The 57,671-nt window shown below is 52.0% G+C and carries 56 protein-coding genes and 7 tRNA genes (1 of these 63 running past the window's edge); 28 read left to right on the plus strand and 35 right to left on the minus strand.

Annotated features, from left to right (window positions below; translation table 11 throughout):
* Position 1 precedes the first annotated feature (1 nt).
* The 10 genes from GN208_RS09620 to GN208_RS09665 form a co-directional block, all read right to left on the minus strand.
* Positions 2–77, minus strand: a tRNA-Lys gene (locus GN208_RS09620).
* Positions 78–241: 164 nt separating this feature from the next.
* Positions 242–1,021 carry a cell division protein CpoB gene (gene cpoB / locus GN208_RS09625; RefSeq protein WP_015422550.1) on the minus strand — a complete coding sequence of 260 codons (780 nt, stop codon included), beginning with the start codon at positions 1,019–1,021 and terminating at the stop codon, positions 242–244.
* A gap of 9 nt (positions 1,022–1,030) precedes the next feature.
* Positions 1,031–1,525, minus strand: a complete 495-nt coding sequence (gene pal, locus GN208_RS09630; protein WP_015422549.1) for a peptidoglycan-associated lipoprotein Pal — start codon at positions 1,523–1,525, stop codon at positions 1,031–1,033.
* 43 nt (positions 1,526–1,568) lie between these two features.
* Positions 1,569–2,861, minus strand: a complete 1,293-nt coding sequence (gene tolB, locus GN208_RS09635; protein ID WP_004235661.1) for a Tol-Pal system beta propeller repeat protein TolB — start codon at positions 2,859–2,861, stop codon at positions 1,569–1,571.
* A gap of 127 nt (positions 2,862–2,988) precedes the next feature.
* Positions 2,989–4,074, minus strand: a complete 1,086-nt coding sequence (tolA, locus tag GN208_RS09640; protein ID WP_004241621.1) for a cell envelope integrity protein TolA — start codon at positions 4,072–4,074, stop codon at positions 2,989–2,991.
* Between the two features lie 46 nt (positions 4,075–4,120).
* Positions 4,121–4,546 (minus strand): colicin uptake protein TolR, encoded by a 426-nt coding sequence (tolR, locus tag GN208_RS09645; protein ID WP_004235659.1) that lies wholly within the window; start codon positions 4,544–4,546, stop codon positions 4,121–4,123.
* A 14-nt stretch (positions 4,547–4,560) separates the two neighbouring features.
* On the minus strand, positions 4,561–5,247 hold the full coding sequence (gene tolQ, locus GN208_RS09650; protein WP_004241620.1) for a Tol-Pal system protein TolQ: 687 nt from the start codon (positions 5,245–5,247) through the stop codon (positions 4,561–4,563).
* Positions 5,244–5,636, minus strand: a complete 393-nt coding sequence (gene ybgC, locus GN208_RS09655; RefSeq protein ID WP_004241619.1) for a tol-pal system-associated acyl-CoA thioesterase — start codon at positions 5,634–5,636, stop codon at positions 5,244–5,246. The genes tolQ and ybgC overlap by 4 nt, the downstream gene beginning before the upstream one ends.
* Before the next feature lie 426 nt (positions 5,637–6,062).
* Positions 6,063–6,470 carry a hypothetical protein gene (locus GN208_RS09660; protein WP_015422548.1) on the minus strand — a complete coding sequence of 136 codons (408 nt, stop codon included), beginning with the start codon at positions 6,468–6,470 and terminating at the stop codon, positions 6,063–6,065.
* Positions 6,463–7,833 carry an MFS transporter gene (locus tag GN208_RS09665; RefSeq protein WP_061057292.1) on the minus strand — a complete coding sequence of 457 codons (1,371 nt, stop codon included), beginning with the start codon at positions 7,831–7,833 and terminating at the stop codon, positions 6,463–6,465. The genes GN208_RS09660 and GN208_RS09665 overlap by 8 nt, the downstream gene beginning before the upstream one ends.
* 91 nt (positions 7,834–7,924) lie before the next feature.
* On the opposite strand from GN208_RS09665, the gene GN208_RS09670 reads away from it, so the two are divergent.
* Positions 7,925–8,818 carry a LysR family transcriptional regulator gene (locus GN208_RS09670; RefSeq protein ID WP_004235654.1) on the plus strand — a complete coding sequence of 298 codons (894 nt, stop codon included), beginning with the start codon at positions 7,925–7,927 and terminating at the stop codon, positions 8,816–8,818.
* 68 nt (positions 8,819–8,886) lie between these two features.
* On the opposite strand, the gene ybgE is transcribed toward GN208_RS09670, so the two are convergent.
* From ybgE to sdhC, 12 genes are all read right to left on the minus strand, one after another.
* Positions 8,887–9,171: a cyd operon protein YbgE gene (gene ybgE / locus GN208_RS09675; RefSeq protein WP_015422547.1), complete on the minus strand. Its 285-nt coding sequence runs from the start codon at positions 9,169–9,171 to the stop codon at positions 8,887–8,889.
* Positions 9,172–9,176: 5 nt separating this feature from the next.
* A complete protein-coding gene (gene cydX, locus GN208_RS09680; RefSeq protein ID WP_004235652.1) occupies positions 9,177–9,284 on the minus strand; it encodes a cytochrome bd-I oxidase subunit CydX in 108 nt (35 codons plus the stop codon).
* Positions 9,285–9,297: 13 nt separating this feature from the next.
* Positions 9,298–10,440 carry a cytochrome d ubiquinol oxidase subunit II gene (gene cydB, locus GN208_RS09685; protein ID WP_004235651.1) on the minus strand — a complete coding sequence of 381 codons (1,143 nt, stop codon included), beginning with the start codon at positions 10,438–10,440 and terminating at the stop codon, positions 9,298–9,300.
* A gap of 14 nt (positions 10,441–10,454) precedes the next feature.
* Positions 10,455–12,017, minus strand: coding sequence for a cytochrome ubiquinol oxidase subunit I (cydA, locus tag GN208_RS09690; RefSeq protein ID WP_004235650.1), 1,563 nt, complete (start codon positions 12,015–12,017; stop codon positions 10,455–10,457).
* Between the two features lie 802 nt (positions 12,018–12,819).
* Positions 12,820–13,692 carry a succinate--CoA ligase subunit alpha gene (sucD, locus tag GN208_RS09695; protein WP_004235649.1) on the minus strand — a complete coding sequence of 291 codons (873 nt, stop codon included), beginning with the start codon at positions 13,690–13,692 and terminating at the stop codon, positions 12,820–12,822.
* Positions 13,692–14,858, minus strand: a complete 1,167-nt coding sequence (gene sucC, locus GN208_RS09700) for an ADP-forming succinate--CoA ligase subunit beta (protein WP_004235648.1) — start codon at positions 14,856–14,858, stop codon at positions 13,692–13,694. The genes sucD and sucC overlap by 1 nt, the downstream gene beginning before the upstream one ends.
* A gap of 148 nt (positions 14,859–15,006) precedes the next feature.
* Positions 15,007–16,218: a 2-oxoglutarate dehydrogenase complex dihydrolipoyllysine-residue succinyltransferase gene (gene odhB, locus GN208_RS09705; protein WP_004235646.1), complete on the minus strand. Its 1,212-nt coding sequence runs from the start codon at positions 16,216–16,218 to the stop codon at positions 15,007–15,009.
* 14 nt (positions 16,219–16,232) lie between these two features.
* A complete protein-coding gene (sucA, locus tag GN208_RS09710) occupies positions 16,233–19,037 on the minus strand; it encodes a 2-oxoglutarate dehydrogenase E1 component (RefSeq protein WP_004235645.1) in 2,805 nt (934 codons plus the stop codon).
* Between the two features lie 461 nt (positions 19,038–19,498).
* A complete protein-coding gene (locus GN208_RS09715; protein ID WP_004235644.1) occupies positions 19,499–20,215 on the minus strand; it encodes a succinate dehydrogenase iron-sulfur subunit in 717 nt (238 codons plus the stop codon).
* 34 nt (positions 20,216–20,249) lie between these two features.
* Positions 20,250–22,016, minus strand: a complete 1,767-nt coding sequence (gene sdhA, locus GN208_RS09720; RefSeq protein ID WP_004235643.1) for a succinate dehydrogenase flavoprotein subunit — start codon at positions 22,014–22,016, stop codon at positions 20,250–20,252.
* Positions 22,017–22,376 (minus strand): succinate dehydrogenase, hydrophobic membrane anchor protein, encoded by a 360-nt coding sequence (gene sdhD / locus GN208_RS09725; protein WP_004235642.1) that lies wholly within the window; start codon positions 22,374–22,376, stop codon positions 22,017–22,019.
* Entirely contained in the window at positions 22,370–22,759 is a 390-nt protein-coding gene (gene sdhC / locus GN208_RS09730; RefSeq protein ID WP_015422545.1) for a succinate dehydrogenase cytochrome b556 subunit, read from the minus strand. Before sdhC ends, sdhD begins: the two co-directional genes overlap by 7 nt.
* Positions 22,760–23,348: 589 nt before the next feature.
* Between sdhC and GN208_RS09735 the strand changes: the two genes are divergently transcribed.
* A complete protein-coding gene (locus GN208_RS09735; protein WP_004235639.1) occupies positions 23,349–24,644 on the plus strand; it encodes a citrate synthase in 1,296 nt (431 codons plus the stop codon).
* Positions 24,645–24,713: 69 nt separating this feature from the next.
* On the opposite strand, the gene GN208_RS09740 is transcribed toward GN208_RS09735, so the two are convergent.
* A complete protein-coding gene (locus GN208_RS09740) occupies positions 24,714–25,478 on the minus strand; it encodes a helix-turn-helix transcriptional regulator (RefSeq protein ID WP_015422544.1) in 765 nt (254 codons plus the stop codon).
* 104 nt (positions 25,479–25,582) lie between these two features.
* Here GN208_RS09740 and GN208_RS09745 point away from each other — a divergent pair, with 104 nt between their 5' ends.
* The gene (locus GN208_RS09745) at positions 25,583–26,728 is read left to right on the plus strand and encodes a multidrug effflux MFS transporter (protein WP_004235637.1); all 1,146 of its coding nucleotides are present in this window, start codon (positions 25,583–25,585) and stop codon (positions 26,726–26,728) included.
* Positions 26,729–26,767: 39 nt separating this feature from the next.
* Here GN208_RS09745 and GN208_RS09750 read toward each other — a convergent pair whose 3' ends face one another.
* Complete coding sequence (locus GN208_RS09750; protein ID WP_004235636.1) at positions 26,768–27,511, minus strand: type 2 GTP cyclohydrolase I; 744 nt, start codon at positions 27,509–27,511, stop codon at positions 26,768–26,770.
* A gap of 127 nt (positions 27,512–27,638) precedes the next feature.
* Positions 27,639–27,851, minus strand: coding sequence for a YbfA family protein (locus GN208_RS09755; RefSeq protein WP_015422543.1), 213 nt, complete (start codon positions 27,849–27,851; stop codon positions 27,639–27,641).
* 274 nt (positions 27,852–28,125) lie between these two features.
* On the opposite strand from GN208_RS09755, the gene GN208_RS09760 reads away from it, so the two are divergent.
* Positions 28,126–28,554: an EamA family transporter gene (locus GN208_RS09760; protein WP_004235633.1), complete on the plus strand. Its 429-nt coding sequence runs from the start codon at positions 28,126–28,128 to the stop codon at positions 28,552–28,554.
* A gap of 60 nt (positions 28,555–28,614) precedes the next feature.
* On the opposite strand, the gene pgm is transcribed toward GN208_RS09760, so the two are convergent.
* Together pgm and seqA are read right to left on the minus strand one after the other, a co-directional pair.
* A complete protein-coding gene (gene pgm / locus GN208_RS09765; RefSeq protein ID WP_015422542.1) occupies positions 28,615–30,255 on the minus strand; it encodes a phosphoglucomutase (alpha-D-glucose-1,6-bisphosphate-dependent) in 1,641 nt (546 codons plus the stop codon).
* Positions 30,256–30,302: 47 nt separating this feature from the next.
* Positions 30,303–30,857, minus strand: coding sequence for a replication initiation negative regulator SeqA (seqA, locus tag GN208_RS09770; protein ID WP_004235631.1), 555 nt, complete (start codon positions 30,855–30,857; stop codon positions 30,303–30,305).
* Between the two features lie 258 nt (positions 30,858–31,115).
* Between seqA and ybfF the strand changes: the two genes are divergently transcribed.
* Positions 31,116–31,895 (plus strand): esterase, encoded by a 780-nt coding sequence (gene ybfF, locus GN208_RS09775; RefSeq protein WP_004235630.1) that lies wholly within the window; start codon positions 31,116–31,118, stop codon positions 31,893–31,895.
* A 29-nt stretch (positions 31,896–31,924) separates the two neighbouring features.
* On the opposite strand, the gene GN208_RS09780 is transcribed toward ybfF, so the two are convergent.
* Positions 31,925–32,179 (minus strand): hypothetical protein, encoded by a 255-nt coding sequence (locus tag GN208_RS09780; protein ID WP_004235629.1) that lies wholly within the window; start codon positions 32,177–32,179, stop codon positions 31,925–31,927.
* 309 nt (positions 32,180–32,488) lie between these two features.
* Here GN208_RS09780 and ybfE point away from each other — a divergent pair, with 309 nt between their 5' ends.
* The 3 genes from ybfE to fur all read left to right on the plus strand — a co-directional run bounded on the left by ybfE (position 32,489) and on the right by fur (position 34,088).
* Positions 32,489–32,782, plus strand: a complete 294-nt coding sequence (ybfE, locus tag GN208_RS09785; protein WP_004235627.1) for a LexA regulated protein — start codon at positions 32,489–32,491, stop codon at positions 32,780–32,782.
* Positions 32,783–32,928: 146 nt separating this feature from the next.
* Positions 32,929–33,459, plus strand: coding sequence for a flavodoxin FldA (gene fldA / locus GN208_RS09790; RefSeq protein ID WP_004235625.1), 531 nt, complete (start codon positions 32,929–32,931; stop codon positions 33,457–33,459).
* Positions 33,460–33,638: 179 nt separating this feature from the next.
* Complete coding sequence (gene fur / locus GN208_RS09795; RefSeq protein WP_004235623.1) at positions 33,639–34,088, plus strand: ferric iron uptake transcriptional regulator; 450 nt, start codon at positions 33,639–33,641, stop codon at positions 34,086–34,088.
* A 131-nt stretch (positions 34,089–34,219) separates the two neighbouring features.
* Here the strand turns inward: fur and glnS are convergent, their stop codons facing one another.
* Together glnS and nagE are read right to left on the minus strand one after the other, a co-directional pair.
* Positions 34,220–35,887, minus strand: a complete 1,668-nt coding sequence (glnS, locus tag GN208_RS09800) for a glutamine--tRNA ligase (RefSeq protein ID WP_004235622.1) — start codon at positions 35,885–35,887, stop codon at positions 34,220–34,222.
* A gap of 174 nt (positions 35,888–36,061) precedes the next feature.
* The gene (nagE, locus tag GN208_RS09805) at positions 36,062–38,095 is read right to left on the minus strand and encodes an N-acetylglucosamine-specific PTS transporter subunit IIBC (RefSeq protein WP_015422541.1); all 2,034 of its coding nucleotides are present in this window, start codon (positions 38,093–38,095) and stop codon (positions 36,062–36,064) included.
* Positions 38,096–38,523: 428 nt separating this feature from the next.
* Here nagE and nagB point away from each other — a divergent pair, with 428 nt between their 5' ends.
* The 10 genes from nagB (at position 38,524) to GN208_RS09855 (ending at position 42,636) form a co-directional block, all read left to right on the plus strand.
* A complete protein-coding gene (gene nagB / locus GN208_RS09810; RefSeq protein WP_004235620.1) occupies positions 38,524–39,333 on the plus strand; it encodes a glucosamine-6-phosphate deaminase in 810 nt (269 codons plus the stop codon).
* 83 nt (positions 39,334–39,416) lie between these two features.
* On the plus strand, positions 39,417–40,580 hold the full coding sequence (gene nagA / locus GN208_RS09815; RefSeq protein WP_004235619.1) for an N-acetylglucosamine-6-phosphate deacetylase: 1,164 nt from the start codon (positions 39,417–39,419) through the stop codon (positions 40,578–40,580).
* Between the two features lie 13 nt (positions 40,581–40,593).
* Positions 40,594–41,829, plus strand: coding sequence for an ROK family protein (locus GN208_RS09820; protein ID WP_004235618.1), 1,236 nt, complete (start codon positions 40,594–40,596; stop codon positions 41,827–41,829).
* Between the two features lie 15 nt (positions 41,830–41,844).
* A complete protein-coding gene (locus tag GN208_RS09825; protein ID WP_004235617.1) occupies positions 41,845–42,042 on the plus strand; it encodes a hypothetical protein in 198 nt (65 codons plus the stop codon).
* Positions 42,020–42,096: transfer RNA gene (locus GN208_RS09830), tRNA-Met, on the plus strand. The genes GN208_RS09825 and GN208_RS09830 overlap by 23 nt, the downstream gene beginning before the upstream one ends.
* A gap of 8 nt (positions 42,097–42,104) precedes the next feature.
* Positions 42,105–42,189 (plus strand) — tRNA-Leu (locus tag GN208_RS09835).
* A gap of 39 nt (positions 42,190–42,228) precedes the next feature.
* Positions 42,229–42,303, plus strand: a tRNA-Gln gene (locus tag GN208_RS09840).
* A 48-nt stretch (positions 42,304–42,351) separates the two neighbouring features.
* Positions 42,352–42,426 (plus strand) — tRNA-Gln (locus GN208_RS09845).
* A 37-nt stretch (positions 42,427–42,463) separates the two neighbouring features.
* Positions 42,464–42,540, plus strand: a tRNA-Met gene (locus tag GN208_RS09850).
* Positions 42,541–42,561: 21 nt separating this feature from the next.
* Positions 42,562–42,636, plus strand: a tRNA-Gln gene (locus tag GN208_RS09855).
* A 231-nt stretch (positions 42,637–42,867) separates the two neighbouring features.
* On the opposite strand, the gene ubiF is transcribed toward GN208_RS09855, so the two are convergent.
* A complete protein-coding gene (gene ubiF / locus GN208_RS09860; protein ID WP_004235616.1) occupies positions 42,868–44,049 on the minus strand; it encodes a 3-demethoxyubiquinol 3-hydroxylase in 1,182 nt (393 codons plus the stop codon).
* Positions 44,050–44,253: 204 nt separating this feature from the next.
* On the opposite strand from ubiF, the gene miaB reads away from it, so the two are divergent.
* The 5 genes from miaB (at position 44,254) to lnt (ending at position 49,799) form a co-directional block, all read left to right on the plus strand.
* A complete protein-coding gene (gene miaB / locus GN208_RS09865) occupies positions 44,254–45,693 on the plus strand; it encodes a tRNA (N6-isopentenyl adenosine(37)-C2)-methylthiotransferase MiaB (RefSeq protein ID WP_015422540.1) in 1,440 nt (479 codons plus the stop codon).
* A 52-nt stretch (positions 45,694–45,745) separates the two neighbouring features.
* Positions 45,746–46,828: a PhoH family protein gene (locus GN208_RS09870; RefSeq protein WP_004241591.1), complete on the plus strand. Its 1,083-nt coding sequence runs from the start codon at positions 45,746–45,748 to the stop codon at positions 46,826–46,828.
* Positions 46,821–47,288, plus strand: a complete 468-nt coding sequence (gene ybeY, locus GN208_RS09875; protein WP_004235613.1) for an rRNA maturation RNase YbeY — start codon at positions 46,821–46,823, stop codon at positions 47,286–47,288. The genes GN208_RS09870 and ybeY overlap by 8 nt, the downstream gene beginning before the upstream one ends.
* A gap of 70 nt (positions 47,289–47,358) precedes the next feature.
* Positions 47,359–48,249, plus strand: a complete 891-nt coding sequence (gene corC / locus GN208_RS09880; RefSeq protein ID WP_004235612.1) for a CNNM family magnesium/cobalt transport protein CorC — start codon at positions 47,359–47,361, stop codon at positions 48,247–48,249.
* Complete coding sequence (gene lnt, locus GN208_RS09885; protein WP_004235611.1) at positions 48,246–49,799, plus strand: apolipoprotein N-acyltransferase; 1,554 nt, start codon at positions 48,246–48,248, stop codon at positions 49,797–49,799. The genes corC and lnt overlap by 4 nt, the downstream gene beginning before the upstream one ends.
* A 71-nt stretch (positions 49,800–49,870) precedes the next feature.
* Here lnt and GN208_RS09890 read toward each other — a convergent pair whose 3' ends face one another.
* From GN208_RS09890 to GN208_RS09905, 4 genes are read right to left on the minus strand one after another with little or no spacing between them, the layout of a single operon-like run.
* Entirely contained in the window at positions 49,871–50,368 is a 498-nt protein-coding gene (locus tag GN208_RS09890) for a protein disulfide oxidoreductase (RefSeq protein ID WP_004235610.1), read from the minus strand.
* On the minus strand, positions 50,368–51,096 hold the full coding sequence (locus GN208_RS09895; protein ID WP_004235609.1) for a DsbA family protein: 729 nt from the start codon (positions 51,094–51,096) through the stop codon (positions 50,368–50,370). The genes GN208_RS09890 and GN208_RS09895 overlap by 1 nt, the downstream gene beginning before the upstream one ends.
* Positions 51,093–53,129 carry a protein-disulfide reductase DsbD domain-containing protein gene (locus GN208_RS09900; protein WP_061057290.1) on the minus strand — a complete coding sequence of 679 codons (2,037 nt, stop codon included), beginning with the start codon at positions 53,127–53,129 and terminating at the stop codon, positions 51,093–51,095. The genes GN208_RS09895 and GN208_RS09900 overlap by 4 nt, the downstream gene beginning before the upstream one ends.
* A gap of 57 nt (positions 53,130–53,186) precedes the next feature.
* The gene (locus tag GN208_RS09905; RefSeq protein WP_004235607.1) at positions 53,187–53,555 is read right to left on the minus strand and encodes a hypothetical protein; all 369 of its coding nucleotides are present in this window, start codon (positions 53,553–53,555) and stop codon (positions 53,187–53,189) included.
* 424 nt (positions 53,556–53,979) lie between these two features.
* Here GN208_RS09905 and GN208_RS09910 point away from each other — a divergent pair, with 424 nt between their 5' ends.
* From GN208_RS09910 to leuS, 5 genes are all read left to right on the plus strand, one after another.
* The gene (locus GN208_RS09910) at positions 53,980–54,882 is read left to right on the plus strand and encodes a glutamate/aspartate ABC transporter substrate-binding protein (RefSeq protein WP_024474175.1); all 903 of its coding nucleotides are present in this window, start codon (positions 53,980–53,982) and stop codon (positions 54,880–54,882) included.
* 198 nt (positions 54,883–55,080) lie between these two features.
* Positions 55,081–55,818, plus strand: a complete 738-nt coding sequence (locus GN208_RS09915) for an amino acid ABC transporter permease (protein WP_004235603.1) — start codon at positions 55,081–55,083, stop codon at positions 55,816–55,818.
* Entirely contained in the window at positions 55,818–56,495 is a 678-nt protein-coding gene (gltK, locus tag GN208_RS09920) for a glutamate/aspartate ABC transporter permease GltK (RefSeq protein ID WP_004235602.1), read from the plus strand. Before GN208_RS09915 ends, gltK begins: the two co-directional genes overlap by 1 nt.
* On the plus strand, positions 56,492–57,217 hold the full coding sequence (locus GN208_RS09925) for an amino acid ABC transporter ATP-binding protein (protein WP_004235601.1): 726 nt from the start codon (positions 56,492–56,494) through the stop codon (positions 57,215–57,217). Before gltK ends, GN208_RS09925 begins: the two co-directional genes overlap by 4 nt.
* Before the next feature lie 216 nt (positions 57,218–57,433).
* A protein-coding gene (gene leuS, locus GN208_RS09930; RefSeq protein WP_004235600.1) for a leucine--tRNA ligase crosses the window boundary here: on the plus strand, positions 57,434–57,671 show its beginning. 2,345 nt of this gene lie beyond the right edge of the window; only the first 238 of its 2,583 coding nucleotides appear in the window; it begins with the start codon at positions 57,434–57,436; its stop codon lies beyond the right edge, outside the window.

The following is a 57,671-nucleotide window of genomic DNA, read 5'->3' on the forward strand; positions in this document are numbered from 1 at the left end:
ATGGTGGGTCGTACAGGATTCGAACCTGTGACCAATTGATTAAAAGTCAACTGCTCTACCAACTGAGCTAACGACCCGTACTCTCTTGCCAACGGCACGATATAATACTGATTTATCCGGCCGGTGCAACGATTTTTTCAAATTAACTTATTCAAACGCTTATAATTCACTCACTTAGCCCCGGTTGAGCAAAAAACTCTCCGGTCGGGGCTATACTCTGAGCAAAAAAATAAACCGGCGGTTATAAACCAGCCAGTTTTTTCTCAGCCAGTTTCGCACCGGAAGAGCCCGGATATTTTGCGACAACCTGCTGATAAATCGCTTTCGCTTTCGCTTTATCCCCTTTCTCCTGCATGATCAGCCCGACTTTATAGAAGGACTCCCCTGCTTTCTGGGATTTCGGCCAGTTCTTTACCACAGAAGCAAAATACGCCGCGGCGTCATCTTTTTTGCCTTTGTTGTAGTTCATCTGCCCTAACCAGTAATTGGCATTAGGAAGATAACCGGATTTCGGATAGCTTTGGATAAAACTCTGAAATGCGCTGATTGCACCATCATAATCTTTGGTGTTCATCGCCATGTTTACCGCGGCGTTATAGTCATCTTTCTCATTGCCCTTACTTGCAGCAGCAGGAGCTGAGGTTGCGGCAGTACCCGCAGAGTCCGTATTACCGGATGCCGCGGATGTATTATCTGTTGATGCACTGCCGCCACCGGTGAGGGAATCCACCTGTGAGAAAAGTTCGCGTTGGCGTTCTGTTAACTGATTCAGCTGGTACTGACTTTCCTGGATTTGCCCGCGCAGCATGTCGATATCGCGCTGGTTGTCCATGACTTGTTGCTGAAGTTGGGTTAATAGCTGACCATGAGCGTTAGAAATACGCTCGAGCTGCGTGAGGCGGTCATCAGTGGAGCCTGAGCCGATATTGATGATGGGTGCCTGAGCAATAGCGGCCCAGGGGGCCGCTACACCTATCAATAACGACAGACTCACCATCAGGCGTCTGAAGTTACTTTTCATGTATATCTCTTAGTATACGATTACAGCACGACGGTTTTTAGCATAGTCAGCTTCGGTGTGACCCAGAACTGCCGGCTTCTCTTTACCGTAAGAAACGATAGAGATTTGTTCGCCGTTAACGCCTTTACCCTGCAGGTACATTTTCGCTGCGTTAGCACGACGCTCGCCCAGTGCGATGTTGTACTCAGGAGTACCACGTTCGTCAGCATGACCTTCTACAGTTACTTTGTAAGAAGGGTTGTTGCGCAGGAATGCAGCGTGTGCATCCAGCATTTGCTGGAATTCAGGAGAGATATCGTATTTGTCGAAACCGAAGTATACGATATTGTTGTTCTGAAGTTCCTGCAGCTGCTGGCGTGCCAGTTCTTCCGCAGACATACCAGTGTTTGCGCCATTGTCGACAGTGCCCGCATCCGCCTGGTCGTTTTTGTTAGAACTACATGCAGCAACAGCCAGAACAGGTAAAGCTAACATCAGCCCTTTAAGCACTTTGTTAAGTTGCATCTCTTTGATCCTTTTATAATTTGCCATACATATTTTTAATGCATCACAGATACGGCGACCAGGCAGGGAATTTTACCTGTCCGTCAGTCGCCGGAAGACGCGCTTTGAAACGCCCGTCGGTCGAAACCAGCTGCAATATAGTTCCCATACCTTGTGAGGAGCTATAAATAACCATAGTGCCGTTAGGTGCGATACTTGGCGTTTCATCTAGGAACGTATCCGTTAAAATCTGGAAATTGTTCGCTACTAGATCTTGTTTGGCGATATGCTGTTTCCCGCCGCCTGAACTGACCATTACCAGGAAACTGCCGTCAGCACTGACGTCACCATTCTGGTTCTGAGTCCCATCCCACGTCAGGCGCTCAGGCGCACCGCCATTAATACCAACCTTATAGATCTGCGGACGACCAGCCTGGTCAGACGTGAACGCTAACGTCTGGCTGTCCGGGAACCATGAAGGTTCGGTGTTATTACTGCGACCATCTGTTACCTGACGCATCTGGCCTGAGCCGAGATCCATCACATACAGATTCAGACTACCGGTTTTTGATAACGCAAATGCCAGTTTGGTTCCGTCCGGTGAAAATGCCGGTGCACCGTTGTGACGCGGGAATGAAGCAACCTGACGCACCTGTCCGCTGGACAGATTCTGAATAACCAGGGCTGAACTTCCGCTCTCAAAGGTAACATACGCCAGTTTCTCGCCATCCGGTGACCATGCCGGTGACATCAGCGGCTCAGGTGAACGGTGAACGGTGAACTGGTTGTAGCCGTCATAATCAGACACGCGCAGCTCGTGACGATAGTCACCGCTGTTTTTAACCACCACATAAGCGATCCGAGTACGGAATGCACCACGAATACCGGTTAATTTCTCAAATACTTCATCACTGGCAGTGTGTGCCGCATAACGCAGCCACTGTTTGGTGACTTTAAACTGGTTCTGTGCAAGCACGCTGCCCGGGGAACCGGAGGTATCCACCAGTTGGTAGCTCACCAGATAGTTGCCGTCAGCACCCGGCTGAACCTGGCCGACAACAACAGCATCAATGCCTAACGCCGTCCAGGACTCAGGAACCACTTCAGACGCGGTACCCGGTAACTGCGGCATACGGTTAGGGTCGATCGGGTTAAATTTCCCGCTGTTACGCAGGTCAGCAGCAATGATAGCGCCGACTTCTTCCGGTACAGCGCCGCCGCCGGCGACCTGGAAAGGTACAATGCCGATAGGACGTGCTGAATCAACACCCTGAGTAATCTCGATACGAACTTCAGCCTGAGCAACTGCCGCCCACAGCATCAGAAAACCGAGCATGTATTTAACTGCCTGCTTCATTCTCTCTCCCTCGTTGCGCCAATGCCCGCATCAAACCCGTATTTTAACAAACGTTCATAACCAAAACCAGATACCACAGTAAAAACTAATACCCGGATATATCTGGTTCGTCACGCTGTATTACAGCTTATTCCGGCTTAAAGTCCAGTTTGGTATTCTTAAACTGCTGCCAGACCGATTTGCTCGGCGGCGCAGGAATACGAGCCTGTTTGGCCGCCGCGAGTGCGGCCTGACATAAACCGTCATCACCACCGACCGCATTCACACTGATAAGCGTACCTTTATCAGTGATATTAATTTCCAGCGTACAGGTTTTACCGCGGTACATATCCGCATTATAGAACTTCGCCTGAATCGCTAACCGGACCTGTGCGATATAACCGTTCATATCGCCATCCGAGTTTGTTCCGCTCTTCTTACCACCGCCCTGACCGGCTGCGGATGCACCGCCGCTTTCTGTACCCGGAGCGTTGGACGCCAGTCCGCCGAGGAGGTCATCGACTTCACTGGCCTGTTTTTTCGCTGCGGCTTTGGCGGCTTTCTCTTTAGCTGCTTTGTCTTTGGCGGCTTTTTCAGCTTTTGCGGCTTCTGCTTTGGCAGCTTCCGCTTTAGCGGCTTCGGCCTTGGCTGCTTTTTCCTGAGCCGCTTTTTCGGCTTTGGCTTTTTCTTCTTCAGCGGCTTTCTGTGCGGCAGCTTTTTCGTCAGCCTGTTTCTTCGCCAGTGCCTGCTCTTTAATCACTTTTTCTTTTTCAGCCTGAGCTTTGGCAGCGGCTTCTTCCGCCAGCTTTTGCTCTTCTTTGGCTTTCTTCACGGCTTCCTGAGCTTGTTTTTGCTGCTCTTCAGCCTGTTTTTTCTGGTCTTCAACTTGTTGTTCGGTCTTCAGGCGCTCTTCTTCAATTGCTTTTAAGCGCTCCTGCTCACGCAGTTCTTTCTGACGTAATTCTTCTTCCTGCTGCTTCGCCTTTTTCTCGCGCTGCGCCTGAGCCTGTTTTGCGTTGGCCTGCTGCTGTTGCTGCTGGTTAAAATTTTCAACCATGGCGTTCGGATCAACCATAATGGCGTCGATCACCTGACCGCCCTCACCGCCGCCGGTCAGCCCTGATTTGGTTACAAAGGATCCCCAGATCACAAGCGCAATCAGCAAAAGATGCAACACCACAGAGGTGATGACAGAACGATTTAATTTATCTTTACGCTCTTTCAGCTTTCCCACGCTTAATTCCCTAACCTTCTGAGTGAAAACATCTGCATAACAAACCTTACATCGGCTTCGTCATCAGGCCCACAGATTTCACTCCGGCCTGTTTCAGAATATTCAGGCCATTAATAATCTCTTCGTAAGGCACATCTTTGGCACCGCCGACCAGGAAAATAGTCTTCGGATCTTCAGCCAGATACTGTTTTGCCGCAGCAATGATCTGCTCTTCCGGTAACAGTTCCAGACGATCCTGCTTCACGACCAGGGTGTAGCGGCCGACACCGGAGACTTCCAGAATCACCGGCGGATTATCATTGGTGGAAACGGATTGTGAATCGGAGGCATCCGGCAGATCCACTTCCACACTCTGACTGATGATCGGCGCTGTTGCCATGAAGATCAGCAGCAACACGAGTAACACGTCCAGTAAAGGAACAATGTTAATTTCGGATTTCAGCTCCCGCCGGCGTCCGCGATGACGTGCCATGATAATCTCCTGCCTTATTTCTTATCAGCAGTAGCAAAGGCCTGACGGTGTAAAATCGCCAGAAATTCTTCGCTGAAGTTGTCGTAATTCTGTTCTAATTTATTCACGCGCTGATTAAGACGGTTGTATGCCATAACCGCAGGAATTGCCGCAAACAGACCGATTGCTGTTGCAATCAGTGCTTCCGCAATACCCGGTGCCACCATCTGTAATGTTGCCTGTTTTACCGCACCCAGTGCGATAAAGGCGTGCATGATCCCCCATACTGTACCGAACAGACCGATATACGGGCTGATAGAACCGACAGTACCAAGGAACGGGATGTGGTTTTCCAGATTTTCCATCTCACGGTTCATGGAGATGCGCATTGCACGCGCCGCACCGGTTTCCACCGCCTGCGGAGAGTGCACATTCGCCTGATGCAGGCGGGCAAATTCTTTAAAGCCGGAGTAGAAGATCTGCTCAGTACCGCTCAGTTCATCACGGCGGGCCTGGCTTTCTTTATACAGACGGGACAGTTCGATTCCTGACCAGAATTTGTCTTCAAACGCTTCTGCTTCACGGGTGGCCGCATTCAGGACTTTGGTGCGCTGAATAATAATGGCCCACGAGGCAACAGAAAAGCCCAGCAATACCAGCATGATAAATTGCACGAGGTAACTTGCTTTCAGGAATAAATCCCAGATATTCATGTCAGTCACTGCTTAAACTCCGCGACAATAGACTCAGGAAGCGCTACCGGCTTCATTAAAGAAATATTCACGCAGGCGACCAGTACCTCTGCGCGACATAAAAGAGTTCCGTTTTTATGCATAAGTGTCTGCGTAAATGTCAGAGACGCACGACGGATGTCGGTGATCTCACTGCGTACCTCTAACAGATCGTCTAACCTTGCCGGATGGTGGTAATCGATAGTTAATTTGCGGACCACAAAGCCGAGCTGCTCTTCCAGCAGACGCTGCTGATGAAAGCCCCGTTCCCGTAACATTTCGGTTCTGGCGCGCTCGAAAAATGCAAGATACTGCCCGTGGTATACCACACCACCAGCATCGGTATCTTCGTAATAAACCCGTATTGGCCAACTGAACATTGAATATCCCGCAACTTACCTTTATCAGACAACATGCTTTGCAAACTATACGTGAAGAGCAAACGTATTGAAAATGCTTAGTTCGTAAAGATAAGAAAAGCCCGTTTGTCCGCGCGCTAATCATACTCGCCTTTATCCAACACGCAAGCCCCCGGAAGGGTTGAGATGAAAAAATATTTTGTTACGTATTACAACACCTTAGGGGCGTTATTTTTTGCTCTGAAAGCTATCATTAAACACTTATTAAAAGACATTTTTCCCCATGAATACGCAAAAATCCGGAATTATCCGGATTTTTGTGCTACCGATTTATTTACCGCGTAATCTAACTTATTGTAATTACATAAATTAAATCACCTTATTTTTATCTTATAAAAACAGGATTTCCGTCCGCATTTACCGGCTGAAAACGCCACCGGCGCTATTTCAGGCAGACAGCGGTGTTTCGTGTAAATAATGCCACCGCCATTTCCCGTTCTCCTCCCGGCGGAGAATCACCAGCGAGCGCCGTGCTGTGGTGCTTCCGGCAAAGTGCTGTGTCTCCTGATAGCGCACGGATATGGTGTTTTCTGTCAGGCTGACGCACTGATACTCCGCCGTTTCAATCGGTGCTCCCTGTCTCTGACCCTGTATACGGGTAAACATCGCCGTCACCGCCGCGAGATCAATCACTGCCCCGCTGATACCGGTCATGGAAAACTCAGGAGTGAAATGGGTCAGCAATTCAGACAGTGCCGCCTGCCCTTCTGCGCCCGGGACAGTAAATGTTTTAAAAATCAGGTCATGGACATGATGGATTTCGTCACACGCCTGCTGAAATATGGTATTACTCACGAATAATCTCCTCTGCGGGTTTTAATGAAGTACGGAACTGCGGGCGGACCAGGAAAATCAGCGGGATAAGCCCGGCCAGTGCGCCTCCCAGAAATGTCAGGGCAAATGCCTGTCCCGGGGCAACCGCATTCAGGGTCTGATACAGCGTCATCATGACGGCAGTACCAATGCTGAACACCACCTGGCGGTTAATATTCCAGATCACGCTGGCTTTGTTCAGCTGTGTCCCGTGAAAATCATACAGTGCGGTGGTTTGTGCACAGTTTGCGGCGATGCCGCCGGTGCCGGTCAGCAGATAAATCAGGCCGATGAAATATAACGGTGTGTGGCTGTCTGTCAGGGCAAACAGTGCGATACCACCGCTGTGCAGCAGCAGACTGATAATAAACAGGCGCCCGGCACCGGTCCGGTTATACACCGCGCCGCTGATCAGCATAGCTACCATCGCCCCCGCCGCATACAACAACATAAACGCACCGGTGACGGCAGTACTCAGGCCGAGAACCGTGGTCAGATAAAAGATAGCGAGGATGTTCGCCCCGGTGAATACGCCCGGTACCGCGTAATACACCGCAACCGAGAGCCACAGCCGTGTATTTTTCAGCAGCGATAAATCAATAATCGCCTGCGGAGTCTGCCGGTAATGGCGGTAATAAAGCCCGGCACTGAACAGCATCAGCCCGCCCAGCGCCAGTGCGCCGGTGATATTGTGGTATTCCCCGTACAATGAGAGGGCAATCAGCAGGGATGCCAGCGTCAGGCTGACCAGAAGCAGCCCTTTGAGATCCGGTGCTTCTCCGGCAGTGGTTTTCGGTTCACGGATCCAGCACCAGGCCAGCAGTGCCGTAAAGAGTGCCACCGGCGCATTGACATAAAAGACAGGCCGCCATCCGGCGAAGTCAACAATGCTCCCCCCGGCCATCGGGGAAAGCGCGGGTGCTATCAGCGCGATCATCATAATAATGGTGGAGATTTTGCTCCGCTCACGCCCCTGAAAATACTGAAAAGTCAGTGACTGCCCGGCAGGGATCAGTAATCCGCCTGCCACACCCTGTAAAAAACGCCAGAAAATCAGTGAAGTAAAGGATTCCGCACTGCCTGCCAGTACTGCCGCTGCGGCAAACAGCAGCATTGAGGCCGTCATCAGTTCGCGGATCCCGAAACGGGCCGCCAGACGGGGGCTGAGCGGGATAATCAGTGTCAGTCCGAGAATATAGCTGTTTGCCACCCAGGTCACCGACAGGGATGACACCTGCATGGCCTCTGCAATAGCAGGCAGTGTGATGGCCGACATAAAGATATTGATACAATCAATAAAAAAGCCCAGTAAAAAAATCAGGGCGATACGGTAACGATAAGTCATGGTTTCCTCCGGCCGGCAGTGTAAAAGCAGTTGACCGCAGCCGTCTATGCATCAAAATAGACAATACTGTTTTAAAAAACGAAACAATCTTATGCTGACAGCCGTTGAGAAGATCAATACCTTTATTTATGTTGTGGATACCGGTTCCTTTACCCGGGCTGCTGCACGCCTGAATCTGAGCAAATCGGTGGTCAGCCTGCATATCAAAGCCCTGGAGTCTGAACTCAGCACCACACTGCTGCACCGGACCACACGGCAGTTTACGCTGACGGAAGCAGGACAGGCGCTGTATCAGCAATTCAAACCACTGTTACAACAATTCGACAGCGCGATGGATGCCGTCAGAACGGGGACAGCACAACCACAGGGACCGCTGAGTTTCAGTGCCGCCGCAGAATTCGGCGGACAATTTCTGCTGCCGCAGTTGCCTGCTTTCACAAAGCGCTATCCGCTGATCAGAGCAGATTATCGCGTCGATCACAGTCTGAGTGACTTGATTGCCCTGAAACTGGATGTGGTGTTCCGGCTGGGAACGCTGAGTGACAGCGGTCTGCGGTTCCGCAAACTCGCTGACTTTCCGGTCTGTTATGTGGCAACACCGGCGTTTATCCGGCAACACCGCGTGACAGAAAGCAGTGATCCCGCCGCTCTGCCCTTTATCGCCAACAGCAACCTGACCGCCCGTATCAACTGGCGTCAGCATCTGCCCGCGCCGGACAACCGGGTGTTTATCTCTAATTCGATTCAGGCGATCCGCACCATGACACTGGCACATCAGGGTTACAGTCTGCTGCCGGTCTGGTATATCAGAGAGCAACTGACAGAGGAAAAACTGGTTCCGGTATTCACCCGTCAGCCGGTACCGGATCAGAGCATCAATATGGTCTTTCCGCCCGCGGCACATCTGCCGCAGAAGGTCCGGGTGTTTATTGATTATTTTGCCCGCTTTTTTGCAGATAATGCCGCATTACTGCGCTATCCGTGAATCGGAGCGGAAACAGAAAAGAAAAAAAGCCGTTCAGATGAACGGCTTTTTAGTCATAAACGTTTATATCAGCTGAAAAAATGATAAAGGCCGTAACCCAGAATCACCACCGCCGGAAGCGGATGGAACAGAATCTTCCAGATTGCGCGCTTCGGCCGGAATGCCAGACCGAAAATTGCGCCGCTGCATACCGCCCAGATCATCAGCAGTCCCTGCCAGATCTGTAATGAACTGGTGTTTGCCGCAAAACGCGACGGATCCCAGATCACACTCAATGCCAGCCCCAACGCCATTATCAGGACAAGGGCCCGTAAAGGACCCTTATCCAGTAGTTGGTAAGACTTATCCAGCATCCGTCTTACTCGCCTGAAGCGGCTTTATCTTCGTGGTGCTCAATAGCCAGTGCTGCAATAACAGCAATACTACAGGCCAGGAGCGTTCCGAGGATCCATGCAAAATACCACATATTCGTCTGCTCCTTAGTACAATGTATGTTTGTTCTCTTCGATGAAGGACTTATCAATACGCCCTGCCATCTTCACGTAACACCAGATGGTGTACAGGAGAACAAGTGGTACAAAGATAATCGCAACAACCGTCATCACCTGGAGAGTAAACAGGCTGGAAGTTGCATCCCACATGGTCAGACTAACGTTCGGGTCGATGCTTGAAGGCATAATGAACGGGAACATTGCTGTACCACAGGTCAGGATCACACCGGCAATAGTCAGCGAGGTGAACAGGAATGCCCACGCGCCTTTATCCATTGCAGTGAACATCACGACCAGCAGAGGTGATGCCAGACCAATAGCAGGCAGGATCCACAGGATTGGATAGGCATTGAAGTTTGCCATCCATGCGCCTGCTTCCTGTACCACTTCTTTATTGACCGGGTTAGACGCACCGAAATGGTCGATGTCAGAGACAACACGGAAACCATCGATACCGCCCCACATCAGCCATGCACCGGCTGCCGCGAACAGAACAAATGTCAGCAGAGCAGTGATAGTGGTGGCTTTACGCACACGCACATGCAGATCACCGGTGGTACGCATCTGCAGGTAAGTTGCACCGTGCGCCACGATCATCATCAGGCTGATTAAACCGGCTAACAGACCGTACGGGTTCAGCAGACCGAAGAAGCTCCCTGCATAAGACACCTGCAGCTGGGAGTTAACTTCAACCGGTACACCCTGTAACAGGTTACCGAATGCCACACCGATCACTAATGACGGTACGAAACTGCCGATAAAGATACCCCAGTCCCACATACCGCGCCATTTTGGTGATTCCAGTTTTGAACGATAGTCAAAACCGACCGGACGGAAGAATAATGCCGCCAGGACCAGAATCATTGCGATATAGAAACCGGAGAATGCTGCAGCATAGACCATCGGCCATGCTGCGAACAGTGCACCACCCGCGGTGATAAGCCATACCTGGTTACCGTCCCAGTGCGGTGCAATCGCGTTAATCATGATACGGCGTTCAGTATCATTTCTGCCGATAACTCGCAGCAGAACACCCACGCCCATATCAAAGCCATCAGTTACAGTGAAGCCAATCAGCAGTACGCCAATCAGGATCCACCATACAAACCGTAATATTTCATAATCAAACATAAGTGGGCTCCTGTTTACTTAGCGTCTTGTGCCGGGGACGTTTCGAAATGATAACGGCCGGTTTTTAAGCTGCTTGGACCAAGACGTGCAAATTTGAACATCAGGAACATTTCAGCAATCAGGAATAAGGTATACAGGCCGCAAATCAGCGCCATAGAGAACAGAATGTCTCCGGCTGCCAGATGTGACGTTGCATATGCTGTCGGTAACACTTCACCGACTGCCCATGGCTGACGGCCATATTCAGCAACGAACCAGCCTGCTTCAACACCAATCCACGGTAACGGCAGGCTGAGGAATGCAGCACGCAGCAGCCATTTGGACTTGCCGATACGATTGCGCAGTACACTCAGGAATGACAGACCCAGAACGATCAGCATCAGACCACCGGCAGCCACCATCAGGCGGAATGCCCAGAACAGCGGTGCGACACGCGGAATGGAGTCTTTGGTTGCTGCCTGAATCTGCTCTTCAGTTGCCTGACCGACGTTATCGGTATAGCGTTTCAGCAGTAAGCCGTAACCAAGGTCTTTTTTGCTCTGATTAAAGGCATCACGGACTGCCGGGTCGGTATTACCGCCACGCAGCTGCTGTAACAGATCATACGCCACCATACCGTTACGGATACGGGCTTCGTGCTGCACCATCAGGTCACGCAGGCCGAGAACCGGAGTATCAATTGAACGGGTGGTGATAAGGCCCATCAGGTACGGAATCTCAATCGCAAAACTGTTTTCCATTTTTTCCTGATTAGGGAACGCAATCACGTTAAATGATGCAGGCGCAGGCTGAGTATGCCATTCACCTTCAATCGCGGCGAGTTTGGTTTTCTGCACGTCACCCATTTCATAACCGGATTCATCACCCAGCACGATAACGGATAACACAGCGGCGATACCAAAGCTTGCTGCAATCGCAAAAGAGCGTTTTGCAAATGCAAGATCACGGCCCTTCATCAGATACCACGCACTGATAGACAGTACGAAGATCGCACCGGTACAGTAGCCGGCAGCCACTGTGTGCACAAATTTAACCTGTGCAACCGGGTTGAGAACCAGTTCGGAGAAGCTCAGCATCTCCATACGCATGGTTTCAAAGTTGAAGTCAGCAGCAATCGGGTTCTGCATCCAGCCGTTTGCCACCAGGATCCACAGCGCAGAGAAGTTGGAACCGAGCGCAACGAACCAGGTCACCATCAGGTGCTGTTTCTTGCTGAGACGATCCCAGCCGAAGAAGAACAGACCCACGAAGGTGGATTCGAGGAAGAATGCCATCAGACCTTCGATTGCCAGAGGCGCACCGAAGATATCACCGACATAGTGAGAGTAGTATGACCAGTTTGTCCCGAACTGGAACTCCATGGTCAGACCGGTAGCAACACCCAGAGCGAAGTTAATACCAAATAACTTGCCCCAGAACTTCGTCATATCTTTATAGATTTGTTTACCGGACAGGACGTATACCGTTTCCATGATCGCTAACATGAAGGACATCCCTAATGTTAGCGGTACAAATAAGAAGTGGTACATCGCTGTTAAGGCAAACTGTAATCGCGACAGTTCGACAATATCAAACATCTTGACTCCTTGCTCCTAGCAGGAAGACACCGACATGCGGCAACCCAAGCTTTCCTGAAGAAAGAAAGCAACATAACTACCAGCAATAAATGCCTCTAAATGCAATAACAAATTAGTAACAAAAAAACACCTAAATAGACACCCTAATAATAGTACGCTTATATTTGCACACAATAAACCGCTTTTGCGTGATTCAGATTGGAATTCTGAGGATATATCAAATAATGCACAGCGTAGTCATTTTCGGCTATTTTGATCTGCCACAATTTAAACAAACCACCGAAATAATGCCAGTGCAATAGATTGATTTATGTCAATTTTCCCTCTCCGTGTTAATTAAAATCGCATATATGGTAATTGAGTTACTTTATTGTTACGGTAATGTACACACAAATACAACCTGACAGAAAAATACCAATAATATATGCGCTTTTTATTAACCTTTTATTTTCATCAGTAATTCTGGTTAATTTCATGAGCCGGATAATTCAATTATAAATAAATTATCACTAAAACTGTTATTGTCTGTTTGTATTAACGCACGACAATAATCATTTTCGGCACAAAAATTAAGTATAAATCAAGATGATAAAAAACGCTCTTTTATACCTGAGACTTTTTGCTGTGTAAACGATACAGCAGGCGTTTCAGAACAATTAAGAAAATTGCTTAAAACAACAGCAATAACAGGAAGCAGTGAGTAAAAGCGCGTAATCAGGCAGAAATGGCGGAATTGTGTTCAGATCAAAAAACAGCCGGAAGCGGCATGGAACCGGCTCCGGCTGTATAATAATGGCAGGAATTATTTATTCAGAATCGCTTTTACCGCATCACCGATATCAGCCAGGCTGCGGACCGTCTTCACACCGGCGGCTTCAAGGGCGGCAAATTTCTCATCTGCTGTCCCCTTCCCGCCTGCGATAATCGCCCCCGCATGACCCATACGTTTGCCTTTCGGCGCGGTCACACCCGCGATATACGCCACAACAGGTTTGGTGACGTGGTCTTTGATAAAGGCAGCCGCTTCTTCTTCCGCACTGCCGCCGATTTCACCGATCATAACAATCGCTTCTGTCTGCGGGTCGTTCTGGAACATCCGCAGGATATCAATAAAGTTAGAACCCGGAATCGGGTCACCGCCGATCCCCACACAGGTGGATTGTCCCAGACCGGCATCAGTCGTCTGTTTCACCGCTTCATAAGTCAGCGTACCTGAACGGGAAACGATCCCCACTTTGCCCGGCAGATGGATATGTCCCGGCATAATCCCGATTTTGCACTCACCCGGAGTGATAACACCCGGACAGTTCGGGCCGATCATCCGCACACCAGCTTCATCCAGCTTCACCTTGACGGTCAGCATATCCAGAGTCGGGATACCTTCCGTGATGGTGATAATCAGCTTAATACCTGCATCAATCGCTTCCAGAATCGAGTCTTTGCAGAACGGTGCCGGAACATAAATAACAGAAGCGGTCGCACCGGTGGCTTCCACCGCGTCACGCACGGTGTTAAAGACCGGTAAACCTAAATGTGTTGTACCGCCTTTGCCCGGCGTCACACCGCCGACCATTTTAGTGCCGTACGCAATTGCCTGTTCAGAGTGGAAAGTCCCCTGGCTACCTGTGAATCCCTGACAGATAACTTTGGTGTTCTTATCGATTAAAATAGACATTATTTCGCTCCCACTGCTGCAACAACACGTTTCGCAGCATCCGTCAGGCTGGTTGCCGCAATAATATTCAGACCACTTTTCGCCAGTTTTTCCGCACCCAGTTCCGCGTTGTTCCCTTCCAGGCGCACAACCACCGGCACACTGACACCGACTTCCTCAACCGCGCCGATGATCCCGTCCGCAATCAGGTCACAACGGACAATTCCGCCGAAGATATTGACGAAGACTGCTTTGACGTTTTCGTCAGACAGAATGATTTTAAAGGCTTCTGTCACACGCTCTTTGGTTGCGCCGCCGCCGACATCCAGGAAGTTTGCCGGCTCACCGCCGTGCAGTTTGACGATATCCATGGTGCCCATTGCCAGACCGGCACCGTTCACCATACAGCCGATATTGCCGTCCAGTGCCACATAGTTCAGTTCCCACTGTGCAGCCTGTGCTTCGCGGGCATCTTCCTGTGACGGATCATGCATTTCACGCAGTTCCGGCTGGCGGTACAGTGCGTTACCGTCAATGCCTAATTTGCCGTCGAGGCAGATAAGCTCGTCCTGAGTGGTGATCACCAGCGGGTTGATTTCCGCCATGGCCAGATCACGCTCCAGGAACATGGTTGCCAGTCCCATAAAGATTTTGGTGAACTGGCTGACTAATTTACCGGTTAAGCCCAGTTTAAACGCCAGCTCGCGCCCCTGATACGGCATCGGGCCGGTCAGCGGGTCAATCACGGCTTTGTGGATCAGTTCCGGTGTTTCATGTGCCACTTTCTCAATTTCGACACCACCTTCAGTGGAGGCCATAAAGACCACACGGCGTGAACCGCGATCCACCACGGCACCCAGATAAAGCTCTTTGGCGATATCTGTTGCGCCTTCCACCAGCACCTGATGCACAGGCTGACCCAGTGCATCTGTCTGATAGGTTACCAGACGCTTGCCTAACCACTGTTCGGCAAACGCGCGAATTTCGTCTTTGCTCTTAACCAGTTTCACACCGCCCGCTTTCCCGCGGCCCCCGGCATGAACCTGGCATTTTACGACCCACGGGCCGCTGCCGATTTTGGATGCAGCTTCTTCCGCTTCACGGGGTGTGGAGCAGGCATAGCCTGCCGGTGCAGGTAAACCATACCGGGTGAAGAGTTGTTTTGCCTGATACTCGTGTAAATTCATGATGTTCTATCCATAATTTGTCTGATGAGAGCGGACTCTCTTATTGTTGTTGCCTGGATAGCGCCGGTTTCCCGGCGCAGGGACACAGATTCACTGTCGCGAGTTCAGCCGGGCGGTTTTAGCGCGATGCCGCCCGGATGAGGGTTGACTACACGTCGAGCAGTAAACGTGCCGGATCTTCTAACATCTCTTTAATGGTCACGAGGAATCCGACAGATTCACGTCCATCAATCAGACGGTGGTCATAAGAGAGCGCCAGGTACATCATCGGCAGGATCACCACCTGACCATTTACCGCCATCGGACGATCTTTGATAGCATGCATCCCCAGAATCGCACTCTGCGGCGGGTTAATGATCGGTGTGGACATCAGTGAGCCGAATACCCCACCGTTGGTAATGGTAAAGTTACCGCCGGTCAGGTCTTCCACTGTCAGTTTGCCTTCCTGACCTTTGACAGCCAGCTCTTTAATGCGTTTTTCGATTTCAGCCATGCTCAGCGCATCCGCATCACGCAGGACCGGGGTCACCAGACCGCGCGGCGTGGAGACCGCAATACTGATATCAAAATAGTTGTGATACACCACATCAGTACCGTCGATAGAGGCGTTCACTTCCGGATAACGTTTCAGTGCCTCAACCACCGCTTTCACATAGAAAGACATGAAACCGAGGCGCACACCGTGGCGTTTTTCAAAGGATTCGCCGTACTGTTTGCGCATATCCATCACCGGCTTCATGCTTACCTCGTTAAAGGTGGTCAGCATTGCGGTGTTGTTTTTCGCTTCCAGCAGACGCTCTGCCACACGCTTGCGCAGACGGGTCATCGGCACGCGTTTTTCACTGCGGTGCGGTAAACCGGCCTGAGAAACCGGCTCAGCGGCGGCTTTTGCAGGTGCTTTCGGCTGCTGCGACAGATATTTCTCAACATCTTCACGGGTCAGACGACCACCGACACCACTGCCGGTAATATCTGCCGCTTTCAGGCCATGCTCTGCGAGCAGGCGGCGCACAGCAGGGCTTACCGCGTCATTGGTTTCTTCATCCAGACCAGCGTTCTGACGCTGTGCCGGTGTGGACTGTACTTTTTCTTTTATTTCCGCAGGCAGACCGGTGCTGTCGCCCAGACGGATGCGTCCGAGCAGTTGTCTGGAGAGGACGGTTGCCCCTTCTTCTTCCAGCACCGCTTCCAGAACGCCGGAATCGCTGGCTGGAACTTCCAGCACGACTTTGTCTGTTTCAATTTCCACCAGCACTTCATCACGTTCGACGCTGTCACCCGGTTTTTTGTGCCAGGTTGCCACGGTGGCATCGGCAACAGACTCGGGGAGATCAGGAACCAGAATTTCTATGCTACTCATTGCTTTTCCTTAATTTATTCAACGTTCAGTGCATCATTAACCAGCTCTTGTTGTTGCTGCTGGTGAACAGACGTATAACCCACGGCCGGAGAGGCGGATGCCGGACGGCCCGCATAACGCAGTGCCGCACCTGCCGGAACCGCATCACGGAAATTATGCTGGCAGCAGTACCACGCGCCCTGGTTGAGCGGCTCTTCCTGGCACCAGACAAAATCTTTCACATGGCTGAATGGTGCAAGAATCGCATGTATATCTTCATGCGGGAACGGATAGAGCTGTTCAATACGGATAATCGCCACATCCGTCTGATTATTCTTGCGGCGCTGCTCCAGTAAATCGTAGTAAACCTTACCGGAACACAGCACAACGCGCTTCACATCTGCCGGATTCAGATCATCTGCTTCACCGATAACCGCTTCAAAGTGACCTTCGGCCAGTTCTTCCAGAGAAGAGACCGCCAGCGGGTGACGCAGCAGTGATTTCGGTGACATGACAATCAGCGGACGGCGCATACCGCGCAGTGCCTGACGGCGCAGCATATGGTAAACCTGTGCCGGGGTTGACGGGACACAGACCTGCATGTTCTGTTCCGCGCAAAGCTGAAGGTAGCGTTCCAGACGGGCGCTGGAGTGCTCCGGCCCCTGGCCTTCGTAGCCGTGCGGCAGTAACATCACCAGTCCGCACATCCGGCCCCACTTCTGTTCGCCGGAGCTGATGAACTGGTCAATCACCACCTGTGCCACGTTGGCGAAGTCACCAAACTGGGCTTCCCAGATAGTCAGGCCGCGCGGGTCAGTGGTTGCATAGCCGTATTCAAAGGCCAGTACCGCTTCCTCAGACAGGACGGAGTCCCATACATTGAAGCGTCCCTGGGCGTTATGGACATTCATCAGCGGCACATAGCAGGAGCCGTTGCTCTGGTTATGAATAACCGCGTGACGATGGAAGAACGTACCGCGTCCCGCATCCTCACCGGACAGACGCACCGGAACACCTTCATCCACCAGTGTTGCGTAAGCCAGATTCTCCGCCGCACCCCAGTCGAGCAGTTTATTACCTTCCGCCATTTCCGCACGGTCGGTATAGATTTTTTCGACACGCGGGTGCATATGCACTTCTTCCGGCACGGTACTGATACGGCGCGCCAGATCACCGAGGCGTTTCAGTTCCACTTTATTGGCGTAGCTGTCGTTCCAGTTGTGATTCAGGTACGGTTCCCAGGTAAGCGCTGCTTTACCGATTTCACGCCACTCTTCCACCACACAGTCACCGCGATCCATCGCATCACGGTACATATTGACCATTTCAGTCACATCACCGGCAGCGACCACACCTTCGGCAATCAGTTTATCGCCGTAGATTTTACGCGGTGTCGGGTGCTGTTTGATTTTCTGGTACATCATCGGCTGGGTTGCACTCGGCTCATCCGCCTCGTTATGGCCGTGACGGCGGTAGCAGACCAGGTCGATCATCACATCGCGGTTAAAGGTATTACGGAAATCCAGTGCCAGGCGGGTCACGAATGCCACAGCTTCCGGATCATCAGCATTCACGTGGAAAATCGGTGCCTGTACCATCTTCATGATGTCAGTACAGTATTCCGTTGACCGGGTATCTTTCGGGTTGGAGGTGGTGAAACCAATCTGGTTATTGATAACAATGCGGACAGTCCCGCCCACTTCATAGCCCCGTGCCTGTGACATGTTCAGCGTTTCCTGAACAATCCCCTGCCCGGTTACCGCTGAGTCACCGTGAATGGTGATCGGCAGAACCATTTTGCTCAGACTTTCCGGCAGACGGTCGCGGCGGGCGCGGACAGAGCCGATGACCACCGGGCTGACAATCTCAAGGTGAGACGGGTTAAAGGCGAGTGCCAGATGCACCTGAGCCCCTTCTGTCACGAAGTCAGACGAGAAACCCTGATGGTATTTCACATCACCGGTACCCAGATGATCTTTGTGTTTACCGGCAAACTCATCAAACAGATCCGCCGGTTTTTTACCGAACAGGTTAACCAGAACGTTCAGACGACCGCGGTGTGCCATACCCAGCACCACTTCGCGGGTGTCCTGCTTACCGGCATGACGGATCAGGTCTTTCAGCATCGGAATGAGGGAATCGCCCCCTTCCAGTGAGAAACGTTTTGCGCCCGGGAATTTCGCCCCGAGATAGCGCTCCAGCCCTTCGGCTGCGGTCAGATCCGCCAGGAAACGCCGTTTTTCATCAGCACTGAACAGCTTACTGACGTCAACGGATTCCAGACGTTGCTGGAGCCAGCGTTTCTCTTCGGTATTGGTGATATGCATATACTCAGCGCCGATGGAGCCGCAGTAAATGCGTTTTAATGCATCAAACAACTCGCTCAGCCGCATGGTTTCGCTGCCGATGGCAAAAGAACCGACGTTAAAGGTTTCATCAAAATCGGCTTTGGTCAGATTGTGGAACGCCGGGTCCAGATCCGGAACCGGTTCCTGTTTCCACAGGCCGAGCGGGTCAAGGTTGGCATTCTGATGACCGCGGAAGCGGAATGCGTTGATAAGCTGCAGGACTTTGACCTGCTTGGAATCCATCGCCGGATCGCTGACGGAGGTGTGGTAGCGGGTCGAATCTTTGGCCAGACGACGGAAGTAGTCGCGCGTCTGTGAATGAGGTTGTTCTGTGATGTCCGCTTTCGGCAGTGAGTCGAAAATCTCCCGCCAACTTCCATCGACGGAGGACGGATCGTTCAGATAGTCTTCATAGATATCTTCTATGTAGGCCTGGTTTTCTCCAGCCAGAAAGCTGGAATCCAGCCAGTCCTTCAGTGCGCCGTTCTGCATTATGATCCCTTAAGCTTAGAGCTTCATCCCCGTTGTCTTCCCGGCTGCGGTCTACCGGCTGCGTGTCCGTCCGGAAAACAGAGTGGCTCTGTTCTGCGGATTCCCCGTCTGCCGCTGCCCTGCAACCTGAATGAGGCCGGGTTTAGTTTTCGCCGTGATAACTAATACCGCGATACATTGCGGTGCGTAAAGGATTCCTGGGTGGTGCTTGTGCATCTTATGTTCTGTGTATCCCTGAGGAACCTTTAGCAACGGAATAACCGTTGCTGAAGATCCCTGTACTGTCTATAACCATACTTACATTTGAACCAAAAAACTCACATCTTAATCACAATTAACTACATTTATTGTCGCTTCTAACACTTACTGCGATAGATTATGCCTATTGTTACGGGTTGGTAAAAGATGCCTGCCGGGCAGGCATCTTATTATTATCAATCGCTTAAGCAGAATAAAGTCAATTATGCACTGCGTTTCAGTAACATTGATTTAATATGACCAATTGCTTTTGTCGGATTCAGCCCTTTCGGACATACACTGACGCAGTTCATGATGCCGTGACAGCGGAATACGCTGAAAGCATCACTGATGTCGTCAAGACGGGATTCTGTCTCGGTATCGCGGCTGTCCGTCAGGAAGCGGTACGCGGCTAATAAACCGGCCGGGCCGATAAATTTGTCCGGGTTCCACCAGAAGGACGGGCAGGATGTCGAGCAGCAGGCACACAGGATACATTCGTACAGACCATCGAGCTTTTCACGCTGCGCCGGTGACTGTAAATGCTCACGCGCCGGCGGGTTTTTGTTGTCGTTGATCAGATACGGGCGGATCTTTTCATACTGCGCGTAGAACTGCCCCATATCCACCACCAGATCCCGCACCACCGGTAAGCCCGGCAGCGGACGGATCACCACTTTTTTACCGCCTTTCATCAGCGCCGACAACGGAGTGATACAGGCCAGACCGTTTTTGCCGTTCATATTGATACCGTCAGAACCACACACCCCTTCACGACAGGAGCGGCGGAATGACAGGCTCGGATCCTGCTCTTTCAGCAGAATCAGTGCATCCAGCACCATCATGTCCCGGCCTTCTTCCACATCCAGCTGATAGTTCTGCATGTGTGGTGCGTTATCCACATCCGGGTTATAGCGATAAACTGAAAATTCAACTTTCATAGTATTCTCTCCGCAAATGCCTCATCACCACACATCAGTAAGTACGAATCTTCGGCGGGAATGGGTCACGCAGCTTAGGCTGCATGTTCACCGCACGGCGTGTCATGGTTTCAGATTGCGGCAGGTACAGGGAATGACACAGCCAGTTCGCATCATCGCGATCCGGATAGTCAAAACGGCTGTGCGCACCACGGCTTTCAGTACGGAAGTTGGCGGCCATTGCAGTGGAATACGCCGTTTCCATCAGGTTATCCAGCTCCAGACACTCGATGCGCTGGGTGTTGAATTCTGATGAGGTATCATCCAGACGCGCATACTGCAGACGCTCTTTAATGGCTTTCAGCTCTTCCAGTCCCTTGGCCATCGCATCCCCTTCACGGAATACCGAGAAGTTGTGCTGCATACAGGATTGCAGGGCCTTGCGGATAGCAACCGGATCCTCACCGCTGCGGGTGTTATTCCAGCGGTTCAGACGCGCCAGTGCCGCATCGATATCCGATTCACCGGCATCACGCATTGCGCCCTGCTCCAGAATGGATTCTTTCAGATGCAGACCGGCTGAACGGCCGAAGACCACCAGGTCAAGCAGTGAGTTACCACCGAGGCGGTTTGCACCGTGAACAGAAACACAAGCAATTTCACCGACTGCAAACAGACCCGGAACCAGCACATCCTCACCCTGCTCATTCATGGTCACAACCTGACCGGTGACTTTCGTCGGGATGCCGCCCATCATATAGTGGCAGGTCGGGATAACCGGAATCGGCTCTTTGACAGGGTCAACGTGGGCGAATGTCCGGGACAGTTCCAGAATACCCGGCAGACGGGATTCCAGCACTTCTTTGCCCAGATGGTCGAGTTTCAGTTTGGCATGTGGTCCCCACGGGCCGTCACAACCACGGCCTTCGCGGATTTCGATCATAATAGAACGGGCAACCACGTCACGCCCGGCAAGATCTTTAGCGTTCGGTGCGTAGCGCTCCATAAAGCGTTCGCCGTCTTTATTGAGCAGATAACCGCCCTCACCACGGCAGCCTTCAGTAACCAGTACCCCGGCACCGGCAATCCCGGTCGGGTGGAACTGCCACATTTCCATATCCTGCAGTGGAATACCGGCACGCACCGCCATACCGACACCATCACCGGTGTTGATATGGGCGTTAGTGGTGGACTGATAGATACGCCCCGCACCGCCGGTCGCCAGAATCGTGGCTTTGGCTTTGAAATAGACCACTTCACCGGTTTCGATACAGATAGCGGTGGTGCCCATAATGGCGCCGTCCTGGTTTTTCACCAGATCCAGGGCATACCATTCGGAAAAAATCGTGGTGTGATTTTTCAGGTTCTGCTGATACAGCGTATGCAGCAGTGCGTGACCGGTACGGTCAGCCGCAGCGGCAGTACGTGCAGCCTGCTCGCCCCCGAAATCTTTGGATTGTCCGCCGAACGGACGCTGATAAATACTGCCGTCGTCCAGACGGGAGAACGGTAACCCCATGTGCTCCAGTTCCAGCACCGCTTCCGGGCCGGTTTTACACATGTATTCGATAGCATCCTGGTCACCGATGTAATCCGACCCTTTTACGGTGTCGTACATGTGCCATTCCCAGTTATCCGGATGGGTATTCCCCAGCGCCACAGTGATACCGCCCTGGGCGGATACTGTATGAGAGCGGGTCGGGAACACTTTGGATAACAGGGCACAGGACAGGCCGGACTGAGAAATCTGAAGTGCCGCGCGCATACCTGCGCCGCCTGCACCGATAACAACTGCGTCAAACTCTCTGACAGGTAAGCTCATTTAGACACCCCACACAATGATTGAACCGTAAATGACATAGGCTGCCAGCACAATAATGATAATAAATTGCAGCAGCAGGCGCAGGCTCAGGCACTTGACGTAATCCGTCAGTACCTGCCATAACCCGACCCAGGCATGGGCGAGAATGGCGATCAGTGTCAGGGTGGTGAACACCTGAGTGAATGAAGCGGTAAAGAAGCTGTACCAGACGTCATAAGTGATGTCAGAGGTAAAAGCCACAAAACCGACGAGGTAGAGTACATAAAGTGTAATCACAATGGCGCTGGCACGCAGAATTAACCAATCCTGAATACCGTTACGACCGAGCGTGGTCGCACTGATTTTTGAATTTTTCACCATACCAGAACCCCCGCCAACACGGCTAAAATCACAGTCAGAACCATGGAAATCTTCGCGGATGAAATACCGGCAGCCAGCGTTTCATCAACAAATCCGAAATCCATTAACATGTGACGAATGCCACCACAGATGTGGTAAGCCAATGCAGTGAGGATGCCCCAGAGGATAAACTTCGCGAAGAAACCGCTCATGATATCAGCAGCCTGCGCAAACCCTTCCGGCGAGGACAGCGACAACCCTAATAACCACAGCAGAATCGCTACAGCAATGAAGGTAATGACGCCTGAGACACGGTGTAAAATTGAAGCGATTGCAGGGATCGGAAAGTGGATCGTCTGCAAGTCTAAATTGACAGGTCGTTGTTTTTTCACAATTTTGCCCACACAGCTCTTTATTATTTTTCCTTCCTCCGGACCCGGGCGGAAATCAGACAGCGCTGGGGAAATAAGAACAATCCTTAAGTAAAATCAACATCCGTATTGTTTTACAAAAGTAATGATTCAGTTACGCTGGGTGCTCCTGCTTCAGGGAATTCCGGAGACCTTGAGGCAGTATATGGACTTCACAATATGATTACAATTCCCATACAAAATGTTTGGTCAGATTTAGCCAGAACAGTGAATAAGATCACGGTTCACACAATAAAAACGCCCATTATTATGACTTGTGACATTCTGACAACATTTGAATTACATTATGTGGTTAAATACAAAAATTAAAACGGCAATTACCGGTAAGAAAGACTTCCCGTAAGTGCAAACTTATGCAAAAGTGTAACTTGCAAAAAATGCACAATATCTTGCTGTACAACATAACTTTTATCGCAACACAAAGTTTCATTAACAATCTGATAACCCGTCATGCACCGTACCGGATAACGTAACACCAGGTACGGTATCCATTCAGGTAACGCATCAGGGGTTATCACAATAAGATTGAAAAACAAATAATAAATGCGCTAAGGAGACCTACATGTCTAATACAAAGGCGGAGCTGACACTAAACGGCGTCAGGGTTACTGATCTGGATATCCTGAGCCCGACTCTCGGCCAGCCCGTAGTTGATGTCCGGACGCTCGGCGGAAAAGGCTACTACACCTTTGATCCCGGCTTCACCTCCACTGCGTCCTGTGAATCAAAAATCACGTATATCGACGGTGATGAAGGTATCCTGTTACATCGCGGCTTCCCGATTGAAGAGCTGGCGATGAAATCTGATTATCTGGAAGTGTGCTACATCCTGCTGTATGGCGAAGCGCCTGATCAGAAAGAGTACGACGAATTTAAAGAAACCGTAAAACGCCACACCATGATCCACGAGCAGATCACCCGCTTGTTCAATGGGTTCCGCCGTGACTCTCACCCGATGGCCGTGCTCTGCGGCGTGACCGGCGCACTGGCGGCGTTCTACCATGACTCGCTGGATGTGAACAATCCGCGCCACCGCGAAATTGCGGCCTACCGTCTGCTCTCCAAAATGCCGACCGTCGCGGCAATGTGTTACAAATATTCTGTCGGGCAGCCGTTTGTCTATCCGAAGAACAATCTTTCCTACGCCGGTAACTTCCTGCGTATGATGTTTGCCACCCCGTGTGAAGAGTATGTGGTTAATCCGGTGCTGGAACGTGCCATGGACAGAATCCTGATCCTGCACGCAGACCACGAACAAAACGCCTCCACTTCCACTGTCCGGACCGCCGGTTCTTCCGGTGCCAACCCGTTCGCCTGTATCGCAGCCGGTATTGCCTCCCTGTGGGGACCTGCTCACGGCGGTGCGAACGAAGCCTGCCTGCGTATGCTGGAAGAGATCCAGACCGTCGATCACATCCCGGCCTTTATTGAGCGCGCGAAAGATAAAAATGACTCTTTCCGTCTGATGGGCTTCGGCCACCGCGTGTACAAAAACCATGACCCGCGTGCCAAAGTGATGCGTGAAACCTGTCACGAAGTACTGAACGAACTGGGCCTGAATGACAGCCTGCTCGAAGTGGCGATGGAGCTGGAACGTATCGCACTGAACGACCCGTACTTTATCGAGAAGAAACTCTATCCGAACGTGGATTTCTACTCCGGTATCATCCTGAAAGCGCTGGGTATTCCGTCAAATATGTTCACGGTAATCTTTGCTATCGGCCGCACCATCGGCTGGATCGCCCACTGGAGCGAAATGCACGACGACGGCCTGAAAATTGCCCGTCCGCGCCAGCTTTATACCGGTTACACTGAGCGTCCGTTTGAAACCAAAGTCACCAAACGCTGTTCATCGTGACAATACCGTATTAATCCTTATAAAACCCTCTCCGGAGGGTTTTTTTATGCATTTTTAACTCCCGGCTATTCATTTACCCATATATTCACCGGGTGTTTTTCCGGTCATCTTACGGAAGAAAGAGACAAACGCGCTGTCACTGGCAAATCCGAGAGCCTGTGCAATATCACTGCTGCGGTATTTTTTCGCCAAAAGTTCAACAGATTTTATTAATCGCCACTGCTGCCGCCACTGCTGGTAGCTCATACCGGTTTCCCGCCGGAAAATCCGCGTTATCGTCTTTTCCCCGGCACCGCAGCGGGATGCCAGCTCATTAAGCTGCGGCGGCAGTATCCGGGGATCCAGGGTTTTCAGCCGCCGGTCCGACGGCAGCGGTAACTGCATATCTTCCCGCCCGGCCAGCGCCAGCTCATCCAGAAATACCGGCAGCAGATGCTGTAAACGGGGTTGTGTCCAGTCACTGTCAAACGGCAGTCCGGCAAAGAGAAACAGGATCTCACGCAGCAGCGGCGATACGCCGAAGATTTCACAGGTTGGCGGCAGACAGGCGCTGAGTTGCGCATCCGGATACAGTGAGCGGTAACCGACAGCCTCAAACATTTGTGCACGGTGCAGCATCTGCGGCGGGATCCACGCTACCCGCGTCGGCGGCAGAACAGAGAGCGTGTCCGTCAGGGTAATCTGAATCGCCCCCCGCTCAGTAAACAGCAATTGTCCGCGCTGATGGCAGTGAAAACCGGAATCATGCTGTGCCGCCATCTCTGCGGCAATGCCAATCAGTGGCGCGGAATAGTTGTCCGCATCAAATGCATCACTTTGCTTCAGCCACGCCATGTTGTCCCTTTTGATAAACAGAATGTCCTTATTATTATAATAAGACATCCCGCCTTTTGCTAATCTGCTCCCCGTTCATTTCAGTTACAAAAAAGGGGGACAAAATGACAATACAAAAACCCGCATTAACACTTGCCGTTGCCCTGATGATGTTCCCGCAGATAGCGGAAACCATCTACAGTCCGGCGCTGACAGATATCGCACAGGGATTCGGCGTCAGTGCGGCACAGGCAGGACAGACTCTGTCCCTGTACTTTTTCGCCTTCGCACTCGGCGTGGTCACCTGGGGACGTTTATGTGATATCGCCGGGCGCAGACGCACCATGCTGAGCGGTCTGATACTTTACGCTGCCGCCTACTGCGGCGCGGTTATCACACAGGATTTCAGCGTGTTACTGATCCTGCGGATGCTGTCTGCCTTCGGGGCGGCGGTCGGCTCAGTCGGCACACAAACCATCATGCGTGACTGTTACCGCGGGGATGAGCTGGCAAAAGTATTCTCTGTCATGGGGATAGCACTGGCTGTCAGCCCGGCACTGGGCATGTTCAGCGGCGCGTTGCTGACCGGTTTTGCCGGATATCAGGGCGTCTTTACCGGGCTTGCGGTACTGGCGGTTGTTCTGCTGGTATGGACAGCACTCCGGTTACCGGAAACACGTCCGGCACATATCACGTCAGTTTCGCTGCCGGAAACAGCCGGCCGTATGCTGTGTGACCGCTTTATTCTGCGCAATGTGCTGCTGATTGCCTTTCTGAATATCAGCCTGTTCAGCTACTACCAGTTAGCACCATTTTATTTCAGCGGGCTGGGCTTTACACAACAGGAATTCGGTTACAGCGGATTACTGCTCGCGCTTGGCGTGGCCGCAGGCTCTGTGATCAACCGTGTCCTGCTTAAACGCGGATGGCACAGCCATTCACTGATCCGCCTTGCTGCCGTAACCGGTATGGTCAGCGCTGCTGCGGTCTGGCTGTTGTCAGGATCGATTTTGTTTGTGCTGCCGGTAACAGGTATCGTGATTTGTTACGGGCTCGCCATTCCGAATATTCTGGCCGGTGTGTTACAGGATTACCGTGACCGCCCCGGTACTGCCGGTGCGCTGCTCGGTCTGATGTATTACCTGCTGATTGGCGGCGGACTGGCACTGGCCGGGCTGAGTCAGCATCTTGGCCTGACACTGTGTGTCTGTGCTGCGGGAACACTGCTCTGTGCACCGCGCAAGACAGTACAAAGCACACAAACAACATAAGGAAAAGCCGGTCTTCTGACCGGCTTTTCCTGTTACCCGTTATGCCGGGTTCGGGATATCCACAAAAATCACATCCAGCCCGTGCGTTTTCTGCAGCCATTCACCCAGAGCACGGATCCCGCCGCGCTCGGTGGCATGGTGACCGGCGGCAAAGAAGTGCATCCCGCATTCACGGGCGATATGGATTGTCTGCTCTGATACCTCGCCGGTCACAAAGCCGTCAAGCCCCGCATCTGCGGCTGCCTGAATAAAACTCTGACCGCCGCCGGTACACCAGCCCAGTTTTTTAATCTGAGCAGGCGCGTTATCCCCGCAATGCAGAATCTCCCTATCCAGCCCTTGCTGTAAACGCTGCACCAGTTCCTCGCCGCTGACCGGTTGCGCGAACTCACCGCACGGAAGCAGCGGATCAACCTGCCCGGTGACCGTGACCCCCATCAGTTGCGCCAGTTTCGCGTTATTTCCCAGTTCCGGATGGGCATCCAGCGGCAGATGATAACCGTATAAATTCATATCGTTACACAGCAGTGTTTTGATCCGGCGCTGCTTCATGCCCCGGATACTGACCGGCTCGTTTTTCCAGAAATAGCCGTGATGCACCAGCACCGCGTCCGCATTCAGTCTCACCGCTTCATCCAGTAATGCCTGACAGGCGGTCACGCCGGTCACCACGCGCTGAACCTGTTCACGTCCTTCAACCTGCAGACCGTTCGGGGCATAATCCTGAAAATCCTGTACTGCCAGCTTTTCATTAATAATCTGTTCTAATTCAATATGATTCATACATTTTTCCTGTCCGTGCGGATAGATTTACCATACCTTCCCTGCCCGCCAATAGCAATTTGCAGACATAAAAAAACGCCCCGCGATAACATCGCCGGGCGTCTCTTTTGCTTTCCGGATGCCGGTATCAGTGCTGCTGGGTACTGCTTACCGCATTTTCTGAACGTGCCAGCCAGACCGGTTTATCGCTTGTCTTGGACCACACACGGTACAGATAGCTCCAGAAGCGGGCGCGATCCCGGTAGAACAGCATAAACGGGAACGCCAGGATACCTAAAGATACTGCACCGGTACGGCGCAAGAGAACCTTATGCAACGGATATACCTGAAATGTTGACATTGAGACCCTCCTTAATAACGGATTATCGCAGAACAGCAATAATCACCGAATGTATTTCGCTTTCATATTAACCCAACTGGTGAAACTTTACCACTCATCTGACCACTTGACACCGGTATGATACGCACAAAATGCCCCTTTTAAGTAATTAAATTACATAATTGTTATTTTTTATCATTTTATTAACAATTTTATTATTCAAAATTAAGCTACCACGCTAATGAAAATACCTTATGATATTCACATCACTAATTGATAATGGGAATTATTTATTATGAGTACCTGGCTGATCTATGCCCTGCTGTCTGCTATCAGCGCCGCAATGGTTGCTGTCTTCGGGAAAATGGGGCTGCAGCATCTGGATGCTAATACCGCAACCGCGATCCGTGCAGTGATTATGGCGCTGTTTCTGGTCGGTGTGGTGGTGGTTCAGGGAAAACTTAATCTTATCAGTGAGATAATCGAAAACCGTAAAGCCCTGTTCTTTATCGCTCTGAGCGGGATTGCCGGGGCACTTTCCTGGCTGTTCTATTTTATGGCAATAAAAAACGGTCAGGTTTCTCAGGTTGCCCCGATTGATAAACTGAGTGTGGTTTTTGCTGTGATTTTTGCCGTGATCCTGTTCGGTGAAAAAATTTCTATGATTGCGGCCGGTGGCGTTGCGCTGATCACCGTTGGTGCGCTGATGGTTGCTCTGGGCTGAGACAGGCAAAAAAAACGCGGAGGGGAAGATCCGCTCCGCGCAGCTTTTCCGGGGAATGCGTCAGTCCGCAATCACCTGGTTGACTATTTCAATGGCTTCTTTTTCTATCTGTACCAGATGTTCCGGACCCCGGAAACTTTCACAGTAGATTTTATAGGCATCTTCCGTACCGGAAGGACGCGCGGCAAACCACCCCTGCTCACTCATGATTTTCAGGCCGCCGATCGACGCACCGTTACCCGGCGCGGCTGTCAGGCGGGCGGTGATCGGATCACCGGCCAGGGTATCTGCAGTAACCATTTCCGGAGACAGTTTTGACAGCCGGGATTTCTCCGCATGACTGGCCGCTGCCTGGATCCGGCTGTAGCACGGTGAACCGAATTTTTCCGCCAGCTCATCATAATGCTGCTGCGGGTTTTTGCCGGTCACGGCGGTCAGCTCCGCTGCAAGCAGGCAGAGGATAATACCGTCTTTATCGGTTGACCACGGTGTACCGTCAAAGCGCAGGAACGAAGCCCCCGCGCTCTCTTCCCCGCCGAAGCCCAGTGTGCCGTTATACAGCCCGTCCACAAACCACTTGAACCCGACCGGGACTTCCACCAGATCACGCTGCAAATCGGCAACCACGCGATCAATCATCGCACTGGATACCAGGGTTTTGCCGACACCGACAGAGGCCGGCCAGTCCGGACGGTGCTGAAATAAATAGTTAATCGCCACCGCCAGATAATGGTTCGGATTCATCAGCCCTTTCGGTGTCACAATCCCGTGGCGGTCGTAATCCGGGTCATTGGCGAAGGCCAGCGAGAAGCGGTCACGCATGCTGAGCAGACCCGCCATCGCCCATTTTGAGGAGCAATCCATACGGATAACCCCGTCGTGATCCAGCGGCATAAAGCGGAATGTCTGATCCACCTGCTCATTGACCAGCTCAATATCCAGATCATAAAAATCACGGATGCGTTTCCAGTACTCAATCCCGGCACCACCCAGCGGATCCACGCCGATTTTGAGTTTCGCGTTACGGATAGCATCCATGTTGATCACGTCACTGAGCGAACTGACGTAAGGCTCAATCAGGTTCACCGCGCTGACCAGCGGGCTGCGCAGGGCATCACACACCGGTATCTGTTTCACCTGCGCCATATTACCGGCCAGCAGCTCATTGGCGCGCTTTTCGATAACAGAGGTGAGGTCAGTATCTGCCGGGCCGCCGGTCGGCGGGTTGTATTTGATACCGCCATCTTCCGGCGGGTTGTGAGACGGCGTGATCACAATGCCGTCCGCTTTATCAGCATGGTCGCGGTTGTAAGTCAGGATGGCATGAGACACCGCCGGTGTCGGGGTGAAACCATTATTTTCCTGAATAATAACGCGGACACCATTTGCGGCCAGTACGGATAACACCGTCTGAAATGCCGCTTCAGAGAGGGCGTGAGTATCTTTACCCACATAGCACGGCCCGGTAATGCCCTGCTGCTGACGGATTTCGGCGATTGCCTGAGTGACCGCCAGAATATGTGCTTCATTGAAACTACCGCGCGCCGCACTGCCGCGGTGGCCGGAAGTCCCGAATTTGACCTGCTGTGCCGGATCCGCCGCATCAGGTGCAAGGGTATAATACTGAGAGGTTAGCTGCGCCACATTGATTAAATCGGATTGTTGCGCAGGCTGACCAGCCCGCGGGTGCGTATGAGCCACTGTGTCATTCTCCCCTGATTATGCCGTCACCGGCAGATAAATACCCCTTACAGGGTATTGCAGACTTTCTCGACAGTATTTGCCGGGAAGCCCATTCCCTGCATAATCTGTTCTACCATGCTCTGCTTACGCTGAGTATTGGTGTTGGTGATAACCCAGAACGGCGTGCCCGGAATGTGGCGCGGCTTGCTGGTTTTACCGCTGGCCAGCAGCGTGTGCTCATCACCGGCGAAATAGACGCGGGTGCGGCCGTGGAGTTCATCGGTGCTTTTGCTGAACCCTTGCGGATCAATATTATACAGTACGGATAACACCAGCATAAAACGGTCGATCGTTTTCTTTTTCTCTGCATAGCTGTCGGACAGCAGCAGTTCGCGCATGACGCGGACCGGATCCTGAGAAGTGGCTTTTACCGGACGCGGGGTAACCGGCGGAGTTTTGTTATCCGCGCTGTCAGTTGCAACAGGTGCGCAGGTGGTACCCGGAGCCTGCGGCCCTAAATTGAGCATACGGCGCAAAATTTCCGATGCACTTTCACCAATGTGCTGTGTGTGGCTGGCAATATAACTGTAAAGTTCTTCATCTACATCGATTGTTTTCATTTCTACCCGGTTCTTTTATTCGTTAACGCGGAACACGTTATTATAAGATAGAAAAATGCAAAACAAAACAAGTAAAATTTCAATAACTTAAACTAAAAACCCCCGCAGTTTGCCCCGTACGGCATTTAAAAAATAAATCAGTAAGTTATCGTTTCCGGACGCACAATCAATCACAGAAACATTTACTTAACATGTTGGTTTCCGGGGGCTGCCGTGTCATCATATCCGCCTGTTTTGCTCTGCGGATCGGTTGTTAATATGAAATTACCTGCATTACTTCATCATGAAATATTCACGCCTGAAATATCACATCACACCACACCCATTGTTCTGATCCACGGTCTGTTCGGGGATCTGCATAACCTCGGGGTGCTTGGCCGTGAACTGCGGAAAACGCATACCGTGGTACAGATTGATGTCCGTAACCACGGCGATTCACCGCGCGCACAAACCATGACTTACCGGGAAATGGCGCAGGATGTACTTGATCTTATCCGCTCCCTGAACATTGAAAAAGTAATAGTGATTGGCCATTCCATGGGCGGAAAAATCGCCATGGCGCTGGCTGCACTGGCTCCGGATGTTACTGAAAAACTGATTGTTATTGATATGGCTCCCGTCGCTTACGGTGTACGTCGTCATGATGAGATTATCGCGGCACTGGAAGATGTTACTGCCGCCGGTGTCACCACACGCACTGAGGCCACCGCAATTATGGCGCGCCGCATCCGTGAGGATGGCGTTATTCCGTTCCTGCTGAAATCCTTTAAGCAGGGAGAATGGAAATTCAATCTGCCGGTTATCAAAGCACAGTATGAATCCATCATCGGCTGGGAAACCCTGCCGCCGCAACAGGTTCCGCTGCTGCTTATCCCGGGCGGTAATTCATCGTATGTGAAACCGGAATACCGCGACGCCATTATGGCGCAGTTCCCGCAGGCAACCGCCCATGTGATTGCCGGATGCGGCCACTGGGTACACGCTGAAAAACCGGACGCGGTTCTGCGCGCCATCAGCCGTTTCCTGGATAAAGCCTGACAGCAGTGCCGCCGTCACGGCGGCATCATTCACTGACGGAAACTCAGTATCAGACTGTCATCGTCACTCTCCTGCCACCAGGCCACAACAGAACGCACCTGATGTCTGACATCCTGCCCCGGCAGATCAAAACAGATATCCAGCAGGCAGCAGCCGGATAAAATCAGACACAAATACTGAAGCGGACGGATAAACACCGTCAGCATCTGCTTTACTTTGCAGCCGTAGTGATACTTTTTGTGCGACATCCGCGATAATTCCGCAGATTCTGAGATACGATCCATGTGCGCGTCCTCTGTTATTCCCTTGCTGAAAATACATACTACGTAATGCCTGCCCGCAAAAACACTCCGTTATCCTGAGCTGAATACTCTTTTTTTTCTAATATATTCATAACGATAATTGCAATATTTAATTCATTGACGAAACCCATCACCCGTCCTGCAGGGCTGCCGCACAGGCGGGCAGACGGTGCGATGTTAATCAATCTGCACGAAATCCGCGGTAACAGGCCGCGAAGCGGTGGCGGTAAGCGGGATGGCGGTGTATCATTGCGCGTTTATCATTGTAATCCGCCTTTTCGTAGTAAAATTATGGCCAAAGAACAAACGGATCGTACCACGCTGGATTTGTTCGCTGACGAACGCCGGCCCGGACGACCGAAAACAAACCCGCTCTCCCGTGATGAGCAGTTGCGGATTAACAAACGCAATCAGCTGCGGCGTGACAAAGTTAACGGATTACGCCGCGTTGAGCTCAAACTGAATGCGGATATTGTCGATGCCCTGAACCAGCTGGCATACGAAGAAAACGTGAACCGGGGCGAACTTATCGAGCAAATTCTGCTTGATTACCTTCAGCGTTCTGATTTATGCACCAAATTGTGAGACGACACACCACACAAATTTGACAGACTTCAAATACTGTTTTCGTCAGAATGGTATTTATGAAGATGAAATAGTTATAATTTCTGCTTGTTGTCGCTGCGGCGTCCTTTTGCAGGCACAGAGATTTTCGGTTGAGAGGCTTATTTATGGCAATCGCAGGTATATTTTTTGGTAGTGACACCGGTAACACAGAAAATATCGCTAAAATGATTCAGAAATTACTCGGCGATGACGTTGCTGAAGTCCGGGATGTTGCCAAGTGCAGCAAAGAGGACATCGAAGGGTTTGATTTCTTACTGCTGGGTATCCCGACCTGGTATTACGGCGAAGCACAGTGTGACTGGGATGATTTTTTCCCGACACTGGAAGAAATTGATTTTAACGGTAAAATTGTGGCTATCTTCGGTTGTGGTGACCAGGAGGATTACGCAGAGTATTTCTGTGACGCCATGGGCACCATCCGTGACATCATTGAACCGCGCGGCGCGACCATTGTGGGCCACTGGCCGACAGAAGGCTACCACTTTGAAGAGTCAAAAGGCCTGGCGGACGACAGTCACTTTATCGGCCTGGCTATTGATGAAGATCGCCAGCCGGAGCTGACTAACGAACGCGTGGCAAAATGGGTTGAGCAGATCCGCGAAGAAATGAGTCTTGACGAGATTCTGGCAATTTAAGGTTTTCCCTTAAATTGCGAATGATAATTCTGCTTATTTATGTAATGATATTATTTATCCGGTCCGGCATCGGTCAGGCGAATCGCACCTGACACCTTTTGATAGCCGGACATTGTGTTCAGCCGTTGAGCGTTTTCCCGAATGTGCGCTCACCAGCGACAATATAGGACTAAATCCGCATGACCGATAACAATAAAGCATTGAAAAATGCAGGACTGAAAGTCACACTTCCCCGCCTGAAGATTCTGGAAGTGTTGCAGGATCCGGAGTGCCATCACGTCAGTGCGGAAGATCTCTACAAAAAACTGATCGATATCGGTGAAGAGATTGGACTCGCAACTGTCTACCGCGTTCTGAACCAGTTTGATGACGCCGGTATTGTCACCCGTCATAACTTTGAGGGCGGCAAATCCGTTTTCGAACTGACCCAGCAACACCACCACGATCACCTGATCTGCCTGGATTGCGGTAAAGTGATTGAGTTCAGTGATGAATCCATTGAATCACGTCAGAAAAATATCGCGGAACGCCACGGTATTAAACTCACCAACCACAGCCTGTACCTGTACGGCCACTGTGCGGATGGTGACTGCCGTTCTGATGAAGGTATCCACGACGAGAAAAAATAATTCTCGCCGTTAACCATTTTGTATGAAAGGCGCGTATCGCGCCTTTTTTGTTGCCGTTTTTCAGAACACATGCACACAAAAAAGCCGTTCCTGCGAACGGCTTTTTTATATTAATAACACTGTGTTATCTGTTATTTACTCTCAATTTTCGCCCAGGTATCACGCAGGCCGACAGTCCGGTTAAAGACTAATTTATCCGCTGAGGATAATTTGGCATCAGCACAGAAATACCCTTCACGCTCAAACTGATACGGCTTGCTGCTGTCAGCGGCAACCAGTGACGGCTCCACAAAGCCCTGACGGATCACCAGAGAATCCGGGTTAAGCGTCGACAGGAAATCATCCTCTGCGCCCGGGTTCGGTACACTGAACAGGCGGTCATACAGACGGATTTCCGCCGGTACCGCGTGTTTCACGCTGACCCAGTGGATAACGCCCTTCACTTTACGTCCGTCAGCCGGATCTTTATTCAGGGTTTCCGGATCATAGGTGCAGTAGATAGTGGTGATATTGCCTTCGCTGTCTTTTTCCGCACGCTCTGCTTTAATCACAAACGCATTACGCAGGCGCACTTCTTTATTCAGCACCAGACGCTTGTACTGTTTGTTCGCTTCTTCACGGAAGTCTGCGCGATCAATCCAGATTTCACGGCTGAACGGCACTTCGCGGCTGCCCATCTCCGGTTTGTTCGGATGATTCGGCATGGTGACCATCACATCGCCTTCCGGCATGTTTTCAATCACGACTTTCACCGGATCAATAACAGCCATGGCGCGTGGTGCGCTTTCGTTCAGGTCATCACGGATACAGGATTCCAGTGCCGCCATTTCGACGTTGTTGTCCTGTTTGGTGACACCGATACGGCGGCAGAACTCGCGGATAGAGGCAGCGGTATAACCACGGCGGCGCAAACCGGAAATGGTCAGCATGCGCGGGTCATCCCAGCCTTCAACAAATTTCTCTGTTACCAGCTGATTCAGTTTCCGCTTGGACATCACAGTGTATTCAAGATTCAGGCGGGAGAACTCATACTGACGCGGATGGCAGTCAATAGTGATGTTATCCAGCACCCAGTCATACAGGCGGCGGTTGTCCTGGAATTCCAGTGTACAGAGTGAATGGGTGATCCCTTCCAGCGCATCAGAAATACAGTGGGTGAAATCGTACATCGGGTAGATGCACCATTTGTCACCGGACTGATGGTGAGTCGCAAACTTAATACGGTAAATGACCGGATCACGCATCACCATAAAGGAGGATGCCATATCGATTTTGGCACGCAGACACGCTTTACCTTCCTCAAAGCCGCCGTCACGCATTTTTTCAAACAGCGCGAGGTTCTCTTCCGGAGTACGGTCGCGGTACGGGCTGTTCCGGCCCGGCTCTTTTAAGGTGCCGCGGTATTCACGGATCTCTTCCGGACTTAATTCGCAGACATACGCCAGGCCTTTGTTGATCAGCTCAACGGCGTAGTTGTACAGCGTGTCGAAATAGTCGGAGGAGTAACATACTTTGCCGCTCCACTGAAAACCGAGCCATTTGACATCGTTTTCAATGGAATTAACGTATTCCACGTCTTCTTTAACCGGGTTGGTGTCATCAAAACGCAGATTGCATTGCCCCTGATAGTCTTGTGCAATGCCGAAATTCAGGCAGATTGATTTCGCATGACCAATATGCAGGTAACCGTTCGGCTCAGGCGGGAAGCGCGTGTGAACCGTGGTATGTTTTCCGGAAGCCAGGTCTTCGTCAATAATCTGACGAATAAAGTTTGTCGGGCGGGCATCAGCCTCGTTCATTGTCATAATTCCTCAATGCAATATGCGCGTTAATAACCTCTTATCATCCGATATGATGCGCTCATATACAACCACCTGAGCACAGAAATATCAGCCGGGCAGATGCCTTCGCGCAAAAAACAGATAAAAAAACGGGAAGCAGCTGCCTCCCGTTATTATCATAACCGCAATCACTTATTTAATGACATGATACAGCTCAGATTCGTTTGCCTTAACCAGACCTTTGGCAACAATCTCCACGCGATCATAATCATCGATATTACTGATGATTACCGGGCTTATCATGGATTTGGCATGTTCGTTCAGATACGCCAGATCCAGTTTCAGCACCGCATCACCGGCAGCAACCTGTGCGCCTTCTTCAATCAGGCGGGTAAAACCGTTACCGTTCAGATTCACGGTATCAATACCCATGTGGACAATAATTTCCGCACCATTATCGGTTTCCAGGCAGAATGCATGGTTGGTATCGAAAATTTTCACCACAGTACCTGCCGCCGGGGCATATACGGTGTCACTTTCCGGTTTGATGGCAATACCGTCGCCGACAACACGGCCGGCAAATGCTTCATCCGGTACAGCGGATAAATCAACCACTTCACCGTCGAATGGTGCCACCAGCGTCAGTACCACGTTACCATTGCCCTGTGCTTTGGCTTTCACAGCTTCCGGAGCCGCCGCCGCAGCCTGAGCTGCCGCAACCGGGCCTTCTTTCAGCACGTCACGCATTGCGTTGGCGATCAGCTCGGCACGGGTGCCGACAATCACCTGCACACTCTCTTTATTCAGACGGATAACGCCGGAAGCACCGATTTGTTTCGCATAAGCATCATTGACCTGCGCGGAGTCTTTTACAGTCAGACGCAGACGGGTGATACAGGCATCAATACCGGTCAGGTTATCTGACCCGCCGATAGCCGCGATATACTGACGTGCTTCGCTGCTGATGGATTTTTTCTCATCTTTTTTATTATCAGTACTGACATTCTCACTGTAACCATCAACGGTATCGTTGGTTGCCATCGCCGCTTCACGGCCCGGGGTTAACAGGTTGAATTTGGTGATAACAAAACGGAACACCACATAGTACAGCGCGAAGAAGACCAGGCCCTGCAGGATCAGCATATACCAGTTGGTTGCCAGCGGGTTGCGTGAAGACAACGCCATATCCACCAGCCCCGCACTAAAGCCGAAACCTGAAATCCACTGCATGGTTGCAGCGATAAACAGGGAGATACCGGTCAGGAAGGCATGGATGACATACAGAACCGGTGCCACGAACATAAAGGAGAACTCAATCGGCTCGGTGATACCGGTGAAGAACGCGGCAAATGCACCGGCGATCATGATACCGGCCACTTTTGCTTTGTTTTCCGGTTTGGCGCAGTGATAAATCGCCAGCGCGGCCCCCGGGATACCAAACATCATGATCGGGAAGAAACCAGCCTGATAACGGCCTGTGACACCCGGAATCGCCGTACCGGCATCAATGGATTGCTGACCGGCCAGGAAGTTAGGAATATCGTTGATATCTGCCACGTTGAACCAGAACACGGAGTTCAGTGCATGGTGCAGACCGACAGGAATTAACAGACGATTAAAGAAGCCGTAAATCCCCGCGCCCCACGCGCCCAGGTCTTTAATGCTCTTACCGAAGGAAACCAGTGCATCATAAATGACCGGCCAGACATACATCAGTACCGCAGCCACCAGGATCATCACGAATGATGCCAGGATAGGCACCAGACGGCGGCCGCTGAAGAATGACAATGCCATCGGCAGCTCAACACCGCTGTAACGGTTATACAGTTCGGCGGAAATAACACCGACCAGAATACCGATAAACTGGTTGTTGATCTTACCGAACGCCGCCGGAACCGCTTCCGGAGGGATCCCCTGAATCATACCGACTGTCGCGGTGGAACACAGGGTGGTCACCACCATAAAGCTGACAAAACCGGTCAGTGCTGCCGCACCGTCTTTGTCTTTTGACATCCCGTAAGCGATACCGATAGCAAACAGCATTGACATGTTATCAATGATAGCCGCACCGGATTTAATCAGGAACGCGGCAACCACGTTGTCCGCACCCCAGCCCGTCGGGTCGATCCAGTAGCCGACCCCCATCAGAATTGCCGCAGCCGGCAATGTGGCGACAGGCACCATCAGTGCCCGGCCAATCCGCTGCAGATAGTTCAGTATACCCACTCACTCCCCCTTGCCGCCCTGACGAACGGCCTTTTTGTTTTACAGCATTATTATCACAGCCATGATTGGCTGCCTTATTGTGTACAACTGAATTTGTAACAACCGGTCTGATCACTCACCGGATTGCGTAACACTTATTTTACTGCCAACTATACGTATCAGTCTAAAAAGTTTATTTCGCTTCGCAAATTAAATAGCTGTGATTTGTGATTATTGTCACCAATATTCGTCACCGGCTGGTTAAAATGCTGGCAGTCACACAAAACTTATTTTAAGATAAAAAATATCTTTTCCGGCGGCTGTATTCTCTCCCGTGACTAATAAATTCCGGGTATTCATGCTATAGATGAGACAGGAAGGATCTTCCTGAGACAGCACAGCAGATACCGGGCCGATAACCCGGTATAACTTAACGAGGTAGAATCGATATGCGTTTAATCCCTCTTGCGAAAGCGCAGGATGTCGGTCAGTGGTCCGCACAGTACATCGCTGACAAAATCAATGCGTTCCGCCCGACGGCAGAACGACCGTTTGTTCTGGGACTGCCGACCGGCGGCACCCCGCTGGCCACCTACAAGGCGCTGATCGCCCTGCATCAGGCCGGAAAAGTCAGTTTCCGTCATGTGGTGACTTTTAATATGGATGAGTATATCGGCCTGCCGGAATCCCATCCGCAGAGCTATCACTCATTTATGCATGAGAATTTCTTTAATCACATTGATATCCCAGCAGAAAACATCAACCTGCTCAATGGTAATGCCCCAGATACCGATGCGGAATGTGAACGCTACGAAGCGAAGATGAAAGCTTACGGCGGCGTGCAGCTGTTTATGGGCGGCGTCGGTAATGACGGTCACATTGCCTTTAACGAACCGGGCTCATCACTGACTTCACGCACCCGTGTCAAAACGCTGACACCGGAAACCCGTATCGCCAACTCCCGTTTCTTTGATAATGACATCAATAAAGTGCCGAAATATGCGCTCACTGTAGGTGTCGGCACACTGATGGATGCCAAAGAACTGCTGATCCTCGCCACCGGCCATAACAAGGCGATGGCGGTACAGCAGGCGGTTGAAGGCTCGGTGAATCATATGTGGACGATTACCTGTGTGCAGATCCACCCGAAAGCCATTGTGGTGTGTGATGAACCGGCCACACTTGAGCTGAAAGTGAAAACCCTGAAGTATTTCTGTCACCTTGAATCTGACATTATCGAACAATTTGCTGCTGAATAACCGCTGCTGACCGCCCTTTATCCGGGCGGTTTTTGTTGTGTTGTCTTATCTTTAAATAAGTATTCTCTCCCCCAGGAGGCGTTATGTACGCATTAACCAATGCCATTATTTATACCGGTCACGATCGTCTGGAAAACCACGCGGTCATTATTGACGGCGAATTAATCCACAGCGTGTGTCCGGTCAGTGAGTTACCGGACGGAATTGACACCCGTGATCTGGGCGGTGCCATCCTCTCCCCGGGATTTATTGATTTGCAGGTCAACGGCTGCGGCGGCGTACAGTTTAATGACAATGAGGACGATATCACGGTCCGCACCCTGGACATTATGCAAAAGGCCAACGAACGCACCGGCTGCACCAGTTTCCTGCCGACACTGATCACCAGCCCCGATTCGCTGATGAAACTGAGTGTCAGCGCCATGCGTGATTATCTGAAAAACCATAAAAATCAGGCGCTGGGACTGCATCTGGAAGGGCCTTACATCAACCCGGTGAAAAAAGGCACACACAATCCGGACTATATCCGCAAACCGGATGCCGCGATGATTGATTTCCTGTGTGATAACGCAGATGTGATAACCAAACTCACCCTGGCGCCGGAAATGGTGGAACCCTCTGTTATCCGCAAACTGACGGATGCCGGAATTGTGGTCTCCTCCGGGCACTCCAATGCGAGTTATGAAGAGTCCCGTGCCGGGTTTGAAAACGGTATCACCCTCTCCACACACCTGTTTAATGCCATGCCGTACATTTCCGGCCGCCAGCCGGGACTGATTGGCGCGATTTATGATACCTCAGAAATATATGCCGGAATTATTGCTGACGGCCTGCATGTTTCCTGGCCTAACATCCGCAACAGTAAAGCCCTCAAGCGCGACAAGCTGATCCTGGTCACCGATGCCACTGCCCCGGCGGGGCTTGATCCGAAAACCAGCGGGCTGGATCATTTTATCTTTGCCGGCAAAACGATATATTATCGTGATGGTTTATGTGTGGACGAAAACGGCACACTGAGTGGTTCCTCACTCACCATGATCCGCGCAGTGGCAAACTGTGTTCAGCATGTCGGTATTCCGCTGGATGAAACCCTGCGCATGGCCACACTCTATCCGGCACGGGCAATTGGTGTTCAGGACAGACTGGGAAGTATTAAATCCGGCAGTATTGCCAACCTGACCGCCTTCACCGCTGATTTTTCTGTCTGTATGACAATCGTTAACGGGAATGTGGTCCATACATCATGAGTAAAAGACGCCGATGGGTAACGGAATTCCGCAGATAGGTAATATTGATTTAGTCAAACAGCTGAACGGGGCGGTGGTTTACCGCCTGATAGACCGTTCCGGCCCGATTTCACGCATTCAGATTGCCGAACAAAGTCAGCTGGCACCCGCCAGCGTGACCAAAATTACCCGTCAGCTTCTTGAGCGCGGCCTGATAAAAGAGGTGGATCAGCAGGCATCCACCGGCGGACGCCGCGCTATCTCCATTATTTCCGAGCACCGCGCCTTCCAGACTATCGGCGTGCGTCTCGGCCGCCATGATGCCACTATCGCACTGTTTGATCTCAGCGGACGGGCGCTCGAAGAAGAGACCTGTCCCCTGGAAGCCACTTCTCAGGCAGATGCGGAAGCTAAACTCATTGCGCTGATCGACAACTTCAGACAGACGCACCAGCGCCGCATCCGCGAGCTTATCGCTATTGCGGTGATACTGCCCGGACTGGTCGATCCGGATCGCGGTATTGTGCGCTATATGCCTCACATTACTGTCAGTGACTGGCCGCTGACTGAAAATCTTCATCACCATTTTAAACTGCCGTGCTATGCCGGCCATGATATCCGCAGCCTCGCGCTGGCCGAACACTATTTCGGCGCCACGCGCGATTGCGCGGATTCCCTGCTGGTGCGTATTCACCGGGGGGCCGGGGCGGGGATCATTATCAACAATCAGATCCTGCTGAACCGGCGTGGTAATCTCGGCGAAATCGGCCATATTCAGATAGATCCGCTCGGCGAACGCTGCCACTGCGGAAACTTCGGCTGTCTGGAAACAGTCGCGTCGGATGCCGCCATTGAAACCCGGGTAAAACACCAGCTGGCTCAGGGATTTGAGAGTGAACTGACGCCGGATAACTGCTCCATCCGCGCCATCTGCCGTGCCGCTAACCGGGGGGATGCTCTCGCGGCAGAAGTGATAAAACAGGTCGGTAATTCCCTCGGAAAAGCCATTGCCATCACAATAAACCTGTTTAACCCGCAAAAAGTGGTGATTGCCGGTGAGATAACTGCCGCTGAAAATGTGCTGCTCCCTGCTCTGCAAAGCTGCATAAATACGCAGTCGCTGAAAAATTTCCGCGAGGATCTGCCGGTGGTGATTTCACAGCTGCCGCCGAACTCCGCTATCGGGGCATTTGCCCTGATAAAACGGGCGATGCTGTACGGTGAACTGCTGCTGCATGTTCTGGAAAATAAACCGGATACGGCGGAATAATCCGCCACCGGATAAATGCGTCAACTCCGTGATTTTATCCTGTTTTTTGTACTGTTTATCTTCAAAGTGATTATTATGCAGGCAAACAAACGGATTTCATCAAAATATCTGCAAAAAGCAGTTGACGCTTTTGGCTGTAATCCGCATAATGCGCCCCGCAACGCCGATGAAGGTCACGCAAAAAAAAGATGGCTACGTAGCTCAGTTGGTTAGAGCACAACACTCATAATGTTGGGGTCACAGGTTCGAATCCCGTCGTAGCCACCATCTTTTTTGCGGGAGTGGCGAAATTGGTAGACGCACCAGATTTAGGTTCTGGCGCCGCAAGGTGTGCGAGTTCAAGTCTCGCCTCCCGCACCATTTCTCGTGACATTCGTTGTTGTTTATTATATTTCCGGATGGGGTATCGCCAAGCGGTAAGGCACCAGGTTTTGATCCTGGCATTCCCAGGTTCGAATCCTGGTACCCCAGCCATCTTCCACTGAGTGGAAAAATGAAGTATGATAAGCCTCGTTTTTCAGGTGGGGTATCGCCAAGCGGTAAGGCACCAGGTTTTGATCCTGGCATGCCCTGGTTCGAATCCAGGTACCCCAGCCATATTCTGAAAAACGGCTTTGTTAAAGCAGTAAAAGATGGCTACGTAGCTCAGTTGGTTAGAGCACAACACTCATAATGTTGGGGTCACAGGTTCGAATCCCGTCGTAGCCACCATCTTTTGCAGCCACTATCTTTTGGGGTATCGCCAAGCGGTAAGGCACTGGATTCTGATTCCAGCATTCCCAGGTTCGAATCCTGGTACCCCAGCCAAATTCTGAAAGCCCGTCTCTGACGGGCTTTTTGCTTTTCTGAATCCGGATAAATATTTCATTGTACTCAATGTGCAACGCGCGACAGCAGGCAAAATCAACGAAAAGCATGCGCGTCAGGGATGACGCGCCTGAGCGCACACGGATGTGTTTACAGCGGCTTTTCGTTTTTGCCTGCTGTCCGCCATCCCCGGAAGCAGAAGAGAATCACCTGCCCTGCCTGAATCCGTAATCAGACTCCCAGCGCATATTTCAGTGCCAGTTTTTTCAGCGGTGTTGCACGTTGTGCCACCGTCAGTGCCAGGTTACGCAACGGCTGTAATCCCGGCAGGGTATTACTGAAAGTGAGATAAAACGCATCCATCCCGGCCTGCATCAGCAGATTATCGGGACGGCGGCGGCGCTCATAACGTCTGAGAACAGATTCACTGCCCCAGTCCTCACAGCACTCCCGCGCCGAAATCAGGGTATTCAGCAGGGTATCCGCATCACGGTAACCGAGGTTTACCCCCTGTCCGGCCAGCGGATTGATGGTATGCGCCGCATCGCCGATCAGCGCCAGACCGTCCTGTACATAACAGGCGGCATGATGCCGCACCAGCGGGAAAGAGCCGCAGGCCAGCGGCGTGACATCTCCGAGACGCTCAGGGAATGATGCGCGGATTTCCGCCTGCAGTTGCGGCAGCGGCAGTTTACTGAGCTGGCGGATCCGCGCTGGTGAGTCATACCAGACCAGCGAGGCATAAGAATCAAACAGCGGCAGAAACGCACGCGGGCCGGACGGGAAAAACTGCTGCCAGGTGATATCCTGCTGCTCACGTCCGGTATCAACGGTGATCAACATACAGGACTGACGATACTGCCAGCCGCGGCTGCCGATACCGGCCAGCGTTCTGACCTGTGATTTCGCACCGTCCGCGCCGATAACCAGACGGGAACTGATTACGTCGCCGTTATCAAATGTAAGCAACCATTCACCGGATTGCTTTGTCATACTCTGCAACCGTGCCGGGCACAGACAGGTGATCAGCTCATGAGCGGTGATCATCTCCCACAATGCCCGCTGCAGTACCGGGTTTTCCACCATATACCCCAGCTCAGGTAACCCCAGGCTCTCTGCGGTAAAGGTTACTTCCGACCCTGGTTCCTCATAAGTTTCCAGAGTGCGGTACGGCACACAACGCATGGCACGGACACGCTCCCATACCCCGAGACTCTCCAGTAACTCAGCTGACGCGCGGCTGATGGCGGAAATCCGCACGTCAGGGCGGCTCTGAGCATCGAACGGTGCCGGTGCCTGTAACTCAGCCACAGTGACACCAAAACCGGCCTGAGCCAGTCCCAGGGCTGTGGCGGCACCAATCATTCCCCCGCCGATAACGGTGACTTCAGAATGTGTTAACGGGTTATCCATGACATACCTATTCTAATACGTTGATTTTTTGTTCAATTGCCGTAAATTCACCGGGAAAGGTGAAGATCCGTGCTGCCGGGTCTGGTCACTGGTGTGTCAAATGACTACAATATCGACCATTGGTTACATCAAAACCTGATTGAATACACACAATGCTTTTCAGTGTTGCGGGTATTGTTTCACTGAAAACAGCGGATTGAGAAAATGTCGACGAGTAAAAAACTGTACATAAAAACCTGGGGCTGTCAGATGAATGAGTACGATTCATCCAAAATGGCTGACCTGCTGGAAAGCACCCACGGCTATACTTTAACAGACAATGCCGATGAAGCCGATATTCTCCTGCTTAATACCTGTTCTATCCGTGAGAAAGCGCAGGAAAAAGTGTTCCACCAGCTCGGCCGCTGGAAAAACCTCAAGGATGTGAATCCGGACATTATTATCGGTGTCGGAGGCTGTGTGGCCTCCCAGGAAGGAGATTTTATCCGCCGCCGCGCCCCGGCTGTGGACATTGTCTTCGGCCCGCAGACACTGCACCGCCTGCCGGAGATGATCAACAAACTCAGAGGCGACCGCAGCCCGATTGTGGACATCAGCTTCCCGGAAATCGAAAAATTTGACCGCCTGCCGGAACCGCGCGCCGAAGGCCCGTCCGCCTTTGTTTCTATCATGGAAGGCTGTAATAAATACTGCACCTTCTGCGTGGTGCCTTACACCCGTGGTGAAGAAGTCAGCCGTCCGTGTGATGATGTGCTGTTTGAAATCGCACAGTTAGCCGCTCAGGGCGTGCGTGAAGTGAACCTGCTGGGTCAGAACGTGAATGCTTACCGTGGCCCGGCGTTTGACGGCAGTATCTGCAGTTTTGCCGAACTGATCCGTCTGGTGGCCGCCATTGACGGTATCGACCGCATCCGCTTTACCACCAGCCATCCGATTGAATTCACGGATGATATTATCGCTGTGTATGAAGATACCCCGGAACTGGTCAGCTTCCTGCATCTGCCGGTACAGAGCGGCTCAGACCGTATTCTGACCCAGATGAAACGCGCCCATACCGCGCTGGAATACAAATCCATCATCCGCAAACTGCGCAAAGCACGTCCGGATATCCTGATAAGCTCTGACTTTATCGTCGGCTTCCCTGGAGAAACTAATGACGACTTCGAAAAAACCATGCAGCTTATTGCAGACGTGAATTTCGATATGAGCTTCAGTTTCATCTACTCCCCGCGTCCGGGTACCCCGGCGGCTGATCTGCCGGATGACGTGACCGAAGAAGAGAAAAAACAGCGTCTGTACCTGTTACAGCAGCGGATTAACCAGCAGGCGATGAGCTACAGCCGCCAGATGCTCGGCACCACACAGCGTATCCTGGTGGAAGGCCCGTCCCGTAAAGACGTCATGGAATTATCCGGACGCACCGAAAACAACCGCGTGGTGAACTTTGAAGGCACCCCGGACATGATCGGCAAATTTGTGGATGTTGAGATTACCGATGTTTACACCAACTCACTGCGCGGCCGCGTGATCCGGACAGAAGATCAGATGAACCTGCGTGTTCACGAAACCCCGGAATCCGTGATTGCCCGCACCCGTAAAGAAGACGAACTGGGTGTCGGCATCTATCAGCCATCCGTACACTAACTAACGATCACGCGCAGAATGACCTGCGCGTGAGAATACACAGAGAGATTCAGTGACAGAGACCTATATATCACCTTCACAGGTAGCAACACAGGAAATTTTCCTCGAACCCGCCGAAAATCAGCGTCTGCAAAGCCTCTGCGGTCCCTTCGATGATAACATCAAACTGCTTGAGCGCCGTCTCGGCACCGAAATCAGCCGCCGCGACAACCGCTTCCGGCTGACCGGCAAACCGCACTGCGTCAAAGCCGCTGCGGCTATCCTGCGCCAGCTCTATGTGGAAACCGCCCCGGTGCGCGGTGTGATCCGCGATATCGACCCGGAGCAGGTTCACCTGGCCGTGGCAGAGAGCCGTGTACTGGAACAGAGTGATGAACATGTGCCGGACTACGGCAAATCCGTCAATATCAAAACCAAACGCGGTGTGGTTAAACCGCGCACGCCAAACCAGGCGCAGTATATCGCCCATATTCTCGACCACGATATCACCTTCGGTATCGGCCCTGCCGGGACCGGGAAAACCTATCTGGCGGTTGCTGCAGCTGTGGATGCCCTGGAGCGTCAGGAAATCCGCCGCATCCTGCTGACGCGCCCTGCCGTTGAGGCCGGTGAGAAACTCGGCTTCCTGCCCGGCGATCTCAGTCAGAAAGTCGATCCGTATCTGCGCCCGCTGTACGACGCGCTGTTTGAAATGCTCGGCTTTGAGAAAGTGGAAAAGCTGATTGAGCGCAACGTGATTGAAGTCGCGCCGCTGGCCTATATGCGCGGCCGGACCCTGAACGATGCCTTTATTATTCTCGATGAAAGCCAGAACACCACCATCGAACAGATGAAAATGTTCCTGACCCGTATCGGCTTTAACTCCAAAGCGGTTATCACCGGGGATATCACCCAGATTGACCTGCCGAACGGCAATAAATCCGGTCTGCGCCACGCCATTGAAGTGTTGGCGGATGTACCGGAACTGAGCTTTAACTTCTTTCACAGTGAAGACGTGGTGCGTCATCCTATCGTGGCAAAAGTGGTTATTGCCTATGAAGCGTGGGAAGCCGCAGAACAGAAACGCAAACAGATGCTGAAACAGCAGCGTGATGCCGAACGCGCGCAGGCGCAGCAGGAACAATCTCATGAGTAATCCGGTTCTTGATTTACAAATCGCCTGTGAAAACACAGACAACCTGCCCTCTGAAGCTCAGTTTCAGCGCTGGATTGACGGCGTGCTGCCGATGTTTCAGGAAGAGAGTGAAGTTACCATCCGCCTGGTGGATGAAGCGGAAAGCCACGAGCTTAACCTGACTTACCGCGGCATGGATAAACCGACCAACGTGCTCTCCTTCCCGTTTGAAGTGCCGCCGGAAATTGAACTGCCGCTGCTGGGGGATTTGATTATCTGCCGTCAGGTGGTGGAGCGCGAAGCCGCCGAACAGGAAAAAACCGAAGAAGAACACTGGGCGCATATGGTCATCCACGGCTGCCTGCATCTGCTGGGTTATGACCACATCGAAGACGATGAAGCAGAAGAGATGGAAGGCCTGGAAACGGAAATCTTAAAAAAATTAGGCTATTCTGATCCGTATATCACAGAAAAAGCGTAGTCAGCGATGCCGTTTTTATGCTACATAATACGGCATCTTTCATTAAATCGGGGAATGTAAAAAAACCGCCATGAGCGACGACCATCCATCGGGTAGTGATACACCGAACCAGAAAAAGGGTTTCTTTTCTCTGCTGCGCCAGCAACTGTTCCACGGCGAGCCCAAAAGCCGTGAAGACCTCGTTGAGGTCATCCGTGATTCCGAACAAAATGCACTGATCGATCCTGACACCCGCGACATGCTCGAAGGGGTAATGGATATTTCTGATCAGCGTGTCCGCGATATCATGATCCCGCGTTCACAAATTGTGACTCTCAAGCGCAATCAGACACTCGACGAGTGCCTGGATGTCATTATTGATTCTGCCCACTCCCGCTTTCCGGTGATCAGTGAAGACAAAGATCACATTGAAGGCCTGCTGATGGCAAAAGATTTGCTGCCGTTTATGCGCAGTGATTCCGAAGAGTTCAGTATTGATAAAGTGCTGCGCCAGGCGGTTGTTGTGCCGGAAAGTAAGCGTGTTGACCGTCTGCTTAAGGAGTTCCGCTCCCAGCGCTATCATATGGCGATTGTGATCGATGAATTCGGCGGAGTCTCCGGACTTGTCACTATCGAGGATATTCTGGAGTTAATTGTCGGCGAAATTGAGGATGAATATGATGATGAGGATGACGTGGATATCCGCCAGCTCAGTCTGCACTCCTATTCTGTCCGCGCCCTCACCCAGATAGAAGATTTTAACGACGCATTCGGCACCCGCTTCAGTGATGAAGAGGTCGATACCGTCGGCGGGCTGGTGATGCAGGCCTTCGGCCATCTGCCGACCCGTGGTGAAACCATTGAGATTGACAACTACCAGTTCAAAGTTGCGATGGCAGACAGTCGTAAAATTATCCAGTTACATGTTAAGATTCCGGACGATGCTCCAATCCCGTCTTTAGATGAAGATAATCTGACATGATAAAATCACCTCATGGTTTACGCCAGTGGCCGCGTCTGCTGCTGGCACTGATTTTCGGGGCCGGCGGAACGCTGGCCTTTTCGCCTTTTGATCTCTGGTATTTCTCACTGCCCGCACTGGCCGCCCTGCTGCTGCTGACTCTCAACCGGACAGGTAAACAGGCCTGTGCTATCGGTTTCGCCTGGGGGCTGGGTTTATTCGGCAGCGGCGTAAACTGGGTGTATGTCAGTATCGCGGATTTCGGTGGTATGCCGGAAATTGCCAACCTGTTCCTTGTTGTCCTGCTGGCTGCCTATCTGGCGCTCTATCCGATGCTGTTTGCCGGCCTGCTGGCCAAATGCTTCCCGCACGCCACAGTCTGGCGTCTGGTGATTGCCGCCCCGGCACTCTGGCAGCTCACTGAATTTTTACGCGGCTGGGTGCTGACCGGCTTCCCGTGGCTGGAATTCGGCTATACCCAGATTGACGGCCCGATGCGTGCACTGGCGCCAATCCTGGGTGTGAATGCCATCACCTTCCTGCTGATGGTGATAAGCGGGCTGATTGCTCTTTCACTCTCACAGCGCCGTATCCGTCCGCTGATCCCGGCGCTGGTACTGCTGTTCGCGCCGTGGCTCGCCCGCAACTACCAGTGGTATCAGATGAACAACGACCCGACTCAGGTCGCGCTGGTTCAGGGAAATATCGCCCAGTCCCTGAAATGGGAACAGGGTATGCTGGATAAAACGCTGGGTATCTATCTCAAAGAGAGCCGCCCGTACTTCCGGCCTGATACCCTGATTATCTGGCCGGAATCCGCTATTCCGGATTTTGCCGCCAGTCAGTCTGCGTTTCTGGATCAGCTCAACGGCCTGCTGACACTCAGCGGCGCACAGCTGATCACCGGTGTGGTTGATGCAGTTCCGAAAGCAGACGGTAAAGAGTACGATGTTTACAACACCCTGATTGTGCTGGGTAATAAAAGTGAATACGACAGCCGGGATAAAAACCGCTATTACAAACATCACTTAGTGCCGTTCGGGGAGTTTGTGCCGCTGGAAGATTTACTGCGTCCGCTGGCGCCGTTCTTTAATCTGCCGATGTCTGCTTTCAGCCGCGGGGGTTACATCCAGCCGCCGCTGACCGCCGGAAAAATGACACTCACCGCCGAGATTTGCTATGAAGTGATCCTCGGGGAGCAGGTGCGCCGCAATATGACCGATAAAACCGGCGTGCTGCTGACTGCCTCCAATGATGCCTGGTTCGGCCGCTCCATCGGCCCGTGGCAGCATTTCCAGATGGCACGGATGCGTGCGCTGGAGCTGGGTCGTCCGCTGCTGCGTGCCACCAATAACGGTATTACCGCTATTATTGCGCCGGACGGCTCTGTCACCGCTCAGTTGCCGCAGTTCACACAGGCCACCCTGAGTGCCACTGTAACCTCAGCGTCCGGCTTCACACCGTATTACCGTATGGGCACCTGGCCGGTCTGGGGTGCCACCGTTGTCTTCCTGGGTCTGGCACTGATAAAACGCAGAAAGAGCACAGAACGCGGTCTGCATTTTCGCTGATACGAAAAGTTTCCGCAGATAAAAAAATCCCGCCGTGATTGCTCACCGCGGGATTTTTCATTTCAGACTGATTACTTCGCCAGCCACAACCGTGCCATCATCCCCAACTGACTGGTCCAGCCGCTGGTGTAACTGACTATCTCCCCTTTGTGATAAATCACAAAAGTCGGCGTGACATTCACACCCCAGAGCTGGGAGATACGGCCATCCGGATCATTAATCACCGGAAAATAGTAACCTTTCGCTGCCATCCCTTTCGCCAGCCGGTCATCTTCACCGGAGCGGATAGCAACCGTCACCACATTGTAGCCAGACTCAGACAGTTCGCTGACTGACGGCGAGGTCAGTTTGCAGATCCCGCACCAGGATGCCCAGAAGTAGACCAACAGCGGTTTTTCCGCACTCATCTGCGCAATGGACACCGGTGTGCCATCTGTCAGTGTCAGCGAAGGCACCGTGTTTAAATCCGGTGCCTGCGGTTTGCGCCAGTAGTCCATCGCCTGTGACGCAATAAATAAAATCACCAGCAGCAGGAGAAATTCCTTTCCCCATCTGCGCAGTAACCGCATTATTTAACCTTAGCCAGCTGTTCCTTAATGATGGCATCCAGCTGTGCTTCATCCACGGCACCCGGCAGCATCACATCACCAATCAGCGTTGCAGGGGTTCCCTGAACACCTAACTGCTCTGCCAGCATCATATTCATACGCATGGTATTCATACTGTTATCAGTGACTTTCACATCACCGGCTTTGGCGGTTTTCAGTGCGCTGTTGATGTCATCCTGAGTCAGTGCGGTTTTCTTCTGCATCAGTCGGTTATGCAGCGGTGCAAATGCTTCCGGCTTGCTTTCCCATACAGAAAGTGCGGCACGGCTGGCATTCAGGGAACTTTCCCCTTTGAACGGCAGCAGTTTGAAGACAACTGCCACGTCAGGGTATTTTTTCACCATCGCTTCCAGCTGCGGATCAAAACGCTTGCAGTACGGGCAGTTGTAATCGGTGAAAGACACGATGGTCAGTTTCGGTGATTTTGAACCGATACGCGGCGTGTATTTATCATTAAACAGCGCGTCAGCATTGGCTTTAACAGCATCTTTCATCTGTGCGGTCTGTTTTTCGGTCTGTTTCTGCTGAAGCGCCATAATCGCTTCTTCCAGAATTTCCGGGTTTTTGACCAGCGTGTCACGAACCAATTCACGCACCTGCGCTTCCTGGTCAGCGGTAAAAGCGGCCGCATGAGCTGTGGCGGTAAAGATAAGCGGAGCAATCATTAAAGCCGCGAGTGTTTTTTTCATGGTTCAATTCCTTGTGACTGATTTAACAGATGTAAGAGTGTTTCTTTATCCAGCAATGGTGACAAGATTTCACCATCAGGTAAAGCGGGGCCGTAAATCTGATTAAACGGTACTGCCAGATGCCCGCGCTTTTGTAAAAATGCATTAATATCCGGTGACGGTTTTGTCCAGTCCCCGCGCAGTGCGACAACATCCGGTTCACGGAGTGCGTCCTGAACATCATCGCGTAATAATACATTGTATTTGTTTGCTTTGCAGGTCACGCACCATTCGGCGGTCACATCCACAAAAACCCGTTTACCCTGAGAAAGCGCGGTGTTCACCGCCTCTTCCGTCAGCGGCTGCCAGTCCACCTGATCACTGACCAAGCTCTGCTGCCGGTCATCCGTCATATTGATAGCGGCCCAGATACCACCAGCCACCAGCAGTGCCACCAGTGCCGCAGATCCGCGCTTAATACCGGTACGGCGGAAAGCCAGCAGCGCAAGTACCAGCAGCACAACTGCCACCATCACCACAGCGGTTTCCGGCCCGGTGTGCGGGATCAGCAGACTGATCAGCCACAGTGCCGTAATAAACATCATGCCACCCAGTACCAGACGCAGACCGTTCATCCAGCGGCCCGGTTTCGGCAGCGCCCGGGCAATTCCCGGAAACGCGGCGATCAGCAGCCACGGCAGGCTCATCCCCAGCCCCAGCGCGGTAAAAATCATCCACAGCTGTGAATACGGAGCCACCAGCGCAAACGCAACGGCGGTACCGAGGAACGGCGCGGTACAGGGGGTCGCCAGCAGCGTGGCAAACATACCTTCCATAAAGTGGCCGCGCATCCCTTTGCCGCCCGCTGTCGCCAGTTTTGTGGTTGCATTACTGCTCAGGCGGATAGAAAAAACACCGAACAGATTGGCACTGAACAGTAAAGTTACCACCACCATAAAGCCGAGGAACCACGGGTTCTGGAACTGAATTCCCCAGCCGACCGCACTTTGTGTCAGACGTAACAGCGACACCAGCGCCGCGAGGATCCAGAAGGAGACCATAATACCGGAGGAGGAAACCAGGAACTGGGTGCGGATCATCCGCTGTTCGCGGTTTTCCACATACAGCACAGAGCCGAGTTTCATCGCCAGCACCGGCAGAACACACGGCATAACGTTGAGGATCAGCCCGCCCAGCAATGCAAACAGCAGCAACATGATAAAGGAGGTATCACTGCCGGATGCGGCCGCAATATCCGGTCCGCTGCCGATCACCGTGGTGAGCGCCTGCGCTGCCGGGCCGTCTGTCACAACGACCGACAGCGGTTTTCCGTTCAGATCTGACGGCATTTCCCCCCAGTCATCCGTTACTTTAACGGTGGCAATGAGATTATCCCCGGAAATCGTAAATGACGGTGCGGCAAAAATGGTTTCTTTATCCGCATTAAAAAACAGCTGCGGATCCTGCCAGCCGCCCGGGCGGTGCAGTGCCATCGTCAGCGTCCCGCCGTTCACCCGGCTGCCACCGGTGGTGATATCACCGCCGGTCTGCGGCACCTGCTGCATGGCCATCGCATACTGACGGTCAAAATCGTCCGGCGCGGGTTCTGAGGTATCCAGTGAGACCGGATAATCGGTCAGGATACAGACATTACTGCATGTGGATAAGGTCAGTGTCCCGCTGAGCACCGGCAGCGCCTGAGCCGCCGTGACTTCCAGCGGGAACACCACACTGCCGCCGTAGCCCTGGGTGGAGAGCCCTGCGACATCAAAACGCTGAGGTGCGGGCCAGAACCACTGTGTTCCGGCAGAGGCCTCCTGCCATGTCAGTTCAGGAGCAACGCCTCCCTCTCCCGGTGACTGCCAGTAGGTTTTCCAGCCGGGTTGTAATTCAACCGCCAGCAGCAGACGCAGTTTTCCGTCTTTCCACTGATCTGATGTGACTCTGACACGGGCGTGATCATTGTGCGGCATTTCGGTCCAGCCGGTATCAGCCGCATGCACAGTGGTCAGCGTGAACAAAAACAGCACAAACGCTGTTAATACAGAACGCATAATTTTTTTTATCTCCGAATTAAGCAAAAAACCCGACAATACACAGATTGCCGGTTGCTAATCCCTCATCACACAGAAATGGAGATGCCTGCGCAGCCGCATCGGCGGGATATGCTGACGCCACGAGCGCGAACGGTAACGGACAGGAACTATCACCGAGGTCATGACGAAGAAAAGAAGGGCAAAAAAGAGAGGTTCTGCCGGGAACTGCGGCACGGTACTCAGCGACTTGGCGCTGATATCACAGGTACCACCGGGATTGGCGCTGCCGGTTTCCGTATCACTCAGCAGCACCGGGGTAGTGAAATCCGCAGACGGGCTCAGACTGATGCGCGGCGCACCAGACATCCGTTGTGTCAGACACAACAGGATAAAGAATAATGTGAAAAACAGCAGCAGATAACCCTGCCTGCGTTGCTTCAGCATAGCCCGCTCCCCGATAGTTACCGCCTATCTTACACAGCCTGCGATTTCAGACAACCGGATAACCATAACTTTACACATTTAACCGCAATATGATGTTACCGCCGCACAGCAGAATTGTTACAACAGCGGATTATGACACAATAGCACTTCCCGGCCATAAAAGTACCGTACTAAGCAGTAAAAAGCACCATTAGCAGGTTAATAAACACACCATAACCAGCATATAAAACCAAACCAATTCAAAATACCATAATTTAATGTGAACACACGTTCCGGGTGTAACTTGCACATCTTTATCGGACAGAGTGAGAGGGATCTCCCGATTTAAAACAAATTAACTTCCATTTATTAACAATAGTGTTCTATTTTTAACAATACAACCACAAGAGCAACACACGTCCTTATACCGTTTCCCGAAAAGGAGTTGTTTATGCGCAAGTTAGTTTTGTCTGTACTGGTCACCGGAGCCGCGCTTGCCAGTGCGGCGGTTTCTGCTGAAGAGCTGGCCGGTACACTGAAAAAAATCAATGACAGCGGCGTGATTGTTGTCGGTCACCGCGAATCCTCCGTACCCTTCTCTTATTATGATAACCAGCAAAACGTGGTCGGCTATTCCCAGGATTACTCCAACCATATTGTTGATGCAGTGAAAAAGACCCTGAATAAGCCGGATTTACAGGTCAAACTAATTCCGGTGACCTCTCAGAACCGTATCCCGCTGTTACAGAACGGCACATTCGATTTCGAGTGCGGCTCCACCACCAACAACCTGGCCCGCCAGCAGCAGGCCGCTTTCTCCAATACTATTTTTGTGGTCGGTACCCGTCTGCTGACCGGTAAAGACTCCGGTATCAAAGACTTTGCCGATCTCGCCGGGAAAAACGTGGTGGTCACATCCGGTACCACGTCTGAAATGCTGCTCAACAAACTCAATGATGAGAAGCAGATGAAGATGCGCATTATCAGCGCCAAAGATCACGGGGATGCCTTCCGCACCCTGGAATCCGGTCGTGCTGTCGCCTTTATGATGGATGATGCCCTGCTGGCCGGTGAGCGCGCCAAAGCGAAAAAACCGGATAACTGGGTGATTGTCGGCACGCCGCAGTCCGAAGAAGCCTACGGCTGTATGCTGCGCAAAGATGATCCGCAGTTCAAAGCCCTGATCGATAAAACGGTTTCTGATGCACAAACCTCCGGTGAGGCTGAGAAATCCTATACCCGCTGGTTCAAACAGCCGATTCCGCCTAAGAATCTCAACCTGAACTTTGAATTATCCGATGAAATGAAAGGGCTGTTCAAAGCGCCGAATGACAAGGCTTTTGAATAACCACCACGGCGGCTGACAGCCTGACCGGCTGCGCCGTCCGGACTGAGGATATAACTAAGACCGCCGCGCCTGCGTTCACAACTGACGCGGGCGCGGACGATAAACCACAGTCCGTTGCATGCAAACACACTGTCTGTCCGGTAACCACTGGTTATCCGTCTTATACAGGGAGTTCGTTCTTTTACCGGGAGCCGCGCTATGTCAGCTAACTGGGACTGGGGCATCTTTTTTCAGCCCGCCCCCTTCGGCAACACCACTTACCTCGGCTGGATCCTGTCCGGCCTGAAGGTCACTGTGCTGCTGTCAATCTGTGCCTGGATTATCGCCTTTCTGGTGGGATCCCTGTTCGGTATTCTCCGTACGGTACCGAATAAGTTTCTCTCCTCGCTCGGCACCATTTATGTGGAAATTTTCCGTAATGTGCCGCTGATCGTCCAGTTCTTCACCTGGTATCTGGTGATCCCGGAGTTCCTGCCGTCGTCCCTGCGCGACTGGTTTAAAATGGATCTCGACCCGAATATCCAGTTCTTTATTTCCTCCACCCTCTGTCTGGGGCTGTTTACCGCCGCCCGTATGACCGAACAGGTACGTGCCGCCATTCAGTCACTGCCGCGCGGCCAGAAAGCCGCCGGGCTGGCAATGGGGCTGACACTGCCGCAGACTTACCGCTATGTGCTGCTGCCGAATGCCTACCGCGTGATTATTCCGCCGATGACATCGGAAATGCTCAATCTGGTGAAAAACTCCGCCATCGCCTCCACTATCGGGCTGGTCGATATGGCCGCGCAGGCCGGGAAGTTACTGGATTATTCCGCCAGAGCCTATGAGTCCTTTACCGCAATCACCCTCGCCTATGTCGGCATCAACGTTATTATTATGCTGGCCATGCATTTACTGGAAAAACGGGTGCGTCTGCCCGGGACAGGAGGCCACTGATGTACGAATTTGACTGGAGTTCGGTGATGCCGGGTATGCCGTTCCTGTTACAGGGGCTGGTTATTACGGCGAAAATCACAGTTACAGCGATTGTTATCGGCATCCTGTGGGGCACGATACTGGCTATGATGCGCCTGTCATCCATAAAGATTGTAAGCTGGCTGGCTGCTCTCTATGTGAACGCCTTCCGCTCCGTTCCGCTGGTAATGGTGCTGTTATGGTTCTATCTGATTGTGCCTAACTTAGTCCAAAATGTTCTTGGCATATCACCAAAAACAGATATCCGTCTGATCTCAGCTATGGTAGCGTTTTCCCTGTTTGAAGCTGCGTATTATGCTGAAATTATCCGCGCCGGGATTCAGAGTGTGTCACGGGGACAAACATCCGCCTCACTCGCCCTCGGTATGACCAAAATGCAGACCATGCGTCTGGTGGTTCTGCCGCAGGCATTCCGCGCGATGATCCCGCTGCTGCTGACCCAGGGGATTGTCCTGTTCCAGGATACCTCGCTGGTGTATGTGCTCAGCCTGACCGATTTCTTCCGCACCGCCAGCAATATCGGCGAGCGTGACGGAACACAAATCGAAATGGTGCTGTTTGCGGGTGCGGTTTATTTTGTTATCAGCTTTGGTGCGTCAATGCTGGTTAATTATCTCAAGAGAAGGACTGTGTCATGATCTCCCTGAAAAATATCTCCAAATGGTACGGTCAGTTCCGTGTCTTAACCGACTGCTCGACCGAAGTCAAAAAAGGGGAAGTGGTTGTGGTGTGCGGCCCGTCCGGCTCCGGTAAATCCACGCTGATAAAAACCGTCAACGGCCTTGAGCCGGTGCAGCAGGGCGAGATTTTCGTCAATGATATTCAGGTGAATGACAAACGCACCAACCTGGCGAAACTGCGTTCCAAAGTCGGCATGGTGTTCCAGCACTTTGAGCTGTTCCCGCACCTATCCATTGTGGAAAACCTGACCCTGGCACAGGTAAAAGTGCTGGGGCGCGATAAAGCGGCAGCAAAAGAAAAAGGGCTGAAACTGCTGGAGCGGGTCGGACTGTCTGCCCATGCGGATAAATTTCCGTCCCAGTTGTCCGGCGGGCAGCAGCAGCGTGTGGCTATCGCCCGTGCCCTGTGTATGGATCCTGTCGCCATGCTGTTTGATGAGCCGACATCCGCCCTCGACCCGGAAATGATCAACGAAGTACTGGATGTGATGGTTGAACTGGCACACGAAGGTATGACAATGATGGTGGTCACCCACGAAATGGGCTTTGCCCGTAAAGTGGCGGACCGCGTGATTTTCATGGATGAGGGCAAAATCGTCGAAGACAGCAGAAAAGACGATTTCTTTGCCAACCCGAAATCCGACCGTGCCAAAGATTTTCTTGCCAAGATTCTGCACTGATGTTCTGACCGGCCGGTCACAGACCGGCCTTTCTTCTTCTCTTTATCATTCCCCCGCTTTTTTCATCCCTTTACGCCCTTAACTGTTGTTCCCTCAGGGGCATATCGGCTATGCTAACGGGTCAGAAATTAACGAAACCCAATATTTTCATGCTGTCCGCCCGGTCTGGTCGTCAGTCCGTGTCCGGCAGTTCATCACCACAGGAATACCGGTGCCATGCAAGAACAATATCGTCCCGAAGACATAGAGCAACAAGTCCAGAGTCACTGGCAGGAAAAACAAACATTTAAAGTGACTGAAGATAACAGTAAAGAGAAATACTACTGCCTGTCTATGCTGCCATACCCTTCAGGACGACTACACATGGGCCACGTGCGTAACTACACCCTGGGTGATGTGATGTCACGTTACCAGCGCATGCTGGGTAAAAACGTTTTACAGCCGATTGGCTGGG

The sequence above is a fragment of the Morganella sp. HSTU-ASny43 genome (genome assembly GCF_022819185.1).
GTDB classification, from domain to species: Bacteria; Pseudomonadota; Gammaproteobacteria; order Enterobacterales; family Enterobacteriaceae; genus Morganella; species Morganella morganii.

Coding starts and splice junctions, on each gene's coding strand:
- cpoB (WP_015422550.1), bottom strand. CDS start 1,021: ATGAAAAGTAACTTCAGACGCCTGATGGTGAGTCTGTCGTTATTGATA.
- pal (WP_015422549.1), bottom strand. CDS start 1,525: ATGCAACTTAACAAAGTGCTTAAAGGGCTGATGTTAGCTTTACCTGTT.
- tolB (WP_004235661.1), bottom strand. CDS start 2,861: ATGAAGCAGGCAGTTAAATACATGCTCGGTTTTCTGATGCTGTGGGCG.
- tolR (WP_004235659.1), bottom strand. CDS start 4,546: ATGGCACGTCATCGCGGACGCCGGCGGGAGCTGAAATCCGAAATTAAC.
- ybgC (WP_004241619.1), bottom strand. CDS start 5,636: ATGTTCAGTTGGCCAATACGGGTTTATTACGAAGATACCGATGCTGGT.
- GN208_RS09665 (WP_061057292.1), bottom strand. CDS start 7,833: ATGACTTATCGTTACCGTATCGCCCTGATTTTTTTACTGGGCTTTTTT.
- GN208_RS09670 (WP_004235654.1), top strand. CDS start 7,925: ATGCTGACAGCCGTTGAGAAGATCAATACCTTTATTTATGTTGTGGAT.
- ybgE (WP_015422547.1), bottom strand. CDS start 9,171: ATGCTGGATAAGTCTTACCAACTACTGGATAAGGGTCCTTTACGGGCC.
- cydX (WP_004235652.1), bottom strand. CDS start 9,284: ATGTGGTATTTTGCATGGATCCTCGGAACGCTCCTGGCCTGTAGTATT.
- cydB (WP_004235651.1), bottom strand. CDS start 10,440: ATGTTTGATTATGAAATATTACGGTTTGTATGGTGGATCCTGATTGGC.
- cydA (WP_004235650.1), bottom strand. CDS start 12,017: ATGTTTGATATTGTCGAACTGTCGCGATTACAGTTTGCCTTAACAGCG.
- sucD (WP_004235649.1), bottom strand. CDS start 13,692: ATGTCTATTTTAATCGATAAGAACACCAAAGTTATCTGTCAGGGATTC.
- sucC (WP_004235648.1), bottom strand. CDS start 14,858: ATGAATTTACACGAGTATCAGGCAAAACAACTCTTCACCCGGTATGGT.
- odhB (WP_004235646.1), bottom strand. CDS start 16,218: ATGAGTAGCATAGAAATTCTGGTTCCTGATCTCCCCGAGTCTGTTGCC.
- sucA (WP_004235645.1), bottom strand. CDS start 19,037: ATGCAGAACGGCGCACTGAAGGACTGGCTGGATTCCAGCTTTCTGGCT.
- GN208_RS09715 (WP_004235644.1), bottom strand. CDS start 20,215: ATGAAAGTTGAATTTTCAGTTTATCGCTATAACCCGGATGTGGATAAC.
- sdhA (WP_004235643.1), bottom strand. CDS start 22,016: ATGAGCTTACCTGTCAGAGAGTTTGACGCAGTTGTTATCGGTGCAGGC.
- sdhD (WP_004235642.1), bottom strand. CDS start 22,376: ATGGTGAAAAATTCAAAAATCAGTGCGACCACGCTCGGTCGTAACGGT.
- GN208_RS09735 (WP_004235639.1), top strand. CDS start 23,349: ATGTCTAATACAAAGGCGGAGCTGACACTAAACGGCGTCAGGGTTACT.
- GN208_RS09740 (WP_015422544.1), bottom strand. CDS start 25,478: ATGGCGTGGCTGAAGCAAAGTGATGCATTTGATGCGGACAACTATTCC.
- GN208_RS09745 (WP_004235637.1), top strand. CDS start 25,583: ATGACAATACAAAAACCCGCATTAACACTTGCCGTTGCCCTGATGATG.
- GN208_RS09750 (WP_004235636.1), bottom strand. CDS start 27,511: ATGAATCATATTGAATTAGAACAGATTATTAATGAAAAGCTGGCAGTA.
- GN208_RS09755 (WP_015422543.1), bottom strand. CDS start 27,851: ATGTCAACATTTCAGGTATATCCGTTGCATAAGGTTCTCTTGCGCCGT.
- GN208_RS09760 (WP_004235633.1), top strand. CDS start 28,126: ATGAGTACCTGGCTGATCTATGCCCTGCTGTCTGCTATCAGCGCCGCA.
- seqA (WP_004235631.1), bottom strand. CDS start 30,857: ATGAAAACAATCGATGTAGATGAAGAACTTTACAGTTATATTGCCAGC.
- ybfF (WP_004235630.1), top strand. CDS start 31,116: ATGAAATTACCTGCATTACTTCATCATGAAATATTCACGCCTGAAATA.
- GN208_RS09780 (WP_004235629.1), bottom strand. CDS start 32,179: ATGGATCGTATCTCAGAATCTGCGGAATTATCGCGGATGTCGCACAAA.
- ybfE (WP_004235627.1), top strand. CDS start 32,489: ATGGCCAAAGAACAAACGGATCGTACCACGCTGGATTTGTTCGCTGAC.
- fldA (WP_004235625.1), top strand. CDS start 32,929: ATGGCAATCGCAGGTATATTTTTTGGTAGTGACACCGGTAACACAGAA.
- fur (WP_004235623.1), top strand. CDS start 33,639: ATGACCGATAACAATAAAGCATTGAAAAATGCAGGACTGAAAGTCACA.
- glnS (WP_004235622.1), bottom strand. CDS start 35,887: ATGAACGAGGCTGATGCCCGCCCGACAAACTTTATTCGTCAGATTATT.
- nagB (WP_004235620.1), top strand. CDS start 38,524: ATGCGTTTAATCCCTCTTGCGAAAGCGCAGGATGTCGGTCAGTGGTCC.
- nagA (WP_004235619.1), top strand. CDS start 39,417: ATGTACGCATTAACCAATGCCATTATTTATACCGGTCACGATCGTCTG.
- GN208_RS09820 (WP_004235618.1), top strand. CDS start 40,594: ATGGGTAACGGAATTCCGCAGATAGGTAATATTGATTTAGTCAAACAG.
- GN208_RS09825 (WP_004235617.1), top strand. CDS start 41,845: ATGCGTCAACTCCGTGATTTTATCCTGTTTTTTGTACTGTTTATCTTC.
- ubiF (WP_004235616.1), bottom strand. CDS start 44,049: ATGGATAACCCGTTAACACATTCTGAAGTCACCGTTATCGGCGGGGGA.
- miaB (WP_015422540.1), top strand. CDS start 44,254: ATGTCGACGAGTAAAAAACTGTACATAAAAACCTGGGGCTGTCAGATG.
- ybeY (WP_004235613.1), top strand. CDS start 46,821: ATGAGTAATCCGGTTCTTGATTTACAAATCGCCTGTGAAAACACAGAC.
- corC (WP_004235612.1), top strand. CDS start 47,359: ATGAGCGACGACCATCCATCGGGTAGTGATACACCGAACCAGAAAAAG.
- lnt (WP_004235611.1), top strand. CDS start 48,246: ATGATAAAATCACCTCATGGTTTACGCCAGTGGCCGCGTCTGCTGCTG.
- GN208_RS09890 (WP_004235610.1), bottom strand. CDS start 50,368: ATGCGGTTACTGCGCAGATGGGGAAAGGAATTTCTCCTGCTGCTGGTG.
- GN208_RS09895 (WP_004235609.1), bottom strand. CDS start 51,096: ATGAAAAAAACACTCGCGGCTTTAATGATTGCTCCGCTTATCTTTACC.
- GN208_RS09900 (WP_061057290.1), bottom strand. CDS start 53,129: ATGCGTTCTGTATTAACAGCGTTTGTGCTGTTTTTGTTCACGCTGACC.
- GN208_RS09905 (WP_004235607.1), bottom strand. CDS start 53,555: ATGCTGAAGCAACGCAGGCAGGGTTATCTGCTGCTGTTTTTCACATTA.
- GN208_RS09915 (WP_004235603.1), top strand. CDS start 55,081: ATGTCAGCTAACTGGGACTGGGGCATCTTTTTTCAGCCCGCCCCCTTC.
- gltK (WP_004235602.1), top strand. CDS start 55,818: ATGTACGAATTTGACTGGAGTTCGGTGATGCCGGGTATGCCGTTCCTG.
- GN208_RS09925 (WP_004235601.1), top strand. CDS start 56,492: ATGATCTCCCTGAAAAATATCTCCAAATGGTACGGTCAGTTCCGTGTC.